Genomic DNA, 57,671 nt, shown 5'->3' with positions numbered 1-57,671 from the left:
GGACCACCACGCGCGGGTGCACGACCATGCGCCCGCCGGGCCGGTAGTCGCGGCCCCGGATCAGCGTGGTGATCGCGTCCGAGGCGCCGGAGCCCATCGTCCGGGTGTGCATCGAGACGCTGGTCAGCCGGGGCCAGACCAGATCGCAGAACGGCAGGTCGTCGGCGCCGACCACGGCCATGTCCTCGGGCACCGACCAGCCGCACTCGCGCAACGCCGAGATGATCATCAGGGCGAAGTCGTCGTTGCCGGCGAAGACCGCGGTGGGCGGCTCGCTCTCGCGCTGCCACTGGCGCACGATCGCCAGCACGTCCTCGCGCACGTAGCCCACGTCCACCCGGCGCAGCGACACGCCCGCGTCCTCGGCGGCGGCCTGGGCACCCGCCCAGCGCTCCTCGCCGAGGAAGGCCAACGGCCCGGACGGGACCAGGCAGGCCAGTCGGCGGTGGCCGCGGTCGATGAGGTGGCGGACCGCGACGCGGCCGGTGTCGCGGTTGTCGAAGATCGCCGTGGGTACGTCCGGGTGTTCCTCGCGCCCCCACGCGAAGATCGCCCGCACCCCCGCCCGCTTGAGCACGTCGACCGCGCCGCCGGTGAGCCGATTCGATTCCGCCATCACCGCGAGCGGGCGCAACGCGGCCCACTGGCGGGCCGCGTCCGCGCCGCGCGAGGTGCGGTCGGCGTGGATGAGCAGGCTCAACTCGTGCCGGTTCAGCGCCTCGGTGAGTTCGTCGATGAACGCCTCGAGGAGTTGCCCCATGGGTTGCAGCGGCAGCGGGAAGAGCACCACGTCGCTGTTGCCCGAGCGCAGCGACCGGGCGGGCGCGCTGGGCGCGTAGCCCAGTTCGCGCACGGCAAGCATCACCCGCTCGCGGGTCTGCGCGCTGACCCGGACCCCGGGCGGCGAGTTGAGCACGTAGCTCACGGTGGACCTGGACACGCCGGCGAGTCGGGCGACGTCCGAACTGGTGGGGGGTTTGGCCCCCGCCTCCGGCACGCTCATCCGCGACCCCCCGGGCGGCAAGTGACCGACTTCGTGCTCGTCATCTCGACGACACCCCCTACCGCACCCGCGCGCGGGGCCGGCCCGCGCGCAACCGATGACCATCGGATCACGGGGACGCGCGATCCGTTACCGCTTGGTTAGCCGGCACAACCTTGGCCGTAATCGCTCGAATGCGCTACTGACGCGTGTCGGTCGTTACAAGATCACTCGCAGTGACGATTCGCTGCGCAGCGCACTTCGTTCACCTCTTGAACGATCAAATCGTTATCTAGTCGGGCTGATTTCACGTTGTGGACCCATTCCCCTGCTTATTCGTGTCACCTAGGCTCCGATCCCAACACCACGTCAAACGATTCGGGACCTCCGTGCAGGGAGGATTTCGAATCCCCTCCATCGGACGGTCCACATGAGTTCGACCACCACAGAGGAGCCCGGCTCCTCGTCGCCGGCACCGGTGTCCGTCGCGGATCCGGAGAACACCGGATACAAGGTCGCACCGCTCTACGCCACGTTGCCCCTGGCCAACGTCGCGCTCTACATGTTGTGGCTGGGTGTGGGGATCTACCTGCTCCCGGCGCAGGTGATCCACATCAAGGGCGTACCCGACCAGGAAGCGCTCAAGTGGCCGATCTTCTGGGGCGCGCTGTTCGCCACGGTCGGCAACCCGCTGTTCGGCAAGCTCTCCGACATCACCCGGTCGCGCTTCGGCCGCCGGTCGCCGTTCATCCTGTTCTGCGCGATCGTCGGCGCGATCGCCCTGTGCTTCCAGGCCAACGCCAACTCGATCGCGGTCGTGGGTCTGACCTGGGGCATCATCCAGTTCATCATGAACGGGTACCAGGCGGCGCTGACCGCGGTCATGCCCGACCGGGTGCCCGCGAGCAAGTACGGCATGTTCTCCGCGATGATCGGCCTGGGCATCCCGGTAGGCACGATCGTGGTCTCGCTGCTCCTCGCCGGCGTCGACCTGAACATGATCGGGATCGATGCCCAAATCGGCGGGTTCGACGGGAAGTTCGCCGACCCGGCCGACGGCGGGGCCAAGGGCTTCTACCTGATTGCCGCAATCCTGGTGGCCGCCGCGGTGATCTTCGTGATCGTCAGCCCGGACCGGTCCACCAAGGACCTGCCGCGCGAGAAGTTCGAGTTCATCGGCTTCGTCAAGGGCTTCTGGGTCTCGCCGCGCGACCACGCGGACTTCTTCATCGCCCTGGTCTCGCGCCTGGGCGTAATGCTCGGCTACATGGTGGTGCTGCAGTTCAACTACTTCATCCTGCTGATGTACGTCAAGATCCCGCCGGGCGAGGTGTTGGCCAAGCTGGGCACCCTGACGGTGATCAACTCCGTGGTGACCATCGCCGCCGCGATCGTGATCGGCCCGCTCGTGGACCGGGTCGGCCGGGTCAAGCCGTTCGTGGTCGCCTCCGGCGCCGGCGCGGCCCTGTCCCTGGCCATCCCGATGATCTGGGCCACCGAGGACGGCATGATCGCCTTCCAGGTCGCCAACGGCCTCTTCTTCGGCATGTACATGGCCGTCGACATGGCCCTGATCACCCAGGTCCTCCCCCGCCCCCAGGACGTCGGCAAGGACATGGGCCTGATCAACATAGCCAACGCCGGCCCCCAGATCGCCGCCCCGTTCCTGGCCCCCTTCCTGGTCGACGACCTGGACTTCGGCTACAAGGGCCTCTTCGCCTTCGCCGCCGCGATCTCACTGCTCGGCGCTTTGCTGGCCCTGCTGGTCAAGCGCGTGCGGTGAGGTGGCGCAGCCGGGGGCCGGCAGCGAGCCGCAGGGGCGGCTGCGGGCGGAGGGGTCAGTCCGGCCGGGGGCGGCGCGGCCGAGGGAGCACCGGCTGCCGGGGCGGGTCGGCCGAGGGGGCGGGCCGGCCGAGAGCGGGTCGGCCGAGGGGCAGCCCGGCCAAGGTGCGGCCCAACCGACGGGCAGCCCGGCCGAGAGGCGGGTCAGCCAACGGGCAGCCCAGCCAAGGGGCGGGTCGGCCGATTTGTAGCGCCCCTGAGAGGCGGGGCGGCCGAGGAGCTGCGCGGCACAGCCGAACCCCCGGGCCGCCCCGACCCGGCCGAGCCAAATCCCCGTCGGCCCGACCCGGCCCTCGACCCGGCTGCGGCCGACCATCGGTTGGGAGTCGGGCCGAGACAGCGGAATGCCGTGGCGATCCCGCTCCGGACGGCGTGGGACACGGGCCCACGGGCGGGCCCGGCCCTGCGAAGTGCGGCGGGGCCGCTGGGGGACGCGGACCCATCGACGAGCCTGGCCCCTGCGAAGTGCGGGAGGGCCACTGGGGGACGCGGACCCATCGGCGGACCGTGCGCCGCGAGGGTCGGCAGGACCGTTCAAGGTGATACGGGCCCATCGACGAGCCTCGCCCTGCCGAAGTGCGGCAGAGCCCCCGGGGTGATGGGGGTGAGTCGTGGCGGGCGTGACGGAGTGGTTTCTCCTCCGCTGCGCTCCGTCGGGGGGGGGGGGGGAGGGGGTTGCCGCTGCGCGGCGCCCGGTGTGGTTCCGGCTCCGCTGCGCTCTGCCGGTGGCGGAGGGAGTTGCGGCTCCGCTGCGCTCCACCGTTGCCTGGGTCGGCGCGGCCGTGGGTCGTGAGTCGACCCCGGCCGGAGAGCGGGTCGCGGGAGCAGTGCCCTCCAGAGGCCCACTTCCGCGCCCAGGACCTACATGCAGGCTCTAGACCTACTAACGGGTCTGGAACACTTCCGGGTTCTGGACCCACTGCTGTGTCCTGGACCCGCTTCTGTGCTCCGGGCTCACGGCCCACTGCTGTGCCCCAGACCCGCTTCTGAGCCCTGGACCCACTTCCGGGCCCTGGGCCCACCCTTGTGCCGTAGACGCACCTCCGGGCTCAAGGTCCGCTGCTGTGCCCTGGACCCACCTCCGTGGGCAAAACATCCAAGCCCACCGCTGCGCCCTGGATCCGCTTCCGCACGGGCCACCCTGCTGCGCCCTCCGCCCGGCCCACTCATCGACTCGGCCCGGAGGGTCCGGGCGAGCGGGTGGAGCGCAGCGGAGCCGCAACTCACTCCGCCACCGGCAGAGCGCAGCGGAGCCGGAACCGCACCGGGCGCCGCGCAGCGGCAACCCCCTCCCCCTCCCCCCCCGACGGAGCGCAGCGCAGGAGAAACCACTCCCCCACGCCCACCCCACGACTCGGCCCCCGCCACCCGGCCGCGCCGCGCCACCCCCGACGCCCCGCCCCCGGGTCCGCGTCAGCCTCGGTGCAGTTCGCCCGCCGTCCAGCGGTCGGCGAGCAGGGTGGCCATGTCGTCCCAGGCGGCCTCGACGATTCGGGACAGGCCGGCGGTGTCCATGACCTCGCCCTCGGTCCATTCGTCCATCGCCACCCGCATGACCGAGTGGTACAGGGTCACCAACAGCGCCGGGCGACGGTCGAGTTCCGGGTCCAAGCCCTCGCGGCGGGCGATCTCCGCCGCCATCCGCCGCTCCAGTTCGATCGCGTTGCGCAGCGAGGCGGCCAGCAGTACCGGGGTGCCCTCGATCAGTCGGCGCATCCGCAGGAACTCGTGGCCCGCGCCGTCGTCCGGCTCGTCGCCGAACTCCGACAACACCTCGGTGCCCGCGCGGCGCAGCGCGGTCAGCGGCGCCTCGTCCGCCGGTCGGGTGGCCAGCGCGGACAGGAACAGCTGCTCGAACTCCATCGCCCGGGCCAGCGCCACCTCCTCCTTGCCCGCGAAGTAGCGGAAGAAGGTGCGCCGGGAGACCTCCACGGCGGCGACGATCTCGTCGATGGTCGTGGCGTCGTACCCCTTGCGCAGGAACAGCTCCTGCGCGGCGTCCACCAGGGCCTCGCGCGTGCGTTCCTTCTTGCGCTCGCGCAAACCCGTCGCGGCGCCGGCCGTGTCCCGCACGTTGCGTCTTCCTCTCCTTGGTCCCTGCACAGTATGGCACTTGTCACTGCGTGCAACTTGAGTGATTTGGCTACTTGGCACACAGTGCCATATCGTTCGATGGTTCGATACGACGCTGAACACGGATGGATGTAGGGGACGTATGAGCCAGACTTCGACGGCGGCGACACCGGACGCACCCCCTCCGGGTCCCTCCGCACCCCCCGCCCGCAAGGGCATGCAGGGCCATCCCTGGCTCACCCTCCTCGCGGTCGCCTTCGGCGTGATGATGGTGGCCCTCGACGGCACCGTCGTCGGCATCGCCAACCCGGCCATCTCCAAGGACCTCGACGCCTCGCTCGCCGACCTGCAATGGGTCACCAACGGCTACCTGCTCGCGCTCGCGGTGTGCCTGATCCCGGCGGGCAAGCTCGGCGACCGCTACGGGCACAAGACGATCTTCCTGATCGGCGCGGCCGGGTTCGCCGCCACGTCGCTGCTCATCGCGTTCTCCCAGTCGGTCTCGATGCTGATCGCCTTCCGGGTACTCCAGGGCGTGTTCGGCGCGCTGCTCCAGCCCACCGCGCTCGGTCTGCTGCGCAACAGCTTCCCCGGCAACAAGCTGAACATGGCCATCGGCATCTGGGGCGCGGCGATCTCCACCGCCACCGCCGCCGGTCCGATCGTCGGCGGCCTGCTCGTCGAACACGTCAGCTGGCAGTCGGTGTTCTACATCAACGTGCCCATCGGCGTACTGACGCTGGTGGTCGGCATCTGGGCGCTGGCCAACAGCCGGGTGGCCGGTGCGAGCAACCGGATCGACTACCTCGGCGTGGCGCTGTTGTCGGCGGCGATGTTCTGCCTGGTGTGGGGTGTGATCAAGAGCGGCGAGAAGGGTTGGGGCAGCGCCTACACGCTCGGCTTCATGGCCGCCGCGGTGATCCTGCTCGTGGTCTTCGCGCTGTGGCAGACCCGGGCGGCCGAACCGCTGATGCCGATGGGGATGTTCCGCAACCGGTCGTTCTCGATCGGCATCGTGCTGATGATCTTCATGGCATTCGCGATGTTCGGCGCGATGTTCTTCATCACCTTCTACCTCCAAGGCGTCAACGGGCTCAGCCCGACCGAGACCGGCGTACGGATGTTGCCGATGTCGGTGGTGATGATGATCGGCTCGCCGATCGGCGGCCTCGCGATCACCAAGCTGGGCCCGCGTATTCCGATCATCGCCGGCCTGGCGCTGTCCGCGACCGCGATGGCGCTGCTGGCCCGGCTGGGCGAGGACGCGAGCTTCGGCGCGACCATGCTGCCGTTCGTGCTGCTCGGGTTCGGGCTCAGCCCGATCATGGTGGGCGCCACCGACATCATCGTCGGCAACGCCTCGCTCGAACTCTCCGGTGTGGCCTCGGGGATCCAGCAGGCCGCGATGCAGGTCGGCGGCGCGCTCGGCACGGCCGTGCTCGGCGCGGTGGTGGCGGCCAAGGTCTCCTCGGTACTGCCGGACCGGTGGCCTGCGGCGGCCGGCGACTACGCCACGATGCCGCACGGGCAGCGCGAGGGCATCGAGGGCTCGGTGGCCCAGGGATTCCCGCCGCTGCGCCCGGACCTGCTGGACGGCAGGCAACTGGACGGCCCGGCGACGGCGGCGATCCGACACGCCTCGGACACCACGTTCCTGGACGGCATGCAACTGGCCTTCACCATCGCCGCGATCACGATGGCGGTCGGCATCATCCTGGCCCTGTTCGTCCGCCGGGGCGAAAAGCGCGAAGGCGCGGTCGCCGTACACGTGTAGCGGCCGGCCACCGCCTCCCGTCGGCGGCCACCCACGGGTGCCGCCAAGCGGTGGCCGCGCTCGGCGTATCGGGCGCGGCGTGCCGATCGGCATGGCCTGCCCTGCCCCACCGGCTCGTTGCGGCATGATCCATGGGTAACGGTCATTCGACCTGCGCGCCGTTCCCGACCTCGGTCGGGGGCGGCGTCGTGGGTTTCCGCGGCAAATTAGACAGGTATTCTTACTTCGTGCAGCAAGACACCTCCTCCGGGCCCGAACTGGTGACGTTGCTGGTCACCGCCGTGCGCGGGATCAGCCAACTGTTCTCCGACCGCATGACGGCCGCGGGTTTCGACGAGATCCGGCCCACGCACGGCTTCGCGCTGACCCTGATCGGCGAGGACGGCACCACCGCCACCGAGCTGGGTCGCCGACTGGGCATGACCAAGCAGTCGGCCGGCGAGGTGGTCTCGCACCTGGCCCGGCACGGCTACGTCGACCGCAAACCCGACCCCGCCGACCGCCGCGCCCGCCGGATCACCCTCACCGAACGCGGCCGCGAGTGCCTGCGGGTGATCTGGGCCGAGCTGTCCTGGATCCAGGGCGCCTGGACCAAGGCGGTCGGCGACGACGGGGTCGAGGTACTCAAGGACGGCCTGCGCGCGGGCATGCGCCAGCTCGGCGCCTCCGGCGAACTGCCCGACAACCTCAGCCAGGCGTGGTGGTGGCGCGACGCCCGCAGCCTGTAGCCCGCGCCGCCCTCACCCCGACGCCGGCACCTTTCGGCGCCGGGCCAGGTAGGTGTCGGTGACATGGGCCAGTTCCACCGGCTCCGCGTACTCCCCGACGAACTCCCGTACCCGCGCCAGCATTTCGCCGCGCTGCCGGTCCCCCATCGCGCTCACGTAGCTGAAGGTGGCGATCCGCTCCACGATCGCGTCGTGGGTCAACGACTCGCGGCGCCGGAACAGGGTCCGCTTCGCGGGCTCGAACCACGCACTGCGGGCGATCGCCGGGCGGTGGTCGCACAGGCCGCCGAACGGCCACTCGGCCACCTCGTACAGCCGGTCCACCAGCGCGTTCTCCTGATCCCGCTCGTTCCACAGCAGCGCCAGCACCCCGTCCGGCCGCAACACCCGCGCGATCTCGCGCAGCGCCGGCTCCGGCTCGAACCAGTGGAACGCCTGGGCGACGGTGACCACGTCGACCGCGCCGTCCGGCAGCGGTATCGACTCCGCCGTACCGGCCAGCACCGGCACCCCCTCAACCACCCGGGCGAACGTCTCGCGCATCGCGGCCGACGGCTCCACCGCCGTCACCCGCGCCCCGCGCTCGGCCAGCAGCCGGGTCAACTTGCCGGTACCGGCGGCCAGATCGAGCACCGAGGTGCCCGGCCCGATCCCCGCGCCGGCGCACAGATGATCCATCGCCTCGTTCGAGTAGGACGGTCGCGCCCGCTCGTACCGATCGGTGCCACGGGCGAATCCACGGATGCCGAGATCGTCGGTCGTCATGGCGCGCATTCTCGCCGCGGCTTCGCGCCGCCGACAAGGGCTCCGTCAGGGCCGGCCGACCAGCACCACCGCGGCCAGCACACACGCCGCCGCCACCGTCAGCAGCGTCGCGCGAATCGCCCGATCGCCGACCGCGGCGCTGCCGCCCCGAACCGCGTGGTCCACCTGTCGATGCCGCAGCAGCCCCACCACGTACACCCCGAAGCCCGCCGCCATCACCACGAACCCCGGCAGCATGAACCACCAGCTCCCCGGCACGTGGCCGGCCCGTACCAGCAGCGCGCCGTTGGCGACGAACGCCAGCGCCGTGCGCGACCACGCCATCCGGGTGCGCTCGGGCTGCAGCCCCGGATCCAGGGGCGCGCCCGGCAGCGCGGCGGGGTGGCGGGCCATCAGGACACGAGCATGAGCACGACGCTCAGCACGATCACGATCGCCAGACCCGCCGAGACCACCAGTGGCAACGCGGAGAACGGCAGCGCGCGGCCCAACCGCATCGCCCGCTCGACCTGGTACCAGCGCCGATACGCGGTGGCCGACAGGGTCAGCGCCAACCCGACAAGAGCCAGCCCGAGCACCAGGCGCTGCGCCCTCGGGGCCAGGTCCGGCACCAGTTGCACCACCGCCACCCCGCCCGCGAGCAGGGAGAGCGCGGTGCGGATCCAGGCCAGGAACGTGCGTTCGTTGGCGAGGGTGAACCGATAGTCGGGCTCGTCACCGATGTCCCGCAGCCGGGAGCCCTTCCGATCGGATTTCATGATCTTCATTATCGGCACAGGATCCGGGCCGCCTCATCCGGGCCGGCGCGAACGCAGCGAGCCGCCCACCCGGGCGGGGTGGGCGGCTCGACGGGTCCGGCGGCGGACGCCGGCTAGCGCAGCAGCGTCGGCTTGAGATCCTTTATCCGGGCCAGCAGGCCGTTGACGAAGGCCGGCGACTCGTCCGTGGAGTATTCCTTGGCGAGCTCGACCGCCTCGTCGATGGCCACGACGTCGGGGACGTCGCTTTCCCAGAGCAGTTCGTAGATGCCCAGGCGCAGGACGTTGCGGTCCACGCCGGGCATCCGGTCCAGCGTCCAGCCCACGGCGTAGGTGCCGATCAGGTCGTCGATGCGCTTGCGGTGCTCCTGGACGCCCTCGACCAGCCGCATCGTGTATTCGGCGACCTGCGGCTCCGCCTTGTCGGCCCGGAAGCGGCCGACCCAGTCCGCGAGGATGGTCACCGGATCGACACCGCGCTGGTCGGCCTCGAACAGGATCTGCAGCGCGCGCTTCCGGGTCTTGCTGCGGGCACCGGCCACTAGCTGTTCACGCGGCCCAGGTAGTCACCGGAACGGGTGTCGACCTTGACCTTCTCGCCCGTGGTGATGAAGAGCGGAACCGCGATCTCGAAGCCGGTCTCCAGCTTCGCGGGCTTGGTGCCACCGGTGGAGCGGTCGCCCTGGACACCCGGCTCGGTGTACTCGATGAGCAGTTCGACCGAGGCCGGCAGCTCGACGTAGAGCGCGGCGCCCTCGTAGATCGCCACCGTCGCGTCGAAGCCCTCGAGGAGGTAGTTGGCGGCGTCGCCGACGGTCTCGGGCGAGATCGGCAGCTGCTCGTAGGTGTCCGTGTCCATGAACACGAAGTCGGAGCCGTCCTTGTACGAGAACTGCATGCCGCGCTTGTCCACGGTGGCCGTCTCGACCTTCGTGCCGGCGTTGAAGGTCTTGTCCACGACCTTGCCGGAGAGGACATGCTTGAGCTTCGTACGAACGAACGCGCCGCCCTTGCCGGGCTTGACGTGCTGGAACTCGACGACGGACCAGAGCTGGCCGTTGTCGAGCTTGAGCACCATGCCGTTCTTCAGGTCGTTGGTCGTGGCCACGAGTGTGGTGTCTCCTGCGTGCTTCTGGGACCGGATTCTCGCTCGTCGGACGAGGCGGCGGGCGCCGGCCCGCTACAGGACGAGCAATTCCTTGGTCGTGATGGTGAGTAGCTCGGGCCCGCCGTCTTCGAGCGGACGAACCACAAGGGTGTCCTCGATGCGGACACCGCCGCGGCCCGGGAGATAGATCCCCGGTTCGACGGTGACCGGCATGCAAGCGTCCAGCTTACCGGTCGCCGTCGGACCCAGATGCGGGTCCTCGTGGATCTCCAGGCCGACGCCGTGTCCGAGGCCGTGTCCGAAGAAATCCAGGAAGCCGGCCTGCGCGATCACATCGCGCGCGGCCCTGTCCACCGCGACCGCCTCGACCCCCGGCACCAGCGCCTCGCGGCCCGCCTTCTGGGCGGCGAAGACCACACTGTAGATCTCCTGCTGCCAGGCCGCGGGCTCGGTGCCGATCACGAACGTGCGGGTCATGTCGCCGTGGTAGCCGCGGTAGCGCGCACCGAAGTCGATCTTGAGGAAGTCGCCGTCCTCGACCCGGCGGTCCCCGGGGTCGTGGTGCGGAATCGCCGAGTTCGGCCCCGTGGCCACCACCGTGGGGAAGGCCACCGCGTCGGCGCCGTGGTCGGCCATGCGCCGCTCCAGCTCCATCGCGATGTGCCGCTCGGTCCGACCGACCAGGATCGACTCGATCATCTCGCTCAGCGCCCGGTCGCCGATCTCACAGGCGATCCGCAGCGCGGCGATCTCCTCGGGATCCTTGATCCGACGCAGGTCCTCGACCACCCGGCCCAGGTTGACCAGCTCCCCGGCGGTGCTCTCCTCGGCGAGCACCCGACCCAGCTCGCGGTACAGCTCGACCGTGACGTGCTGCTCCTCGATGGCCAGGCGGACCGCGCCGGAGCGGGCGGCGCGGGTGGTCAGCGCCTGCGCGCAGGCCCGCTCGACCAGCAGTTCGACGCCCGGCGACTCCTCCACCGCCTGGGTCGCGTAGCGGCTGTCGGTGCACAACACCGCGCCCGGGCCGGACCCCTCGCCCGGCGCACCCGGTGTGTACACGAGCAGCGCGGCGTTGGAGCCGGTGAACCCCGTCAGGTATCGCACGTTGACGAGGTTGGTGATCAGGGCGACGTCGGCACCGGCACCGGCCAGGCGGGAACGCAGTCGATCACGGCGTCGATCATGGGCCTCGGGCATGGGAACAGCGTAGTCCCGTGAGGTGGGGGTAGCCCGGTGTGACTCGGCGGGACTGCATCCTTCGGGCTCGGGTCGGCGTCTTCCGCGGGCGCGGACCAGCGCAATCACCCGATGTCCGGACAGCGGCCGGGGCCCGGTTCTACCCTTCCTGCGAGGGGGTGGGCTTCAGTGGAAATCAGCGGAAATGACGGAACTGCCACATCTGCGGCGGATGAGCGGTTGGTGGGCCGACTGCGCGCCGCCGCGGCGCGCTTTGCGGCAGCCGAGGCGGACCGGTCCACGATCGAGCGGCGGCGCGCCGACGGTCGGCGATTCCCCGACGACGATCAGAGGCTGCAACTACGCGCGGCCCGGCTGGTGGAACAGCACGAGGTGCCCGGGCAGGTGCTGCTGGCCACGTCGCCGCAGGAGAGCGGGCCCGGGCTCGCCGAGCGCATCATCGGCGCCACCAACGATCTACAGAGTCTGAACTTCCTCGCCCGCGGCATGCGCGCCGCCGCATGCGTCGCGCGGATCTGGTACGCCACGGGCGGGCCGGTGCAACCGCAGGCGACCGGCTTCCTGGTCTCGCCGCGCCTGCTGCTGACCAACCATCACGTCTTTCCCGACGCGGCGACCGCGCGCGGCGCGTTCGCCGAGTTCGGCGCGGAGATGGGCATCGACAACGACCTGCCCGCGCACACCACCCGCTTCACGCCGGACCCGGACACGCTGTTCCTGACCGACGAGGATCTGGACTTCACCCTGGTGGCGCTGCGTCCGGGCGGCGACGGGCGGCCGGCGGGGCAGGTCTTCGGGCATCTGTGGCTGCTCGCGGCCGAGGGCAAGCTGGTGATCGGCGATCCGGTGAACGTGATCGGGCACCCGGACGGGCGGCTCAAGGAGATCGCCATCCGGCAGAACCGCTTCACCCAGCGCTTCGACGACTTCATCCAGTACGAGACCGACACCGAGCCGGGCAACTCGGGCTCGCCGGTGTTCAACGACCAGTGGGAGGCGGTCGCGCTGCATCACAGCGGGGTGCCCGCGCACGACGCGTCGGGGGCCGTGCTGAACCTGCACGATCAGCCCTGGCGGCCCGACCAGGGGCAGGCCGAGATCAAGTGGATCGCCAACGAGGGGGTGCGGATCAGTGTGATCCTGGCCCGCCTCGCGGCGCTGACCACGGGCGACGCGCAGCGGGCGCTGCTCGCCGAGTTGGGTCCCGGCTCGGGCCTGGGCTCGGCGCCGGCGCTGCTGTCCACGGTGCCCGCTCCCCGGCCGCCGATCGAGGTCACCGAGGCGGTTCCGGCGGCCGGGGCGACCGGGCGGCCGGAGGCGTTCGGGGGCCGGCTGCGTCTGGTGTTCGTCCACGGGCGCAGTCAGCAGGGGCGCGATCCGGACGAGTTGCGGCGCGGCTGGGCGGCGGGGCTGAACAGCGGGCTGACCCTGGCGGGGCTGGCGACCATCGATCCGGCCGACGTGTGGTTCCCCTATTACGGCGACCGGCTCGTGCAGGTGATGGAGTCGGCGCTGCCGGGCGAGGCGCCGCTGTCCGCGTCGGCGCAGGAGTTGTACGACCGGCTGCTCGACGAAGCCGCGCGGCGGGCGGGCATGCCCCCTGCGGAGGCGGTCGAGCCGGCGACCGAGAGCATCTGGGACCACGTGGTGCGCACCACGCGTGAACCGCTGGGCTGGATCGCCGCGCACACCGGGGTGGACCGGCTGGTGATCAAGGCCGCCTTCAAGGACGTCGCGGCCTATCTCGATCAGGACGACACGCGCACGGCCGTGCTCGACCAAGTGCTGGCCGGGATGCCCGCCGACGGTCCGGTGGTGCTGGTCGCGCACAGCCTGGGCACGGTGGTGGCGATGGATCTGCTGACCCGGCTGGGGCCGGCGGTGCCGGTGGCGGGGTTGATCACCGTGGGCAGCCCGTTGGGGATGGACACCGTCTATTCGCGGCTGCGGATCGGCGGGCCGCATCTGCCGCCGATCGCGGGGCCGTGGTTCAACGCGTGGTGCCGGACCGATCCGGTCGCGATCGGGTGTCCGCTGGCGGACGACTGGAGTGGGCTGGTCGCGGAGTGCGCGGTGGCCAATCCGCTCGATCGTGCGCACGACATCGGCGCGTATCTGGGGCACCCGGAGGTGGCGACGGCGATCGGGCGGTTGCTCGGGTGAGGTCCGCGCGGGCGCGGCGCGGCGGTCCCCGCCTGGGGTGTCACCCACGTGGGTGACGCCCCAGGCGGGGGCGCTGCTCAGCCGTCGAGTTCCTCGGCGAGCGCGCGCAGCGCCAGGCGGTAGGAGCCGAGGCCGAAGCCGGCGATCGTGCCGCTGGCGACTGCGGCGACCACGCTGGTGTGCCGGAAGCTCTCGCGCGCGTACGGGTTGGAGATGTGCACCTCGATGAACGGCGCGGTGCGCTGGGCGACCGCGTCGCGTAGCCCGTAGGAGTAGTGGGTGAACGCGCCGGGGTTCATCACCACCGGGATGCGGCCGTCGGCGGCCTCGTGCATCCAGCGGATGATCTCGCCCTCGTCGTTGGTCTCGCGAACCTCGACGGCGAAGTCGAGTTCGACGCCGAGGCGTTCGCACTCGGCGACCAGGCCCTGGTATGAGGTCGCGCCGTAGACGTCCGGCTCGCGGCTGCCGAGCCGGCCGAGGTTGGGGCCGTTCAGGACCAGCACCCGGCGCGCGCTCACGCCGAGACCTCGGCGTAGGCGGCGACCAGGAGGGTCGGGTCGGGGGCCTCCAGGACGACCGGCTTGGCCAAGCCGTCCAGGACGATGAAGCGCAGCATGTCGCCGCGCGACTTCTTGTCCACGCGCATGGTCTCCAGGAGCCGGGGCCACGCGTCGCCGCGGTAGGTCAGCGGCAGTCCGACCGCGGCCAGCACGGTGCGGTGCCGGTCGGCGGTGGCGTCGTCGAGGCGACCGGCGAGCCGGCCCAGCTCCGCTGCGTAGACCATGCCGACGCTGACCGCCGCGCCGTGCCGCCACTTGTACCGCTCGGCCTTCTCGATCGCGTGCGCGAGAGTGTGGCCGTAGTTCAGGATCTCCCGGCGGCCGGCCTCCTTGAGGTCGCCGGAGACCACGTCGGCCTTGACCTGGATGGCCCGGGTGATCAGCTCGGCGGTGTCCTTGCCCAGCGGGTCGCGGGCCGCCTCGGGGTCGGCCTCGATCAGGTCCAGGATCACCGGGTCGGCGATGAATCCGGCCTTGATCACCTCGGCCAGGCCGCTGACGTAGTCGTTGCGCGGCAGCGACTCCAGCGTGGCCAGGTCGGCGAGCACGCCGGCGGGCGGGTGGAACGCGCCGACCAGGTTCTTGCCCTCGGCGGTATTGATCCCGGTCTTGCCGCCGACGGCCGCGTCGACCATGCCGAGCAGCGTGGTGGGCATCGCGATCCAGCGCACGCCGCGCAGCCAGCTCGCCGCGACGAAGCCGGCCAAGTCGGTGGTGGCGCCGCCGCCGATGCCGACGATCACATCGGAGCGGGTGAAGCCGGTCTGGCCGAGCACGGACCAGCAGTAGGCCGCGACCGCGACGTCCTTGGCGTCCTCGGCGTTGGGCACCTGGATGGCGATCGCCTCGTAGCCCTGCGCGGCCAGGTCCTCGCGGACCGCCTCACCGGTGGCGGCCAGCGCCTCCGGGTGCAGGATCGCCACCCGGCGGGCGGAGGTGCCGATCAGCGCGGCGAGTTCGCCGAGCAGGCCGGTGCCCACGAGCACGTCGTAGGGGTCCGAGGTGCCGCCGACACGGATCCGGACGGGTTCGGCGGGGGTGCCGCTCATCGCTTCACGTCTTTCTCGGGCGTGGTGGGCTCGGGTCGGGCCCGGTGGGATGCGGTCTCGAGGGTGCGCCCGATCTCGGCGGCCACGTCCTCGGGGGTGCGGCCGGCGGTGTTCACCGTGACCGCGGCGACCTCGGTGTACAGGGGGCGGCGCGCGGCCATCAGCTCGCGCCAGCGGGCCCTGGGGTTGCCCATCAGCAGCGGGCGCGGCGCGTCGAGGCCGACCCGCTTGACCGCGTCGGCCAGGTCGACGTCGAGGAAGACCACGTGGTGGTCCGCCAGGAGGTCGCGGGTGGCCGGGTCCAGGATCGCGCCGCCGCCGAGGGCGAGTACGCCGGGGTGGCCGGCCAGCGCGTCGGCGACCGCCCGGTGTTCGAGCGCGCGGAAGTGCGGCTCGCCCTCGTCGACGAAGATGTCCGGGATCGGCTTGCCCGCCCGCGCCTCGACGTCGGCGTCGGTGTCGCGAAAGCCCACCCCGTGCGCCGCGGCAAGCAGCAGACCCACCGTCGTCTTGCCCGCGCCGGGCGGACCGACCAGGACCACCAGTGGGCGCTCGCCCCCGTCCCGGCCGTGCGTGGTGTTCACGCCGTCGGCGATGTCCCCGGCGTCCCCGATGTCTGCCATGGCGCTACCGAATCTCCAACGCGTCCAGGTAGCCGCGCACGTTGCGGGCGGTCTCGTCGACCGAGTCGCCGCCGAACTTCTCGGTGACCAGGTCGGCCAGCACGAGGGCCACCATCGCCTCCGCCACGATGCCCGACGCGGGCACCGCCGCGACGTCGGAGCGCTGGTGGTGGGCCTGGGCCGGCTCGCCGGTGCGCACGTCGAAGGTGGCCAGGGCGCGGGGCACGGTGGCGATCGGCTTCATCGCCGCACGCACCCGCAGCACCTCGCCGGTGGACATGCCGCCCTCCACGCCGCCGGAGCGGTGCGAGGTGCGGCGCGCGCCGTCGGCGGTGTTGACGATCTCGTCGTGCGCCTTCGAGCCGCGCACCCGGGCCAGTTCGAAGCCGTCGCCGAGTTCGACGCCCTTGATCGCCTGGATGCCCATCAGCGCGCCCGCGAGGCGCGAGTCGAGCCGGCGGTCCCAGTGCACGTGGCTGCCCAGGCCCGGAGGCAGTCCGTAGGCGAGCACCTCGACCACGCCGCCGAGCGTGTCGCCGGCCTTTTGCGCGTCGTCCACCTCGGTGACCATCGCGGCCGACGCCTCGGGGTCGAAGCAGCGCACCGGGTCGGCGTCCAGGCGGGCGGTGTCGTCGGGGCCGGGGAAGACGCCGGCGGGTGCCTTGGCCGCGCCGAACTCGACCACGTGGCTGACGATCCGGATGCCGGCGACGCGCTCCAGGAACGCCTTGGCGACCGCACCGAGCGCGACCCGGGCGGCGGTCTCGCGGGCGCTGGCCCGCTCCAGGATCGGCCGGGCCTCGTCGAAGCCGTACTTCTGCATGCCCGCCAGGTCGGCGTGGCCGGGGCGGGGGCGGGTCAGCGCGGCGTTGCGGGCCTGCGCGGCCAGCACCTCCGGGTCCACCGGGTCGGCCGACATGACCGTCTCCCACTTGGGCCACTCGGTGTTGCCGACCATGATCGCGACGGGGCCGCCCTGGGTGAGGCCGTGCCGGACGCCGCCGAGGAAGGTGACCTCGTCGCGCTCGAACTTCATCCGCGCGCCGCGCCCGTAGCCCAGTCGGCGGCGCGCGAGCGCGTCGGCGACCAGGTCGGTCGTGACGGGCACGCCGGCGGGCAGCCCCTCCAGGGTGGCCACGAGTGCGGGGCCGTGCGACTCCCCGGCGGTCAGCCAGCGTAGGTTGCCCACGAATGCTCCTTCTTGCGCGTCACGCGTGCCTGCTCCGGACGGCGGCACGAAGGCCCGGCACGATGCACCGAGCACCACCGGACAGGATCCGCCCGGCGAATCTCCACCCGAATCCTTTCATGCCCGAGGCGGGCTCCCATCCCCGCGTCCATCTTCCGGACAGTGCCGCATGGACCGGTGCCGTCTCACCAGGCGAGATGCAATCGGGACAACTCGGCGCCGCACAACACGCCGCCGAGCGCGCCGAGCAGCAGCCAGGGGCCGAACGGCAGCCGGCTGTCCCGGCGGGCACGGCCCACGAGTATCAGCGCCCCGGCAGTCAGCCCCGCGAGCAGCACGGCCAGGAACGCGCCGGTGACCAGCACGCCCCAGCCGAGCCAGGTCAGATGTATGCCGAGCACGCCGGCGAGCTTGACGTCGCCCATGCCCAGGGCGCCGCGGAACAGCGCGGCCAGGCACAGGTGGTAGCCGGCCAGCGTGAGGCCGCCGAGCAGGGCTCTTCGGTAGGCGGTGAAGTCGCCCAGGGCCAGCGACTCCATGCCGAGCAGGGTCAGGCCGGTGGCCAGGGTGACCAGCAGCACCGGGTCGGGCAGCCGCAGGGCGCGCACGTCGACCACGGCGAGGGCGACCCCCGCGACGGCGAGCACGAGGAACGCGAGCAGATCGAGTCCGGGCCCCAGGCGCCACGCGAGCAGGGCGCACACGAGCCCGGTCAGCGCCGCGAGCGGCAACGCCCCGAACCGCCCGCTCGCGGCCGACACGGGCTCGACGGGCAGGATCGGCGGACGACCGGGCGGGGCAATGCCACCGACCGAACCGGAGCCGGGGCTTCGGGCGAGCAGGAGATGGATGGGACGGGGCAGCCCGAGCCCGGCGACAAAACCGAACAACGCGCACAGGAGAGTGAGTCCGAGGAACACGCCTGCGACGATACGCAGGATCGTACGCCGGTCACGTTCCGTCGTCCCCAACCCCGGTCCGACGATCACACCAAACCAGAACCCTGTGGACACCAACCCCAAAGCCCACCCCAACCGGCCAACACCCACAACCACCCGCGGCGGTCGGGCGGACGCCGCGCGGGCGCGGGAGGCCGGCGGGCGAGCGGCGGGCGGACAGCTGGTGGGCGGGTGCGGGTGGGGGGCCGGCGGGTGCGGGTGGGTGGCGGGTGTGGGGGTGGCGGTCCTGTGCCCGGTTCGTTCGTCAGTTTCGGCCCGCCAGAGCCGCCTCGCCGGCTGTGCGCATCGCGGTGAGGGGGCCCGGGTGGCCCGTCATCAGTTCCACCTGGAGGACCGCCTGGTGGACGAGCAGGTCCAGGCCGCCCACCACCGTGCCGCCCGCGTGTCCCCACGCGCCCGCGAGCGCGGTGGGCCACGGGTCGTAGAGCACGTCGAAGAGCACGCCGGGATCGGCCGGTACCTCGATCGCGAGATGGTCGACCGCCCCCTTGGGCGTCGTCGCCACCAGCAGCGGCGCGGCCAGCGCCTCGGCGGCCTCCGTCCACGGACGCACGATCACCGCGACGCCGAGCCGTTCGCCGGCCGCGTACATCTCGCGCTCCCGCTCCGCACCCCGCACGTACACCCGCACCGGCCCGTCCGTGACCTCCCGCAACGCGGCAAGCGTCGAGGTCGCGGTGGCCCCCGCGCCCAGCACGGACGCCGACTCGACCCGGTGCACGCCGCGCTCGCGCAACGCCGCGACCAGGCCCGGCACATCGGTGTTCTCGCCCACCCGGCGGCCGTCGGCGGTGCACACCACGGTGTTCACCGCGTCCACGTCCCGCGCGATCGCGCCGATCTCGTCGAGCAGCGGCCGAATCGCCCGCTTGAGCGGCATGGTCAGCGAGAGCCCGGCCCACGACGCGTCCATCTCGGCGACGAAGCCCGGCAGGGCCGCCTCGTCGATCTCGAACGCGTCGTAGGACCAGTGGGTCAGGCCCAGTTCGGCATACGCCGCCCGGTGCAGGACCGGGGACAACGAGTGCCGGATGGGCGAGCCGAGCACGGCGGCCCGGCGCGGGGGCAGGGGTGGGGTCGAGGGCGTCACGAGGTCGGATGTTCCTTGATCCACTTCGCCAGCTCGGCCTTGAAGTCCTGGAACTCGGAGTCCTTGTCGGTGAACTTGGTGGTGCCCGCGATCGGGTCGACGGTGACGAAGTAGAGGTACTTGCCCGCCGGCGGCGCCAGCGCCGCGTCGATCGCGGCTTTGCTCGGGCTGCCGATCGGCCCGGGCGGCAGACCCTTCTTCACCCGCGTGTTGTAGGGGTTGCTCGCGTCGTTGAGTTCCTTGTTGGTGAGCTGGATGTTGCTCTTGCCCAGGTAGTAGTTGACCGTCGAGTCCAGACCCAGCGACATGTTCTTGCCCAGCCGGTTGTAGATCACCTGGGCGACCTTGCCCTTGTCGTCTGTGGTCTTGCCCTCGGCCTCGACCAGGCTGGCGATGATGATCACGTCGTACGGCTTCTTGCCCATCGCCTGCGCCTTCGCGGCCAGACCGTCCTTGTCGTACTCCTTCACCGCCCGAGCCACCATGTCCTTGAGCACCACCAGCGGGTCCATCCCGGGCGCGGCGATGTAGGAGGCGGGGAACAGGAAGCCCTCGATGTTGCCGCCGGCGTAGTCCGGCAGTCCGAGCGAGGGATCCTTCGCGGCGGCCTCGACCTTCTCCTTCGGCACCTTGAGCGTCTTCGCCAGGGACTCGAAGACCTGTGCGGAGCGCATGCCGGGCCGCAGGATGAAGTCCTGCTTGTTCTTGGGGTTCACCAGGATCTCGAAGGCCGACTTCGCGGACATGTGCTTGGCCATCGTGTACGCGCCGGGCTGGATCTTGGACGCGCGCTGGTCCTTGTCCTCCCGGGCGACCTTGGTGAACGCCTCGACGCTCTTGGTGACCCCGACCCGCTTGAGTTCGTTGGCCATCTGCGGGGTGGCCCACCCCGGCTTGATCTCGACCACGAGCGAACCGGAACCGTTGCCGCTGTAGTCCGGCGGCGGGCCGAAACGGTCCTTCAGGAAACCGTAGGCCCAATAACCGCCGCCGCCGAGGATGGCGAGCACGACCACGAGGGCCAAGGAGACCGCACAACCGCTGCGGTTCTTCTTCTTGCGGCCCCGACCGCCGCGCCGCCCGCCGCGCGAACCGTCGTCCTTGCCCCGTCGCCGACTGCGCGGCTCCGACTCCATGCGCAGTCCGAGATCGCTCATGCCGTGGGCCTTTCAGAGTCGGAGACGGACCCGGCCGGAGCGGGAGGCACGGCCTGGCCCGGAGGACGTCCGGAACCTCGCTCGGTGTCGAGCGCGTTTTGCAGGATCACGATCGCGGCCGCCTGGTCGACGACCCCGCGGGCCTTCTTCGCCTTGACGCCGGAGGCCTGGAGCCCTCGGGTCGCGGTGACGGTGGTCAGTCGTTCGTCGACCATGCGCACCTCGATCGCCGGGTCGAGCCCGGCCACGAGTCGGCCGGCGAACAGCCGTGCCTTGGCCGCGGCCGCGCCCTCCTTGCCGGAGAGCGAACGCGGCAGCCCGACCACGACCTCGATCGCCTCGTACTCGGCGACGATCTCCAGGACTCGGGCCACGTCGCGCCGCCCGGCGGGCACGGTCTCCACCGGGGTTGCGATCAGTCCGTGCGGGTCGCTGGCCGCGACGCCGATGCGAACGTCTCCCACGTCGACCGCAATTCGTACTCCGCGTCTCAAGGTCGGCTCTCCGTCACAGACTCTGCGTCACTGACTATTCGGGCATGACGCCCCGGCATACAAGTCCCCCGGGGGTGCGGGAGTCCGGTTCCAGACTTCCACACCCACCGGGGGAACGAGGGTAGGGGACGACTCAGGATGTACGTTCGGCGACTGTCCGGGTGACCGCGGCCAGCGCGTCGGCCACCTTCGTCGGGTCCGAACCGCCGCCCTGGGCCACGTCGTCCTTGCCGCCGCCGCCTCCGCCGAGGGTCTGCGCCGCGACACGAACCAGCTCGCCGGCCTTGACGCCACGCTCGCGCGCGCCGTCGTTGGCGGCGACCACGACCATCGGCTTGCCGTTCACCACCGACACGACCGCGACCGCGGCCGGGCGGGTCGCGAGCCGGCCGCGTACATCCAGCGCCAGCTTGCGCAGGTCGTCGGGCGTGGTGCCGTCGGGCAGCCGGCCGACGGCCAGCGCCACGCCGTGCACGTCCTGCGCGCCGTCGGCCAGACCGGCGGCGGCCTGGAGCACCTGGGCACCGCGCAGCGCGGCGATCTCCTTCTCCGCGTCGCGCAGCTTGGCCATGATCGAGGCGACCCGCTCGGGCAGCTCCTCCGGCCGACCCTTCACCACGTCGGTGAGCTGGTTGACGATGGTGTGCTCGCGCGCCAGGAACTTGTACGCGTCGGCGCCCACCAGCGCCTCGACCCGACGCACACCGGCGCCGATCGAGGACTCGCCGAGCAGCTTGACCAGGCCCAGCTGTGCGGTGTTGTGCACGTGCGTGCCGCCGCACAGCTCCTTGGAGTAGTCCCCCATGGTGACCACACGGACCCGGTCGCCGTACTTCTCGCCGAACATCATCACGGCGCCCTGCTTCTTCGCCTCGTCCATCGACATCACCTCGGCGGTGACGTCGAGGTTGCGCGCGAGCACCTCGTTGATCTTTTGCTCGACGTCGGTGAGCACGCTGCCCGGCACCGCGCCCGGCGCGCCGAAGTCGAAGCGGAAGCGGCCCGGCGCGTTCTCCGAGCCGGCCTGCGCCGCGGTGGGGCCGAGCGCGTCGCGCAGCGCCTGGTGGGTCAGGTGCGTGGCGCTGTGCGCGCGGGCGATGGCGTTGCGCCGGTCGGTGTCGATCTGCGCCAGCGCCTTGGCGCCGACCACGACCTCGCCGACCTGGACCCGGCCGCGGTGCACGGTGACACCGGCGACGGGGGTCTGTACGTCGCGGACCTCGACCACGGCGCCGGTCTCGAGGCGGATGCGGCCGGTGTCGGCGAGCTGGCCGCCGCCCTCGGCGTAGAAGGGGGTGTGGTCGAGCACGACCTCGACCTCGTCGCCCTCCTGCGCGGCGGGCGCGGGCACGCCGTCGACGAGCAGGCCGACCACGGTCACCTCGTTGGCGGTGTCCAGGTAGCCGGTGAACACGGTGCCGCCGGCCGAGTCCGCGACCTCGCGGTACACGGACAGGTCGGCGAGGCCCTGCTTGCGCGCCTGCGCGTCCTTCTTGGCCCGCTGCCGCTGCTCGTTCATCAGCCGGCGGAAGCCGTCCTCGTCGACCGCCAGGCCCTGTTCGGCGGCGATCTCCAGGGTCAGGTCGATCGGGAAGCCCTCGGTGTCGTGCAGCAGGAACGCCACCTCGCCGGGGAGCACGCGCGAGCCCGCGCTCTTCGCCTTGACGATCGACTCGTCGAGCAGCGCGGTGCCTTCCTGGAGCCGGGCCAGGAAGCGCTTCTCCTCGGCCACCGAGACCGCGTCGATGCGCTCGGCGTCCTCGACCAGGTTCGGGTACTGCGGACCCATCGCCTTGATCGTGGTCTCGACCAGGTCGTGCAACGTCGCGCCCTCGGCGCCCATCAGCCGCATGTTGCGGATCGCCCGGCGCATCATCCGGCGCAGCACGTAGCCGCGGCCCTCGTTGCCCGGCACCACGCCGTCGCCGATCAGCATCACGGCGGTGCGCACGTGGTCGGCCACCACGCGCAGCGACACGTCGGTGGTGTGGTCCTGCCCGTAGACCTTGCCGGTGAGTTCGGCGGCGCGGTCCAGGATCATCCGCGAGGTGTCGATCTCGTACAGGTTGTCGACGCCCTGGAGAATGCACGCCAGGCGCTCCAGGCCGAGCCCGGTGTCGATGTTCTTCGCGGGCAGGTCACCCAGGATCGGGTAGTCGTCCTTGCCGGTGCCGGCGCCGCGCTCGAACTGCATGAAGACCAGGTTCCAGATCTCCAGGTAGCGCTCGCCGTTGACCGCCGGGCCGCCCTCCTCGCCGTACGCGGGGCCGCGGTCGTAGTTGATCTCCGAGCACGGGCCGCACGGTCCCGGCACGCCCATCGACCAGAAGTTCTCCGACTTGCCCAGGCGTTGGATGCGCTCGGGGGGCACGCCGATGACGTCGCGCCAGATGCGTTCGGCCTCGTCGTCGTCGAGGTAGACGGTGATCCACAACTTCTCCGGGTCGAGCCCGTAGCCGCCGTCGGCGACCGAGTTGGTCAGCAACTCCCAGGCGAGCGCGATCGCGCCCTCCTTGAAGTAGTCGCCGAACGAGAAGTTGCCGCACATCTGGAAGAACGAGCCGTGCCGGGTGGTCTTGCCGACCTCCTCGATGTCCAGCGTGCGCACACACTTCTGCACGCTGGTGGCCCGCTTGAAGCTCGGCTTGACCTCGCCCAGGAAGTAGGGCTTGAACGGCACCATGCCGGCGTTCACCAGGAGCAGCGTGGGGTCGTCCGCGACCAGCGACGCCGACGGGACGACGGTGTGTCCGCGTTCTTCGAAAAAGCGCAGCCAGCGCTTGCGGATCTCTGCCGACTCCATCAGGTGCCGTCCCTTCGGTCGTACCGTGCCTTGCCTTCGTACAGCTCGCGCGGGTCGTAGTGCTCCCGCCCGTCGTGCCGGTGCTCGTGCGGCTCGCGCGCGCCGGGCAGTATCCGCCGGCTCGGGGCGGGCGGCAGGGCCGCGGCGGCGACGTCGGCGCCGATCGCCCGGTACAACTCCTGCTCGCGCTCCGCCATGCCCGCGCGGACCTCGTCCGCGAAGTACTTGATCGCCTCGCCGATGCCCGTGACATTGTCGGCGACGCCCTCGGGCGTGTACTTGTATGCCTTGTCCTTGACCTTGCGCGCGGCCCAGACGCCGGCGCCGGCGCCGACCGCGATCCAGAACAGTCTCGCCATCGGTCAGCCCCTCCCGCGCATGCTGCGTTGCCGTGCGACCTTCTGCGCCTTCGCCGCGGTACGCACCCGGCGGCTGAGCTCGGCGCGCTGCTGCGCGGACAGCGCGCGGCGCACACCGTAGCTGAACGCGGCGGTCTTCACGAGTGGCCCGCCGAGCGTGGCGGCGACCGTGGAGGACAGCGCGGTGGCGTTCGTGGTCATGGTCTGCACGTTGCCCGCGATCTGGTCGACGCGGCCCATCTGGGCGTTGGTCGCCCGGACCGTCTCGGTGACCTCGTCGAGCAGCGGGACCGCCCGGTCCGCCACCCCTGCGACCAGGGTCGTGGCCTCCTTGAGCACCTTCGCCAGCTTCACCAGAGCCACCGCGAGAAAGGCGACCAGGATCGCCCAGAAAACGGCGATGATCATCAGCGCGACTTCGCCACCCGACACCGTCATGCGCTCCTTGATGAGTGGGATCAGTCGAGGCGGCGGATACGCGTCGCCCACCTCGGAAAACCCGACCCTACCGCGACCGCGCGGGTCCCCTCGTCCGAGGAAACCCGCGCGGTGGGCGTGGCGTGTGTCGCGACCCGGTGTCGTGTGTGGATCGACCTTCGGTGTCGGTTTGTCGATGTCGTCGATCAGCGGGAGTAGTACTCCACGACCAGCTGCTCGTCGCAGATCACCGGGACCTCGCGGCGCTGCGGGAGACGGTCGAGGCGGGCCATCAGCTTGTCGAGGCGGGCCTCGATGTAGCGCGGGGTCTCGGCGGCGGCGAAACCGCCGGCCTGGACCACCTGGAACAGCGGCTTGGCGCGGCTGCGCTCGCGCACGGCGACCACGTCGTCGGGCTTGAGGCGGTAGGAGGGCTTGTCCACCTTGCCGCCGTTGACCTCGATGTGGCCGTGGGTGACCATCTGCCGCGCCTGGTAGACGGTGCGCGCGAAGCCGGCCCGGAGCACGAAGGCATCCAGGCGGCGCTCGAGGTCGACCACCAACTCGTCGCCGGTCTTGCCGGCGTGCTTGTTGGCGCGGTCGAACGCGGCCCGCATCTGGACCTCGGAGATGTCGTACTGGAAGCGCAGGCGCTGCTTCTCCATCAGCCGGGTCTTGTAGTCGGAGGTCTGCTTGCGACCGCGGCCGTGCTCGCCCGGCGGGTAGGGCCGGTTCTCCAGGTACTTGGCGGCCTTGGGGGTGAGCGCCACTCCGAGCGCGCGGCTGCGGCGGATCTTGGGGCGCGTCTGGTTGGTCAAGGTCGGGTCCTCCGTGCAGGGCCGTTCGGGCGGTTCGGGTGGTCGGGGCGATGCGGGTGTGGCCGGTCCGGTCGTGGGTCGAGGCGCCGGGCCGGAGCGGTGGGCCGCCGGTCGGGCCGTCTTGCCAAGATCGGGGGACTTAGGTAAGCCTAACCTTAACGAAGACGCGGCCGGTAGCCCACTCGGGGGTCGCAAACGAGCGCCGTACCTGAGCGCCACACCTGGAGGACGCCATGTCTGTTCCCACCGAGGCCAACGCCGGGCGCACCGATGTCTCTTCCCGGCGACCGCGCACCGCCGAGCGGGCCCGCACCCTGGCCGCCCACGCCGGGTCGGCCACCCTGGACCTGCCCGGCGACCGGGAGGAGCATGTGATCCCCGCCGCACGGGCCGTAGAGGCCGACGGCTCGCTGCTGCTGCTCGTCCCGAGCGAGACCGCCGCGGTGGTGCTGACGTCCCACGACGACGTGGCCGCCGTGCTGCACCTGGTCGACGTCGCGCCGGTGGCCGTGCCGCACCGGGTCCGGGCGCACTGCTGGATCGCGGGCTGGCTGAGCATCCCCACCGGCCCCGACGCCGAGCGCGCCGCCGCGCTGTTGGCCGAGGCGGCTCCCGACCCCACCGCGTCCGAGCGCGCCGGGACGGTCGTGCGGCTGGAGGTCGGCGAGGTGCTGGTCGACGACCTGTGGGGCACCGGGCACGTCGAGCCCGACGACTACGCCGACGCCGCGCCCGACCCGCTGGCCGGGCACGAGGCCGAACTGCTCCAGCACCTGGCCGCGGCGCACGGCGACGACCTGTACCGGCTGGCGATCGTGGCGGGCGCGCCGGCCTGCGCGGACCGGGTGGCGCCGGTGTCGCTGGACCGACATGGCATCCGGTTGCGCACCGGCGGCCCGGACCGCACCTGTGACGTGCGCTTCGAATTCGAGCACCCGGTGGCCGACCCGACGGAGTTGGGCGGCGCACTGCGCCGGCTGCTGCACGGGGTGCACGGGGAGAGCTGAGGCTTTGGCCGGCCGCTTCGGGGGCGGTCGTCCGGCTCGCGCATCTCGCGCGAGGTGTTTCGGCGCGGGCTTCGTCCGCCGATCCCGCCGGCCCGTGGCCTCGCATGATGCGGCGCCCGCCGGGCAGTCTCCTCCTTCGTGATCGGCCGTGCCGGGCCGGGCCCCGGTCGGGAACCGGCTAACGTTTCCGGTCGCGGCACCGGGTGGCGATCCACCCGGACGGATCGCCACGGCCGACCGGTCGACGGTGCCGCCAGCGCGAGCCGGATCGCGGCGGGAACGGCGGAAGGGACGACACGGGGTGTCGGAGCAGCACTCGCGACACGAACCGGAGGGATCGGCGGACGAGGTCGGCCGCGCCCATCCGGGCCCTCGCGCGCCCTGGGAGCCGGAGCGGCCGGCGACACCGCGATCCGGCGCCAGCCCGTGGCAGGACCGGCTGCGCACCCAGCTGCGGTTCAGCGGACACACCGCGAGCATCCCGATCGTGCCCGCCCCGGAGAAGCCCGAGGCCGGCCCCTCGGTCCCGCGCGTACTCGATCTCGCGCTGCGCACCGGCGAGTTGCTGCTGGCCAGCGGCGAGGGCGGGGAGGACGTCGAGGCGGCGATGCTCGGCATCACCGACGCGTACGGCCTGGAACGCTGCCAGCCCAATGTGACCTTCGTCGCGATCACCCTGTCCTACCAGCCCTCGCTGGTCGAACCGCCGGTCACGGGCGAGCGCGTGGTGCGCCGCCGCGCCGTCGACTACACCCGGCTCGACGAGGCACACCAACTGGTCGAGGCGATCACCCGATCCGAGTTGACCCTGGAGGAGGCGTACCACCGCCTCGCCGACATCCGCCGCAACCGACACCCGTACCCGCGCCCGCTGTTGCTGCTGTCCGCGGGGCTGATCGCGGCCTTCGCGAGCGTGATGGTCGGCGGTGGACCGATCGTGGCCGTCGCGGCCTGCGTCGCGGCGCTGATCGGCGAGCGGTTGGCGCAGCTGCTCGCCGAGCGCGGCGTCCCGGAGTTCTACCAGTTCGTGCTCGCCTCGATGCCGGCCGCCGCGATCACGGTGGTGATGATCAAACTCGGCGCGGGGATCAACCCGTACGCCGTGGTCACCGGCGGGCTGTTCGCGCTGCTGCCGGGGCGGGCCCTGGTCGCCGCCGTACAGGACGGGCTGACCGGCTTCTACATCACCGCCGCAGCCCGGTTGCTGGAGGTCTTCTACCTGATCGTCGGCATCATCGTGGGCATCTCGATCGTGCTGTACATCGGCGACCAGGTGGGCGTGAAATTCACCGTCGAGGGGACGTTCAACCTCAACGACAACCCCCGCATCGTGCAACTCCTCGCGGCGGGCGGGGTGTCGCTGACCTTCGCGGTGCTGGTCCAGGTACGTCGGGTGCTGCTGCCGATGGCGGCGGCCGGCGGGGCGGTCGGCTGGGCGGTGTTCCAGGTGCTGCGCGAGGCCGGCGCCGCACCGGTCCTGGCCACGGCGGTGGCCACCGGGCTGCTCGGGCTGCTCGGACAGTTGCTCGCCCGGTGGCACGGGACGTCGGCGCTGCCGTACGTGATCCCGGCGATCGGCCCGATGTTGCCGGGCAGCGCGATGTATCAGGGCATGCTCGGCCTGGCCCTCGGCCACACGGACAGCGGCTGGCGCAGCCTGGTGAACGCGGCGTCCCTGGCCCTGGCGCTCGCGGCGGGCGTCAACGTCGGCTCCGAGGCGGCCCGCTTCGTCCTGCCTTCCCCGCCGCCGCGCACGGGCCGCGAAATGCGCCCGGCATCGAAGCGCACCCGGGGCTTCTGACTGACGGAGGCGGCGGGGGTGCGGGCGCGCGGGCGACCGGGTTGCGGGGGGCGGCCGGCTCGGCGACACCCACCGGCGCTCGCGGGGCCGGGCGACCGGGGCCACAGCCGCGGGTGCCACAACGTGAACTCCGGCAACACACCGCCCTACGGACCCGCCGGGTGTCTCGACGACGCCGAGGAGCGTGCACACCGGTTCGGCGACGGTGGGTGTCGGCCAAGTCCGCGTAGCTGCCGCGAGGTGCTCGGGGCAGGGTCGCGGGCGAACGACCCACGGGGCCAGTGCACTCGGTCGCGGTCGCAGGGGGCAGGGCCGCCGGCGCTGTCGCGGTCGCAGGCGCGGGGGCACGGTCGCAGGCGCTGTCCCGATCGCGGTCGCAGGCGCAGACGCGGGGGCACGGTCGCGGGCGCAGGGTCGCGGGCGCGGTCGCGGGCGCGGGCGCGGGCAGACATCAAGGCGCTCGGGGACGCCCACGGTCGCGGGTGCAGGCGCAGGCGTCGACCCGGTCGCGAGCGTAGGCGGCCGAGGGCATGGTGCGCGTGATTGCCATCGCGGGCGGGCGCTCATGCGGGCCGGGTTCGAGTGAACAGGGGCGTGCTCCTGACAAGCGGGCGCGACGGCGGGGGCAAGTCTGTACGCGTGCATGGACGTTGGCGGGGCGTGGACGTCGGCGCGGGCACGCACGTAATCGTCGGCGTGAACATGCCCATCGTCGCGGAGCTGGACGTCAGCGCGTGCCGGGCGTCCGCGTCGGCGCCCGTGACCGTGCCCGCGTTGGCGTGCGCGTCGGCGTTGGCGTTGCCGTCGGCGCCCGTGTCCACGTCGGCGTCGGCACGCCCATCGGCGCGGAACGGGACGTGAGCGCGTGCCGGGCGTCCGCGTCGGCGCCCGTGTCCGCAGCGGCGGGAACGACCCGGGTGGTGGGGGCGTTCGGGTTTTGGGGCTGTGGTCGTGGAGGCCCCGCTTCGACGCGAGTGGGCCTGGCTGCCGGGGCCACGCCGACAGCATGGAGGGCTCCGCATGCCGGACGCGCACGCATCCAACGGGCCGTTCGCCGCGCTGCGCAGGTGGTCGCCGCCGCGTGACACGCCTGTGCGCGCGGTTGTCCTGGTCCTGCCCGGTGGCCGGGCGTACGGTCGGCAACCCGCCTCCACCCGCAACCTGGCCTATCGACGCATGGTGCCGATAGCCCGCTCCGTACACCGCGCGACCCACGCGGCGGGCGCCGAGACATGGCTGCTGCGCTACCGGGTGCGCGGCTGGAACGAACCCGATCGCGACCCGGTCCAGGACGCGTGGTGGGCCCTCGACGGCATCCGTGCCCGATACCCCGACGCCGAGGTCACCCTCGTCGGCCACTCGATGGGCGGCCGCACCGCGTTGCGGGTGGCCGGCCACGACAGCGTGCGTACGATCTGCGCGCTGGCGCCCTGGATCGAGGACGACGAACCGTACGCACAACTCGCCGGCCGGGACCTGGTCGTGGTACACGGCACGGCCGACCACACCACGAGCCCGAAGGCCTCGCACCGCTACGCGCTGGCCGCGCGCGAAGTCTCCGATCGTGTCTGCCGATTCGAACTCCCCGACGGCCACGCAATGATGCGCCGCGCACCGGCCTGGACCGAACTGGTCCGGCGCACCGTGGTGGGCGCGGTCACCGGCCGCCTGGACCCCGAGATCGCCCGCGCCATGCGAACACCGGCCCCGGACGGCCTCCGCGCCCCCGCGATCGGCGCGAGCGGCTAGTGCTCTGACCGCGTAGGTTCGCCGGGTTGTGCAGCCGCCGGCCGCGCTTTGTCCTCATCGCCGGACGGACCGGCAACCATCCGGGCACACCACCAACGGCTCACGGTCACATAGAGCCAGGGTCGGCATGCAGGGACAGGGCCGCGACGTCGCCGCCGAAGCCCACCACGAGCGAGCCTTCCGGGGTCACGGTCAGCGCATGGACCGGCGCGGGGAACACCAGCTCCCGGCCGATCCGCCGCCCGGCAGCCGGCTCCCACAGGCACACCGTTCCATCCGAACCACCGGTGACGACCCTGAGTTCTCCACCGATCACCGCGGTCTCCACCGCGGACACAGTGCCATCGTGGCCGACCAGCCTGCCGACTTCCCGTCCCATGACCAGGTCCCATACGCGCACGGTGGCGTCGTAACCTGCCGTGATCGCGTGGGCTCGGCCGCCGACGATCGCTGTCGCGACCGCCCACGCCTCGCCGTCGTGGCCCGGCAGAGGCTCCCCGACCGATTGTCCCGTGGTCAGGTCCCACTGCCAGACCGAGCCGCCGCTCATACAGCCCACCGCATGGGGTCTGTCATCGATCACCAGCGTGTCGATGGCCATCAGGAAGTCGTCGTGTCCGGTGAGTTCGCCGACCTGTTCCCCACCGACCAGATCCCAGACCCGCACGGACACGTCGTCGTCGCCGGCGAGCACACACGGTCGCCCGTGGATGACAGCGGTGCCCAGACACCACACCTCACCGTTGATCCCCGGCAGCTCGCCCGTCTGCTGTCGGGTGGCCAAGTCCCACGCGCGTACCGCCCAGTCGCCGGCCGTGACGACGTACGTTCGACCGTTCACGACCTCCGTCGCCACCGCCCACACTCTGCCGTCGAGGTCGCTCATGGGTCCGCCGACCGGCCGGCCGGTCTCAAGGTCCCGCACCCGGACAGTCTGGTCCTTGCTGCCGGTGACCACGACCTGGCGGCCATCCGAGACGGTTGCCACCACCGCGTCAACACCGCCGGTGTGACCCGACGGGTTCATCCGGAAGTGCCGGTCACTCTGCGCGCCGGTGGACCAAAGCACCCGCCATGGCTCGGCGAAGACATCTTCCACCGGCACGGCGGCTATCCGCGTGGACAACTCCCGGTCCCCGTACCGAGCCGCGTCCAGGGCCAGCAGTTGCCGCCGCACCCACGGTGGCACGTCCCGGTGGACGTCCACCGACGCCCGGTAAACCGCAGCCATGAGTCGCGCATCAGAAGTCGCATCGGAAGCCGGCAACCCCATAACCCGCTCCGGATCAGCGTTCACCAACCATCGCAGGTCCGTCCACCACCCTTCCGCCCCCGACGGATCCGATGCCGAAGCAGTCATACGAACCTCGTCACTCACGGCCGAAACTCTAGTGCTGTGACCGGATTGGTTCGTGGTGTCGGTGTGTCGCCGGTGCTGTCGGGTGAAGTCTCGCCCGACCGCCACCCGGCCACCTACACACGCACCCACGGCGTCACGTACTTCCATGGCTGTTACTCCATGGGCGACGACACGTTGTGGGGCGTGAACCGCAGGCGGAAGGGCATCACGCCGACCTGGGCGGCCCTGCGCTCGATCCGCGCGGCTCGACCCGACGGCGCACCCCGACGCCCTCGCCGCACAGCGCAGGGAACGCGCACGCATCCGCAGCGAGAAGGGCATCCGTTGAGGCGGACGCCACCTCGACAACGCCGCATGATCCACCAACCCGGCGAACGTTTCCGGTCACAGCACTGGCTAGGACGTGGCTGCAGGCCCCGTCATTCGGCGCCGATCGCGGTCAGGACGTCGGTGCAAGCGGCGGTGCGCGCTGGCCAGACCGCCGCGACGACGCCCACGACGACCCCCAGGGCGAGGAATCCGGCGACGCCGGCCCAGGGCACGACCAGGACCAGATTCGGCAACTTGTCGCGCAGCGTGCCCAGGATCCCCCAGGCCAGGAACGCCCCGACCAGCAGCCCGAGCACCGCACCGAACACCGAGATGACCGTCGACTCGACCCGGACCATCGTGCGCACCCGCGAGCGGTCCAGCCCGATCGCGCGCAACATGCCGATCTCCCGGCGGCGTTCGAACACCGACATGGCCAAGGTGTTGATCACCCCGAGCACCGCGATCAGCACCGCCATGGCCAGCAACCCGTACATGATGTTGAGCAGCAGGTCGACCGTGCGACTGAAGGACTTCCGGATGGCTGCACGATCCTCCACCTGCACGAGCGGGTTGTCGCCGATCGCACGCTCGATCGCCCGCGTGGTCGCGGCGCTGCCGCCGCCCTCGACGCGCACCATGATCGAACGGATGTCGCGGTCGACCGTGTGCCGCTCCAGCAGCGCGGCCGGCACCGTCACCTTGGTCAACTGTTCGAGGTCGCCCTGGATGCCGCCGATCTTGACGGTGCCCCGGGCGCCGTCGGGGTAGCCGATCGGGATCACCGAGCCGACGCCCCATCCCCGCCGCTTGGCGATGTCCGCGCTGATCAGGATCTCGCCGCGGCGCAGCGCGTCGGCGGCGGCGGTACGGCTGCCGGTCTCGGGCGCGGCGAGGCCGTCGAAGTCGATCAGGTGCTCGATGCCCTTGGGGTCCACTCCGATCACCGCCGCCTCGTGGCCGTCCAGCAGCACCGAGTCCCGGATCAGCGGCGAGATCGCGGTGATCCCGGGCACGCGGGCGACGGCGGCGGGCACGCCGGCGTCGAGCGAGGCGCCGTTGACCGTGCCGATCCGGTAGTCCGCGGCGATCTCGGCGATCGCCCGTTCCTCGACGGCCTGCCGGATCGACGCGCCGAGCATGGTCAGGCCGGCGATCAGGGACAGGCCGATGGTCAGCGCGGACGCGGTGGCGGCGGTACGTCGGGGATTGCGTACCGCGTTGCGCCGGGCCAGCCGACCGGCCACGCCGAACACACGATCCAGCAGCGGAGTACCCACGGCGATGGCGGGTCGGGCCAGCGACGGGGTGAGCACGAGGACGCCGATCAACAGCAGGAACGCACCGAGCGCGACCGGGACCCGGCCGCTGTCGCCGGCCGCCGAACGCCCGTACACGGTGAGCGCCGCACCGACCGCCGTCACCAGCGCCCCCAGCGCACCGCGGCCGCGCAGTCCGCCGCGGCCCGCCGGTCGCTCCACCGCGTTCAGCGCGGCGACCGGGGGGATCCGGGACGCCCGCCGAGCGGGCAACCACGCGGCGAGGAGGGTGACCGCGCCGCCCACGAGCAACGCGACCGCGATCGTACGGCCCTCCACGATCAGCGGGCCGGCAGGCAGGTGTGCGCCGAATCGTTCCAGCAGCGCCCGGAGCGCACCGGCCAGCGCGATGCCGGTGGTGAAGCCGAGCAGAGAGGCGATCACGGCGACGGCCGCGGCCTCGAAAAGCACGATCCGGGTGACTTGTCCGCTGCGGGCGCCGACCGCGCGCAACAGGGCCAGTTCGCGGGTGCGTTGGGCGACCAGCATGGTGAAGGTGTTGGCGATGATGAACGTCGCGACGAACAGCGCGATGCCGGCGAACGCGAGCAGCGCGATCGTCATCTGCCGGGTGCCGGCCTCGATCATGTCCACCTGCTCGCGGGCGAGCGTACGTCCGGAGGCGACCCGCAGATTGTCCGCGTCCGGCACCACCCGCCGGGCCGCGGCGCGCAACGCCGCCTCGCTCGTACCGGGAACCGGGACCAGGTCGATCTCGGCGTAGCGCCCCGGCTCGAGCAGCAGCCGCTGTGCGGTCGCGGTCTCGAACAGCACGAGCGAACCACCCGACGACACGCGCGGATCGTCGGTCGCGAACACCCCGGTCAACCGGGCCGCGATCATCGGCCCGCCGAGCGCGACGCGCACGGTGTCGCCGACCCGGAAGCCGCCCTTGTCCGCGGTCCGCACGTCGAGCGCGATCTCGGCGGCGGCGGCCGGTCCGCGCCCGGACCGCATCGGAAAGCGGGGATCGGTGCCGTCGCCGACCGGCGCGAAGTTCGTCCCGATCGTCGTCCACCCCGATCCGAGCAGGTCACCGTGCCGGTCCACCACGCCGGTGAACCCCTCCAGCACACCACGCGCCCGCGCGACACCGGGCAGCGCGCGCAACCGGGCGAGGGTTTCGTCGGTGAGCGTGGGTTCGGGCCGACCGTGCGCGCGCGAGCCGGTGCGGTCGACGTTGTCGTCCAGGACGGCGACGGACACGTCCGCGAAGCTCTTGGAAGCGGTGTTCTTGAACGCCCGCCCCAGGGTGTCCGACAGGACGAGCGTGCCCACGACGAACGCCACACCGAGCAACACCGCGACGGCGGTCATCGCCAATCTGGTCCGGTGTGCAACGACATTGCGCAGCGCGAAACGAAACACGGGCAACTCCAGGAGGACCGGGCACGAACAGCGGAATCCCGCTCATCCTCACCCGCCCCCACCAGCGCGGACGTCCCCCACCGGTAGCCCTCCGCACCCCCCGATCCATCCCCCTGAAGCCCGACCCGACCCCCAAAAGACGGACCCCACACGCCACCCGGACGCACGTCCCGAACGCGTCCCGACGCCGGACGGAGCCACCGAAGCGGCACTCGGGGGGAACAGCACGGCGCGCGGTCGCGTAGGCGCCATGGGGCCGCCGCGCGCAACGGCTCGCCGCACACCGCCGTCCCATGACAGCCCGCACGCAGTCCGGGCCGACCGCGTGCGCCGACACGGGCCTTCTCCGCGAGGTCCGCGCCATCCGGGACGCCCCACCCGGAACGACTCACCTCGCGTAGGCACCTCCACCACACCGATCACCCGACGCGCATCGCCCCACGCGTATGGGGTGGTCGCGGGTCGGTCCAAGGGCGCCCGCGAACGCGCACGCCCACCGTCGCAGGAGGCGGGTGCGAGTGTGTCCTCCCGCCGCGCCGGGCGGGGGCGCCTTCACCTCTGTCGGGGCGGGCGGGGGCCCTTCCCGCCGCGACAAGGGTGCGCGGGGTGGGGTGGAGTCCTCGCGTCGGTCAGGACTTCGGCGGGGTCGGCGTGTTCAGGCGCGTGCGGAGCCACGTGGTGATGTCGGCGTAGCGGGCCTCGGCGCCGTGGCGGGTGGGCTCGTAGTAGGTGCGGCCATGGATGGCGTCGGGCGCGTATTGCTGCGCCGCCACGCCGTCGGGGTCGTCGTGCGGGTAGAGGTAGCCCTGCGCGTGGCCGAGTTTGGCGGCGCCCTTGTAGTGCCCGTCCCGCAGGTGCGGCGGGACGGGACCGGCCAGCCCCTTCCGGACGTCGGCGAGCGCGGCGTCGATCGCCAGGTAGGCCGCGTTCGACTTGGGTGCGAGGGCGAGGTGGATGACCGCCTGGGACAGCGTGATCCGCGCCTCGGGGAAGCCGATCAGCGCGACCGCCTGCGCGGCGGCCACGGCGACCTGGATCGCGGTGGGATCGGCCATCCCGATGTCCTCGCTCGCCGAGATCATCAACCGCCGGGCGATGAAGCGCGGATCCTCCCCCGCCTCCACCATCCGCGCGAGGTAGTGCAGCGCGGCGTCCACGTCCGAGCCCCGGATCGACTTGATCAACGCGCTCGCCACGTCGTAGTGCTGATCCCCGTCCCGGTCGTACCGCACCGCCGCCCGGTCCACGGCGCTCTCCAACGTGGCCAGGGTGATCGATTCCTCGCCCTTGTCGGCGGCCGACCCCGCACCCGCCTCCAACGCGGTCAGGACACGCCGCGCGTCACCACCCGCGATTCGCAGCAGGTGCTCCTCGGCGTCGGAGTCGAGGGTGAGCGTCCCGGCCAGGCCCCGTTCGTCGGTGAGCGCGCGCTGCACCACCTCGCGCAGGTCGTCGTCGGTCAACGACTCCAGGGTCAGCAGGAGCGACCGGGACAGCAGCGGGCTGATGATCGAGAAGTACGGGTTCTCGGTGGTCGCCGCGATCAGCGTCACCCATCGGTTCTCCACGGCCGGCAGCAACGAATCCTGCTGGGCCTTGGAAAAGCGGTGGATCTCGTCGAGGAAGAGCACCGTGTCCCGCCCCTGGGAGCCGGCGTGCCGACGCGCGTCCTCGATCACCGCGCGCACTTCCTTGACGCCCGCCGTGATCGCGGACAGTTCCACGAACCGCTGACGGGTGACATGGCTGACCACATAGGCGAGCGTGGTCTTGCCGGTACCGGGCGGTCCCCACAAAATCACCGAACTCGGCGCGGTGACCCGACTCTCCGACGCCACGAGCCGACGCAACGGCGACCCTTCACCCAGCAGGTGCCGCTGCCCGACCACCTCGTCCAGATCACGCGGCCGCATCCGCACGGCAAGCGGCGCAAGCGAGGGGTCCTTGGCCTGCCGCGCCTCGGCGGCAGCAGTAAAAAGATCGGCATCCACCCAACGACCCTAACCCGCACCCCCGACCCCAACCCCGACGGCAGCCACTCACGAAAACCCCCGGCACGCCCCGAGGCCATCCGGCCCGAACGGGCAAGGACCGGCAACAATCCGAACCAGGCTTCGCGATGCCCACAGACCGAGGCGGGTCGCGGGCAATCCAACGGCTTGCGATCCCCGGCACCGGCGGCGGCAGAGCTGGAGGACGACCGGATCGACGCCACCGGCGAGACTTCTCGAATGGGCCGGGTACCCGCACGCCCGTTTTACTTCGGTTGCGGGCCGCCGCTCCGGGACCGGGTCCGTCCCGAGGCATCGGCCGCCGCCGGCGCGCGGGGCTCCGAGACCGGGGCTCCCGACGAGACAACTGCATTACTCAACGAAACCCGGCCGGCAACGGCGGAAAAGGCGGGCGCCCAGGTCGAGTCCACCGTGGAACCTGCAGGGGTGGCCCGGGCGCTCCCAACGCGCACGCCGCACCTTTGGCCCCGGGTGGCCGGTCCGAGGCCGGTCCGAGTCGATGATGGGCCGCCGCCGGCGTGCGGGGCTCCAAGACCCGGGGCTCCCGACGAGACAAACGCATTGCTCACCGAAAACCGGCCGGCACCGGGGGCAGGGAGGGGCTCGGGTCGAGTTCGCCGGGAGCGTTCCCAAGTGGGTCGGGGCATTTCGGGGGCGTTTGGGAAGAGGGTTGGGGTCCGGAACCGGATCTCGGCGGGTGGTTGGTGGGCTTCGAGCTTCGGTGACCTGCGGTTTTGCGTGGCCGGGGTGAAAAGTCGGGCGCCGAGTGCCGGTTTCGTATGCTGCGCCTCTCTCAACACCGGAACGGAGACCGAAGCCACCCGATCGGAGCCGACTTCGAGCGCTGCGACTACCCAAAGGCCGTCGAGAAGACCAAAAGTGCCCAGCAGAGGCCAAACCCGGATCCCGAGACGCCCCAAACAATCCTCACCTACACTGACCTGCAGTTTTCTCTCGCACCGAGGCAACAGCACCCCACGCAATCCAGGTTCGTGAACCTTCGTCACCCACACGCCCACCGCCCGCCGGAAACACCCGGCCCCCTCACGAAGAAGGCACCCCGGAGGACTCAACCCGACCACCCACCCTGCCCGCCGCCGGCCGGTTTTCACCGACCAACACACCCGCCCCACCGAAACCCCAAGTCTCGAAGCCCCGCACGCCGGCGGCGGCCCACCACCGACTCAGACAGACCCCGCACCAGCCACCCGCCACCGCAAGCGCAACGCCCGCCGAAAGCACTCGACCCCCTCGGGAAGGCTCCTCGGCAGACTCGACCCGAGCACCCACCCGCTCCCCCCGCTGCCGGCCGGTTTTCACCGACCAACACACCCGCCTCACCGGAAACCCCAAGTCCCGAAGCCCCGAGCGCTGGCGGCGGCCCATCACCGACTCTGGCCAGCCCCGCACCAGCCACCCGCCACCGCAAGCGCAACGCCCGTCGCCCGTCGCCCTCGCGTCGCCCCGCCCCCGCATTGCCCCCGCACTGCCCCGGCGCGTGTCGCGATTCGGGCCGGATGGCGCGACGGCCCGACGCCGGCCCGGGGGTTCGCCGGTGGCGTGGGTCAGCGTAGGACGCCGGCTGATTTGGCTGTTTGGAGCCATTCGGGGAATTCGTTCATCAGGTTGTCGTAGAGCGTGGCGTCGGGCATGCGGCGGGGGTCGGCGCCTGCTTCGAAGAAGCCTGCGTTGTCGACCACGCGGTACTTCGGGGCGGGCAGGTCGTCGAGGCGGTGCAGGAAGCGGAATTCGTCTCGGCCGAAGCCGATGAACTGCCAGAAGATGGGCAGTTCGGCCGCCTTGCACAGAGCCTTCTCGGCGGCCTTGGCGTTGTTCGGCGCGCCGTCGGTCTGGAAGATCACGAAGGCCGGGTCGGTCGCGCCGCACGAGCGGTAGTGCGCGATCACCGCCTCCATCGCGGACACGTAGTCGGTGGTGCCCATGTGGCCGAGCTTCTTGTGCAGCGCGGCGATGCGGCCGCCGTAGTTGTCCAGCGAGATCTCCTCGGCCGCGTAGGCCTTCGTGTCGAAGAAGATCACCGGCACCGTGCCGTCGTCGTCGAAGTGCGCGGCTGCGGCCAACACCCGGTCGGCGAGCGCCTGGACGCTGCCGTTCTTGTAGAACGGCGCCATGCTGCCCGAGCGGTCGAGCACCAGATAGACCGCCGCCCGCACACCGGCCAGCCTGTTCTTCTCCAGGCTGACCCCGGCCGCCTTGTAGAGGCTGACCAGGCCGGGCGCGGAACGCTCGATCTTGTCGAGGCTGACCGCCGAGCCGCTGCCGCTGCGCACGGTGGCCGAGGGTGTCGCGCCGACCGGAGGCGGAGCCGCCGGGGCCGGTGCAGGCTTCGACTTCTTGCGACCGAACAGCGAGAAGGGCATGGCGAGGCTCCCAGCAGTCGAACGAGTCGGGTGGCCGCCCCCTCCCGGGGGCTTCCCGCGCCTACGCTCCCAGATGCCCCACCCCCACGAACAGGGGCAGATCCCTCACGAATCGGCCATGTCGCACCCCGCCCGCCCGCGCCGAACCCGGTCGGCCGTCCACCCCGGCGGCACCACCACCACCTCGCCCACGTCCCCGGCCCACATCACCTGCGGCCCGAACGCCTCGGCCAGCGCCACCACCGCCCGCTCCACCGCACCCTCCCCCGGAGCCCGGCAGGTCAGCCCGGACGCCGGCTCGTCGGCGCCGATCCGCTTGCGCTCACCCGCGACCGCCAGCGCGAGGCCGCCCAGATGATCGCCGTCACCACCCCCGGGCCGCTCCGGGAGCGGATCGGTCACCTCCGCGCCGTCGACCCACAGACTGAACCAGCAGCGCGCCGACAACCCTTCGCCCCGCAACACCCCCAACAGATCGCCGACTTGCGGATACGACGCGGCGCGCGCCTCCTCCAGGAGGTCGGCCGGCACGGGCGTGCCGAACGACTCGACGAACTCCAGGCCTCCCTCGCCGTCGGTGAACCACCGCAGCGGATTGATATGCACGGTGTGGCTCATGCGACCTCCCGATTCGAGCCCCGACCTCGACCCGCTCCAGCATCCCGCCCGCCTCCGACATGCGAGGCGACCCGAACCCCCGCCCCGGCCTCGGCACCGGCCCCCGCCTCCACGGCAACGGGCGCACCACCTCCGCCCGTTGCACCGTCGCCGGCCTCGCCGCTCGCCGCCCGCTCCAGTGCCGCCGCGCGCCGCCGCCGCGACGCGTAGAACCACTCCTGCCATTCCCGCGTGCCCTCGATCGCCTGTACGCGCGCCATCGCGTACAACCGCACCGGCGGCGAGCCGCGATATCGCATGTTGGCCATCGTCCCGTCGGGCTCGGTCAGGAAGCGCCCGATGGCGCCCTGCGTCCAGCCGCGCCCCAGCACGGTCGACCGCGTCACGTACTCCGCCGGCGCCCGCCGCTTGGTCAAGTCCACCGCCATGTCGGCCTCCCCTAGGTAGTGCGAGCCGATCTCGGCGACCGGCTCGGCTTCCAAGGTAGGCATCGATGCCCGTGCTTGCTTCCCTCCTGTGCAGAAGCGTTTTTCCTACGTCCGCTCCCGTCTCCACACGCCCCCACCTCCGCACGCCCCGCCCCACACACCCCCGCCCCACACACCCTCGCCCCACCCCCGCACGCCCCCCAACGCCGAAGGGCGGCCGAGCCATTGGCCCGACCGCCCCACAACATCCACCGACGGGTGGTTACGCCTTCTCTGCCGCTTCCGCAGCCGCGCCCTCACCCGAACCCGAGCCGGACCCCGAACCCGACTTCGGCTTCGCGTCGATCCCCGCCTCCCGCCGCTGCTGCACCGTGATCGGCGACGGCGCCCCGGTCAACGGATCCCCACCGGAAGCCGTCTTCGGGAACGCGATCACATCCCGAATCGACTCCGCCCCGCCCAACAACGCCACCAGCCGGTCCAACCCCAACGCGATCCCACCATGCGGCGGCGGCCCATACGCGAACGCATCCAGCAGGAACCCGAACTGCGACTGCGCCTCCTCCTCCGACATCCCGATCGCCGCGAACGCGCGCTCCTGCACGTCCCGACGGTGGATACGGATCGAACCGCCGCCGATCTCGGTGCCGTTGAGCACGATGTCGTACGCGTTCGACAGCGCCTCGCCCGGGTTCTTGTCGAACCCGTCCAGCCACTCCGCCGTCGGCGCCGTGAAGGGGTGGTGGATCGCGTGCCAGCCCTGGTGGTTGCCGGCCGCGTCCTCGATCGGCTCGAACATCGGGAAGTCGACGACCCAGAGGAAGTTCCACTTCGACTCGTCGATCAACGACCCGCGCCGGGCGATCTCCAACCGCGCCGCGCCCAGCAGTTCGAGCTGCGCCGTGCGCCGCCCGGCCGCGAAGAAGATGCAGTCGCCCCTGCTCGCCCCGGTCGCCTCGACCAAGCCGGCCAGGTGCTCCTCGGACAGGTTCTTGGCCACCGGGCCGCGCAGTTCGCCGGTCTCCGCGTCGACCAGCACATAGGCGAGCCCGCGCGCCCCGCGCGCCTTGGCCCAGTCCTGCCAGCCGTCCAGCTCCTTGCGGGTCTGCGCGGCGCCGCCGGGCATCACCACCGCGCCGATGAACTCGGCCTGGAACACCCGGAACGACGTGCCCTCGAAGTAGGCCGTCAGGTCCACCAGTTCGCACCCGAAGCGGGTGTCCGGCTTGTCCGAGCCGTAGCGCGCCATCGCCTCGGCGTAGGGCAGCCGGGGCAGCGGCAGCGCGATCTCCACGCCGTGCACCTCGCGCCACACCCGCGCGATCAGCTTCTCGGTCAGCGCCAGGATGTCCTCGGCGTCGCAGAACGACATCTCGACGTCCAGCTGGGTGAACTCCGGCTGCCGGTCGGCCCGAAAGTCCTCGTCCCGGAAACAGCGCGCGATCTGGTAGTAGCGCTCCATGCCGGCCACCATCAACAGCTGCTTGAACAGCTGCGGCGACTGAGGCAGCGCGTACCACGAGCCCGGCTGCAGCCGCACCGGCACCAGGAAGTCGCGGGCGCCCTCGGGCGTGGAGCGGGTCAGGTACGGCGTCTCGATGTCGAGGAAGTCGTGGTCCTCCATCACCTCGCGGATCACCCGGGTGACCTTCGAGCGCAGCCGCAGGTTGCGCGCCATCGACGCGCGCCGCAGGTCGAGGTAGCGGTGCTTGAGCCGCACCTCCTCGTTGACCGTGCCCGGGGTGTACTCCTCGATCGGGAACGGCAGCGGCGCCGCCTCCGACAGGATCTCGAAGTCGTCCACGACGACCTCGACCGCCCCGGTGGGGATCTCGGTGTTCTCGTTGCCGTCGGGACGCACCCGCACGTCGCCGGTGACCCGTACGCAGAACTCGGAGCGCAGGTTGTGCACCGTCTCCAGGTCGCGGAAGACCACCTGCACGGTGCCCGAGGCGTCGCGCAGGTCCACGAACGCCACGCCGCCGTGATCGCGCCGCCGGGCCACCCAGCCGGCGAGCGTCACGGTGTGGCCGGCGTGCTCGGCGCGGAGCGTCCCGGCGTCATGGGTGCGGATCACTGAAGCTTCTCCTTCAAGACGGTGACGACCTGGTCGAGCGGGACCGGGGTCTGGTCCCCGTTCGACAGGTCCTTGATCTGGGCGACGCCCTCGGTGAGGTCACGATCGCCGACGACGATGGCGTAGCGGGCGCCGGATTGCGACGCGGCCTTCATGGCGCCCTTGAGCTTCTTCCCGCCGAACGCCATGTCGGCGGGAATGTCCTCGATCCGCAGCTGGGTGACCATGGCGAACACCGCGCGGCGGGCCGCGTCGCCGATCGCCACGCCGTAGACGTCGCAGTCGGCGGGCGTCTCCACGGTCTGGCCCTCGGCCTCCATCGCGAGCATCGTGCGACCGATGCCCAGCGCCCAGCCCACCGAGGGCAGGTCGGGGCCGCCGAGGTCCTCGGACAGGCCGTCGTAGCGCCCGCCGCCGCCGATCGCCGACTGCGCGCCGAGGCCGTCGTGCACGAACTCGAACGTGGTGCGGTTGTAGTAGTCGAGGCCCCGGACCAGCCGGGGGGTGTCCTCGTAGGCGATCTCCAACTCGTCGAGCATTCCGCGCACGAACGTGTGGTGTGCGGCGCACGCCTCGCACAGGTGGTCGGTGATCAGCGGGGCGTCGGCGATCAGCGCCTGCACCTCGGGCCGCTTGTCGTCGAGCACGCGCAGCGGGTTGATCTCGATCCGCGCGTGCGTCTCCGCGTCCAGGTCGAGCGCGCGCAGGAACTCCTGCAGCTTGGCCCGGTAGACGGGGCGGCACTCGCGGCAGCCGAGCGAGTTGAGCAGCAGCCGGAAGTCGCGCAGGCCGAGCTTTTGGAAACCCTCGGTGGCCAGCGCGATCATCTCGACGTCGACCAGCGGGTCGTCGCTGCCGATCGCCTCGGCGCCGACCTGGGTGAACTGCCGGGTACGGCCGGCCTGCGGACGCTCGTAGCGGTAGTACGAGCCGAAGTACCACAACTTCACGGGCAGTCGGCCCGCGTACAGGTTGTGCTGGAGCACCGAGCGCATCACCGCCGCGGTGCCCTCGGGGCGCAGCGTCAGCGAACGGCCGCCGCGGTCCTCGAAGGTGTACATCTCCTTGGTCACGATGTCGGTGGACTCGCCGACGCCGCGCAGGAAGAGGCCGGTCTCCTCGAAGGTGGGGGTCTCGATGTACTGGAATCCCGCGTCGCGCAGTTCCAGGCCGAACTGGATCCGGATCCGGTTGAACGTCTCCGAGTACGGCGGGAGCATGTCGAAGGTGCCCTTGGGGGCGTTGAAGGTACTCACGGTATGAAAATCCGTCACATTCCTCGGTGCGGTCCCGCGGGCGGCGTCAGCTCTTGCAGATACGGATTGCTCGCGCGCTCGCGGCCGATCGTCGTCTGGGGGCCGTGGCCGGACAGGACTACGGTCTCGTCCGGCAGGGGCAGACACACCCGGGACAACGAGCGCAACATCTGCGCGTGATCGCCGCCGGGCAGGTCGGTGCGTCCGATGGAGCCGGCGAACAGCAGGTCACCCGAGTACAGGATGGGCGGGATGTCCGCGCTTCCCTGGGTGCCGAAGGCCACCGACCCCTGTGTATGGCCGGGCGCATGATGGACCGTCAGCTCGAGGCCCGCGAGTTCGAGCACGGCGCCGTCGGTGAGCAGGCGCACGTCCTCGGGTTCGGTGAAGGTCATCCCGCCGAACAGCTGCTGTCCCACGCCGAGCGACAGGCCCTTGGCCGGGTCGGAGAGCAGGTCGCGGTCGTCGGGGTGGATCCACGCGGGCACCTTGTGCTCGGCGCACACCGGTACCACCGAGAACATGTGATCGATGTGCCCGTGGGTCAACACCACCGCCACCGGGCGCAGCCCGTGCTCGCGGACGATGTCCTGTACGCCGTCGAACGCGTCCTGCCCGGGGTCGACGATCACGCACTCCTCGCCGGCGCCCGGAGCGACCACGTAACAGTTGGTCTGGAAGGACCCTGCGGGGAACCCGGCGACGATCACGTTCGTCCTCTCGGTCTCGGGGTCTTCCGGCGACGGGGGCAAGCACGGAAGTATGCGGCGGACGTGGGAATCGGATACGAGACTACCGGCGCGCGGGGGCGGATCGCGAACCGGTTCCGGGGGTGCGTGCCTAGACTGTGCGCGAGCTGCGGCCGGTTCCGCGCGTGTGGGATCACCGCAGGTCGGGACCGGTACACCGATCCCGTCACGGTGCCGGAAGCCGTCGTCCGGCGCAGGCTCGGTCGCACGGCCGTCCGGGTCGAGTCCCATCCACATCGAGTCCGTTCGAACCATTCGAATCCAGGAGAGCACGCGGTGGTCACCAAACAGCAGCGCCAGCGACAGCTCGCGCGCGAGAAGTTCGAGCGCCAGCAGCAGCGACGCGGGACCGCGCACGCACGCCGGCGCCGGCGCAATCAGGTCGTCGCCGCGGTCGCGGCGGTGGTCGTGGTGGCGGGTGGCGGGGCGTGGCTCGCGGTGGCGACGAGTGACGACGACAAGGACGACAAGAAGACGAACGCGGCGAACACCCCGCCGAGCACGCAGCCCTCCGCGCCGCAGTCGCCGCCGCCCGCCGCCAAGCCGAAGACGTGTGCGGCGCCGGCGCCGGGCGAGCCGACGAAGGAGCAGTTCGGCGCGGAGCCCGCGATGTCGATCGACACCGCCGGCGCGTACACGATGACGCTCAAGACCACCTGCGGCGAGGTCAAGGTCGCCCTGGACGCGGCCAAGGCGCCGCACACGGTGAACTCGTTCGCGTTCCTGGCAGGCAAGAAGTTCTTCGACCACACCAAGTGCCACCGGCTGACCACGGGCGGCCTGGCGGTCCTCCAGTGCGGCGACCCGACCGGCACCGGCACGGGTGGTCCGGGGTACAAGTTCGTCGACGAGAACCTGGGCACCGCCGGCGCGGACGGCACCGCGCCCTACCCCGCGGGCACGGTGGCGATGGCGAACTCCGGTCCCGGCACCAACGGCAGCCAGTTCTTCCTGGTCACCGGGGACAGCAAACTGCCGCCGAACTACACCCCGTTCGGCAAGGTCACCGGCGGGATGGACGTCCTGCAGAAGATCGCCGCCGCGGGCACCGAGGACGGCGGCAGCGACGGCGCGCCGCACGAGAACGTGGTCCTCGACAGCGTGACCGTGGCCAAGTAGCAACCGACCGCACGCGTGTTCCACCGCGACTCCCCGGGCACGGCCCGGCCCGCGCCCGGGGGGTCCTGTGTAGAGTGCGCCGCATTCAGCATCGAAGGAGGCCGCTGTGAGCAGCGACCCGTGGGGCCGCGTGGACGAGCAGGGAAACGTCTTTGTCAAGACGGCGGACGGTGAACGCTCCGTCGGTTCGTGGCAGGCGGGTTCCCCGGACGAGGCCCTGGCCTACTTCCGGCGCAAGTACGAGGGACTCGCCGTCGAGGTGGAGTTGCTCGCGCGGCGGGTACGGACCACCGACCTTGCGCCCAAGGACGCCCACCACGCGATCGAGCGCCTGCGCGCGAGCATCGTCGACGCGAACGCGGTCGGCGATCTGGAATCGCTGGTCAAGCGCCTGGACGCGCTGGTGACCGTGGTGGATTCCAAGCGCGAGGAGCGCAAGGCCACCCGCGCGAAGGCGCAGGAGGAGGCGCAGGGCGCCAAGGAGCGGATCGTCGCCGAGGCCGAGCAGCTGGGCCAGAGCACGGACTGGCGACCGGCCGGCGAGCGACTGCGCGCGCTGGTGGACGCCTGGAAGGCCGTGCCGCGCCTGGACCGCAAGGCCGACGACGAACTGTGGCACCGGTTCTCCCAGGCCCGGTCCAACTTCGCCAAGCGCCGCAAGGCGCACTTCGCGGAGCTGGACGGTCAGCGCGACAGCGCCAAGCGGGTCAAGGAGAAGTTGGTCGAGGCGGCCGAGGCGCTGTCCTCGTCCACCGACTGGACCGACACCGCGGCGCGCTACCGCGACCTGATGAACGACTGGAAGGCCGCCGGTCGGGCCCAGCGCGATGTCGAGGAAGAGCTGTGGCAGCGCTTCCGGGCCGCGCAGGACGTGTTCTTCGCGGCGCGCAGCGAGGTGTTCGCCGAGCGCGACTCCGAGCAGCGGGAGAACCAGGCCGCGAAGGAGGTGCTGCTCGTCGAGGCCGAGGCGATCCTTCCGGTGACGGACGTCAAGGCGGCCCGGGCGGCGCTGCGCTCGATCAACGATCGCTGGGAGGCCATCGGCCACGTCCCGCGCGATGCCCGGCCGAGGATGGAGGCCCGGCTCCAGACGGTCGAGCGGGCCATCCGCGAGGCCGAGGAGGAGCTGTGGAAGCGCACGAACCCGGAGGCCCGGGCTCGCGCGCAGGCGGCGGTGGACCAGATCCAGGCATCCATCGACAAGCTCACCCAGCAGGCGGAGAAGGCCCGCGCGGCGGGCAACGAGCGCAAGCTGCGCGAGGCCGAGGAGTCGATCGCGGCCCGCGCGCAGTGGCTGGCCGAGGCGAACAAGGCACTGGAGGAGTTCTCCGGCTGAGCGGGTCGAGCGGCCGGCCGGACGGGCCGAGCGGTTCGAGTCGCGCGGGCGCGCGCGTACGCGGACTCCTCGCGTAGGCGCGGCCGGCGCCGCGACGCGGCGACGCACACCAGGCACGGGCGGACCCGGATCGGCGATCAGCCGGTCCGGGTCCGCCCGTGCCGCTGTCGGCCCGTTATCGGTCCGCCCCCGTCCGACGCGCGAGTGCCGGAACCGGGCCGCTGCTCGCTCTCCTGGCGGGGCCGCCGCGCGGCGCGCGCACCCGCGGCGCATCGCCTCGGCCGCCGAGTCGACGCGATCGCCCGTGTCCCTCGCAGGTCCGCCTCACCGGTCGGCGTGCGCCGAGCCGGTCCGACCCGGCGGATCACCCCGGGACACCTCGCGGCCGTCGATCCTGATCCGGCAGTCCCGGCGCGGCCGAGCCCACCGCGTTCGCGGCCCGCCTTCGGTCACACTCGCGACCGACCGCTCCCGAACCGCCCCACCCCGCCCGCAGGCATCGCGGCGGCTCCGAGCGCCGCCCACAGCGCCCCGCCTCGCTCCCCCGGATGCGATGACCGAGCGGCGCCGGAAAACCCTCCCGACGCCGCCTCCCGCCCCGCGACGGGCTACTGCTGCCGCCCGCTGGTCACCCGGTAGGCGTCGAACACGCCCTCGACCCCGCGTACCGCCTTGAGCACGTGCCCCAGGTGCTTCGGATCGCCCATCTCGAAGGTGAACCGGCTCACCGCGACCCGGTCGCGCGTGGTGGCCACCGACGCCGACAGGATGTTCACGTGCTGGTCCGACAACACGCGCGTGATGTCCGACAACAACCGGGACCGATCGAGCGCCTGCACCTCTATCGCCACCAGGAACACCGAGGACGCGGTCGGCGCCCACTCGACGTCGACGATGCGCTCCGACTGCCGGGACAACGACTCCACGTTGCCGCAGTCCTGGCGGTGCACCGAGACGCCGTTGCCCCGGGTGACGAATCCGATGATCGGATCGCCGGGCACCGGCGTGCAGCAGCGGGACAACTTGACCCAGATGTCGTCGACACCCTTGACCACCACGCCCGGATTGCCGGTCGAACGCGGCCGGCGCCGGGTGGTGGTCGGCCGGGTCGCCTCGGCCAGGTCCTCGGTCGCGCCCTCCTCGCCGCCCAGCGACTCGACCAGGCGCTGCACGATGGTCTGCGCCGAGACGTGCCCCTCGCCGATCGCCGCGTACAGCGAGGAGATGTCGGGGTAGCGCAACTCGTGCGCCAGCGTCACCAGCGTGTCCCCACCGCCCGACATCAGCCGCTGCAACGGCAGGCCCTGCTTGCGCATGGCCCGGGTCAGGCCCTCCTTGCCCTGCTCGATCGCCTCCTCGCGGCGCTCCTTGGAGAACCACTGGCGGATCTTGTTGCGCGCCCGGGGCGACTTCACGAAGCCGAGCCAGTCGTGGCTGGGCGCCGCGGTCTCGCTCTTGGAGGTGAACACCTCCACCAGGTCGCCGTTGTCCAACCGGCTCTCCAGCGGCACCAGCCGCCCGTTCACCCGGGCGCCGATGGTGCGGTGTCCCACCTCGGTGTGCACCGCGTAGGCGAAGTCGACCGGGGTCGAGCCGGCCGGCAGCGCTATCACGTCGCCCTTGGGCGTGAAGACGAAGACCTCCTGGCTGGAGAGGTCGAAGCGCAGCGACTCCAGGAACTCGCCCGGATCCTCGGTCTCCCGCTGCCAGTCCAGGAGTTGGCGCAGCCACGCCATGTCGTTGGCCGGGTCCTCGCCCTTGCGCGCGGACTTGGTGTCGGTCTTCGCGGCGCCCTTGGCGCCGACCGCCTCGGCCTTGTACTTCCAGTGCGCGGCGATGCCGTACTCGGCGCGGCGGTGCATGTCGAAGGTGCGGATCTGCAGTTCGACGGGCTTGCCCTCGGGCCCGATCACCGTCGTGTGCAAGGACTGGTACATGTTGAACTTGGGCATCGCGATGTAGTCCTTGAACCGCCCGGGCACGGGGTTCCAGCGCGCGTGGATCGTGCCGAGCGCCGCGTAGCAGTCGCGGACCGAGTCGACCAGGACCCGGATGCCCACCAGGTCGTAGATCTCGGTGAACTCGCGGCCGCGCACGATCATCTTCTGGTAGACCGAGTAGTAGTGCTTCGGCCGCCCGGTCACCGTCGCCTTGATCCGCGCCGAGCGCAGGTCGCCCTGCACCTGGTCGGTGACCAGGGCCAGGTATTCGTCCCGCTTGGGCGCGCGCTCGGCGACCAGGCGCACGATCTCGTCGTACATCTTGGGGTAGAGGATGGCGAAGGCCAGGTCCTCCAGCTCCCACTTGATCGTGTTCATGCCCAGGCGGTGCGCCAGCGGGGCGTAGATCTCGAGCGTCTCGCGGGCCTTGCGCTCCTGCTTCTCCCGCTTGAGGTAGCGCATGGTGCGCATGTTGTGCAGCCGGTCGGCGAGCTTGATCACCAGCACGCGCGGGTCCTTGGCCATCGCGATGACCATCTTGCGCACGGTCTCGGCCTGCGCCGCCTCGCCGAACTTGACCTTGTCCAGCTTGGTCACGCCGTCCACGAGCATCGCGACGGTGTCGCCGAAGTCGCGGCGCAGCGCGTCGAGCCCGTAGTCGGTGTCCTCGACGGTGTCGTGCAGCAGTCCGGCCATCAGCGTCGGCGGGTCCATGCCCAGCTCGGCCAGGATGGTGGCGACCGCGAGCGGGTGGGTGATGTACGGGTCGCCGCTCTTGCGCCGCTGGCCGCGATGCCAGCGCTCGGCGGTGGTGTAGGCGCGCTCGATCTGGCGCAGGTCGGCCTTGGGGTCGTTGACCCGGACCACCCGCAGCAGCGGCTCCAGGACCGGGTTGTAGACGCTGTTGCGCTGCACGCCCAGGCGGGCCAGGCGGGCGCGGACCCGGCTGGGCCCGTCCACCCGCAACGAGCGCGAGCGCTCGCCGGTGCGCGAGGCGCCCGCCGCGCCGGGTGCCGCCTTGGCGACCGGTCGCGGGCCTCGGGCCTCGGGTCCGGCCGCACCGGCCGCGGGGCCGCTGTGGCCGTCGCTGCCACGGGGGCCGTCGGCGCTGTCCTCGGACGCGGGGCCGCGGGTCTCACCCGGGCCGGGCCGGTTCGCGGGCGGCTCGGCCGACGCCGCGGGCCGCTCCTGCGGCGGTTCGGCGTGCGCGTCGGCGCGGGCCCGGGCAGGAGCCTCCTCGGCTCCTCCGGCGCTCACCGGCGGATGACCCGCGGGTCCCGGTGTGGCACGTGTGGCGTCGTCCGAGGGAGCCGCGTGTTCGACGGCATCCCCCGAGGACGACGCGACGGGCGCGACCTCGTCCGGCAAGGGAACTCCTCCCACAGATGACGGAAATTCCATCGTACTGACCCGCGCCGTCGACACTCGGCCATCCGGTTCGGCGGCCGCCGAAACGGCGGAGGCCGGAGGCTCCCCGGCTGGGGCGCCTCCGGCCTTCGGACACCGGCCGCGGGCGGCGTGTCACACGACGATGAACGACTCCAGCGCGCCGTCCGGCAACACCGGCGCGAGCCGGGCCCGGCCGGCCAGGAAGCCGAGTTCGAGCAGGACCTCGACCCCGACCACCTCGGCTCCGGCCCGCCGGACCAGGTCGATCGTGGCCTCGACGGTCCCGCCGGTGGCGAGCACGTCGTCGATCACGAGCACCCGGTCACCGGCCTCGAACGCGTCCTGGTGCACCTCGAGGGTGGCCGAGCCGTATTCCAGCTCGTAGGACTGCGCATAGGTGGCGCACGGCAGCTTGCCCGCCTTGCGCACCGGCACGAAGCCGGCCCGGGCCCGCAGGGCGACCGGAGCGGCGAGGATGAAGCCGCGGGCCTCGATCCCCACCACCTTGTCCACCCGGCCGGCGCAGCGCTCGGCCAGCGCGTCGACCAGGGCCGTGAAGGCGACCGGGTCGGCGAGCAGCGGCGAGATGTCCTTGAACACCACGCCCGGCTTCGGCCAGTCCGGCACGTCCCGGATCCGGCTGTCGAGCAGTTTGCGCAGTTCGTCGGGGTCGGTGGCCATCAGCGCTTCCTCTTGCCGCCGGGACGGGTGCGCGCCCGGCCGCGCGCGGCGCCGGCGCGAGCCGCGCCGCCCTGCGCGGGTACGGTCTCGTCCTCGTCCGCCTCGCTCTGCTCGTCCACGTCCGGGTGACCCTCGGCCTGGTCCGCGGGGATGCCCGCGGCCTCGGCGGCCTTGGCCGCCTTCGCCTCGGACGCCCGACGCTGGGCCACCTTCTTCGCGAGCAGCCGCATCTCCGGCGACCGCTCCTTGAGGTCGGCCAGTATCGGCGTGGCGATGAAGATCGACGAGAACGCACCGGCGGCCAGGCCCACGAACAGCGACAGCGCGATGTCCTTGAGCATGCCCGCGCCCAGCAGCCCGCCACCGACGAACAACAGCGAGGCGACCGGAAGCAGGGCGACCACGGTGGTGTTGATCGAGCGCACCAGGGTCTGGTTCAGACCCGCGTTGGCCGCTTCGCTGTAGGTGCGCTTGGTCTGCTTGGTGATGTTCTTGGTGTTCTCCTTGACCGTGTCGAATACCACGACCGTGTCGTACAGGGAGTAACCGAGAATCGTCAGCAGACCGATCACCGTGCCCGGCGTCACCTCGAAGCCCACCAGGGCGTACACCCCGATGGTGATCACGATGTCGTGGATGAGCGCGACCAACGCCGCCACGGCCATGCGCCACTCGAAGGCGAAAGCGAGGTAGATCACCACCAGGATCATGAAGATCACCAGGCCCTGGAGGGCCTTCTTGGAGATCTCCTTGCCCCAGCTGGGACCGACCACCTGCGTGTTGATCTTGTCGGGCGCGACCTTCAGATCCTTGGCGATGGCCGCCGCGATCTGCTTGGTCTTGTCCGCGTCGGACTCGGCGAGCTGGATCCGCAGACCGCTGCCGCCGACCTTTTGCACTATGGCCTCGGTGCCGTCGGTGAACGGCTCCACCGCCTTGCGCGCGTCGCCCTGCGAGGCCGGTGTGTCCTGGATGGTGTAGACGGACCCGCCCTTGAACTCGATGCCCTCGTGCAGCCCGCGGCCGAGCAGGCCGCCGACCGCGAGCACCAGGATCAGCGCCGAGATCGAGTACCAGATCTTCTTGCGACCGACGAAGTCGAACGAGACGTCACCGTGGTGCAGCCGGACGCCGATGTTCTTGATGTCACCGAAGCGACTCATCACGCCTCCTTCACGCCGGGCGCGCGCCCACGGGAGCGACGACCGCGATACGACTGGCGCTGATTGGCACCGAGCGCGACGGGGTCGAGGCCGGACCACTTGTGGCCGTCCGCGAAGAACCTGCGCCGGGCGAGGATCGTCATGAGCGGCTTGGTGAACAGGAACACCACCACGACGTCGAGCAGCGTGGTCAGGCCGAGCGTGAACGCGAAGCCCTGGACCTTGCCGACCGAGACGATGTAGAGCACCGCGGCGGCCAGGAACGACACCGCGTCGGACACCAGGATGGTGCGCCGGGCGCGGGGCCACGCCTTCTCCACTGCGGGTCGCAACGTGCGACCCTCACGGATCTCGTCCCGGATGCGTTCGAAGTACACGATGAACGAGTCCACCGTGATACCGATCGCGGCGATCGCGCCGCAGACCGCCGGCAGGTTGAGTGCGAAGCCGATGCTTCGGCCGAGCAGACACATGATGGCGTAGGTCAGGGCCGCCGAGACCACCAGACTCGCGATGCTCACCAGGCCGAGGCCGCGGTAGTAGAACAGCGAGTACAGGATGACCAGGACGATGCCGATCGCACCCGCGATCAGACCGCCCCGGAGCTGGTCGCCACCGAGCGAGGCGGACACCGTGGTCACGTCGCTCTTGGTGAAGGACAGCGGGAGCGCGCCGTACTTGAGCACGTTCGACAGGTCGTTCGCCGAGCTGCGGGTGAAGTCGCCCGAGATCACCGCGCTACCGCCGGGGATCTCCGACTTGACCGACGGGGCGGAGACGACCACACCGTCCAGGTCGATCGCGAAGCGGTTGGTCGGGTACTTGCCCTGCGCCAGGTCACCGGTGATCTTGGTGAACTTGCTGGTGCCGGAGTCGCTGAACTTCAGCTCGACTTCCCAGCCGCCGACGGTACCGTTCTGCGGCAGCTGCGCCTTCGACGAGGACACGTCGGTGCCGGGGATCAGCACCGGGCCCAGGATGTACTTCTCGGCGTTCTCACCCTGGGTGCGGCTGCACGCCACGGTGGGCTTGTCCTCCGGAATGGGCTCCGAACCCAGGCCCCGGTTCTCCGGGAGGTTGCAGTCCAGGTTGGTGAACTTCGCGCGCAGCTCGGGCGTGATGCCGTTCGCGTCGGCGCCGGCCGGCGGGGTGTTCGCCGGAGGCGTCGCGGGCGGAGTCGTCGCGGGCGGAGTCGTCGGCGGCGGCGTCGGGGCACCGGACGCGTCCTTCAGGTTCGGGATCACCCGGCCCTGCGGCTTGTTCGACTCGGCAGCCGGCGGCGTACCCGCGGGCGGGGTGCTCGCCGGCGGCGCGCTCGCGGGCGGCGTCGACGGCGGGGTCAGCGGCAGCTTGGTCCCACTCTGGGGAGCGACCGGGGCCGCCTCGAGCACGGGACGGAAGAACAGCTTCGCGGTCTGACCGACCTGCTCCGCCGTCTCCTTCTCGTTCTTGCCCTTGGGGATGCTGATGACGATGTTCTTGTCGCCCTCGGTCTGCACCTCCGCCTCGGACACACCGAACGCGTTGACGCGCTGGCGGATGATCTCCACCGCGGTCTGCATGTTCCTCTTGTTGACCGCGCCGTTACGGCCCTGGTCGGCCTTTGCGGTGAGCGTGACACTCGTGCCGCCCGCGAGGTCGATGCCCAGACGTGGGGTCTTGTCCCCGGTCGAGAACATGATCGCGTACAACGCCACGATCACGACCCCGATGAAGGCAAGGACCCGTCCCGGGTGCCCTCGGGAACTCGATTTCGGTGCTGCCACCTTCGCCCAATCTCCCTCTCGATGCCGCCGCGTCGGGATTGCCCCACGGTCGCCGGCACGGCACGGCGCCCGACGGATGGTCGGGCGCTCTCGTATCCGGGGTGTCACCCCCGGTCACATGACTGTATTGCTCCGCGGTGGCCCTGGGACCACCGCGGCCACCACGAGCCGAGCTAGTCCTGCTTGTCGTCCTTGCGCAGCCGGTCGCCGGTCTCGGGCGCCTTGCTCGCGCCCTCGGCCTTGGTCTCGTCCACGGTCTTGCCGTCCGCGGCGTCGGCGTCCTCGCCGGCCTCGGGCTTCTTGTCCAGACGTACGGCGTCGTCGCCGGCCTCGGCGGCGTCGTCGTGCTCGTCGTCGACGTCGTCGTCCTCGGGCTCGTCGCCGGAGGACAGGACCGCCGCGATGGCGCTCTTCACGAAGCGGCAGTGCACGTCGGGGGCCACCTCAAGGATGACGGAATCGTCCTCGACCTCGGTGACCGTCGCGTACAGACCCGCGATCGTACGGACCTCGGCCCCCGGAACCAGCGAGTTCTGCGTTTCCATGGCCTGTCGCTGGCGTGCCTTCCCGGGCTTGATGATCAGGAAGTAGAACACCACGACGATGATTACTGGCAGGAGGAGGGTAAGCGGGTCCACGGCTTGAAACGATTCCTTCCCAAGGCCGCGCGGCGGCCCGGACGGTGACACTCGGCCGGCCACGGCGCGGCAGCCTCGGCGGAGTCTAGACGGGTACTTACTACAGGAACAACGACTACCGGCCGCATGCGTTCCCGACACGCAGCGGCCTCACTCGGTTGCATCCTTACCGGTCACGGCGCCGTTGTCGAACAACACGCTCTGTTGTGCGCCGTGCCGATCGGGCAGCGCCCCCTGTGGGGGGTTCAGTCCCAGATGCGCCCACGCCTTGGCGGTGGCCACCCGGCCGCGGGGCGTGCGGGCCAGGAAACCGCTGCGGACCAGGAACGGTTCGGCGACCTCCTCGACCGTCTCGGTCTCTTCCCCCACCGCCACGGCCAGCGTGGACAGGCCCACCGGACCGCCGCCGAACAGCGTGGTCAGGGCTTGGAGCACGGCCCGGTCCAGCCGGTCCAGACCCAGCGCGTCCACCTCGTAGACGTCGAGCGCGCGGGCCGCGATGTCCCGGTCGACCTTGCCGTTCGCCCGCACCTGCGCGTAGTCGCGGACCCGGCGCAGCAGCCGGTTGGCAATCCGCGGCGTGCCCCGCGAGCGGCCGGCGATCTCCGCCCCGCCCTCGGCGGACAACTCGACGTCGAGCAATCTTGCCGAACGATTCAGTACCCGTTCGAGTTCGGCGGGCGCGTAGAAGTCCATGTGTCCGGTGAAACCGAACCGGTCGCGCAGCGGCGGCGGCAGCAGTCCCGCCCGGGTGGTCGCGCCCACCAGGGTGAACGGCGGCAGGTCCAGCGGGATGGCGGTGGCCCCGGGTCCCTTGCCGACGATGATGTCGACCCGGAAGTCCTCCATCGCCATGTACAACATCTCCTCGGCGGGCCGCGACATGCGGTGGATCTCGTCGAGGAACAACACCTCGCCCTCGGACAGCGAGGACAGGATCGCGGCCAGGTCGCCTGCGTGCTGGATGGCCGGGCCCGAGGTGATCCGGATCGGCACGCCCATCTCGGCCGCGATGATCATCGACAGCGTGGTCTTGCCGAGCCCGGGCGGGCCGGACAGCAGCACGTGGTCCGCGGTCGCGCCGCGGCCGAGCGCCGCGGTCAGCACCAGGGACAACTGCTCGCGCACCCGCTCCTGGCCGATGAACTCGTCCAGGTTCTTCGGGCGCAGCGCGGCCTCGACGGCCTGCTCCTCGCCGTCCGCCTCGGCGGTCACCAGGCGTTCGCCGTCCTGCGTCATCGTGTTCCGCCCAGGGTCGTGGTCGTACGGCCTGCGTTCATCCTGCCGGACGCCGGCGACATCCCCGGCACCGCGCGTGCCGCGTCGTGGCCGGCTCGCCGGGAGGGGTTCATCGGCGGTTCAGGCCGCGCAGGGCCGATTTGAGCAGGGCGCCGATGTCGGGGGTCGCGGCGCCGTCCGCCTCGGGGGCGACCGCGTCGACCGCCTCCTCCGCCTCGCGGGCGGCGTAGCCCAGGCCGACCAGGGCGGCGTGCAACTGGTCGCGCCAGCCCGCGCTCACCGGGCCGGCGACGCCGACCGCGCCGGTGGGCGCGCCGAGCTTGTCCTTCAGGTCCAGGAGCAGCTTCTGTGCGCCCTTGGGGCCGATCCCGGGTACGGCGGTCAGCGCCTTGGCGTCCTTGGCGGCGACCGCGGCGCGCAGCGCGTCGGGGCTGTACACGGCGATCATCGCGAGGGCCAGCTTCGGGCCCACCCCGTTGGCGGTCTGCAATACCTCGAACGTGCGCTTCTCGTCGTCGTCGGCGAAGCCGAACAGGGTGAGCGAGTCCTCCCGGACCACCAGCGACGTGGCCAGTCGCGCCGGTGTGCCGACCCGCAGGCCGGCGAGCGTGGTGGGTGTGCACTGCACGGCCAGGCCGACCCCGCCGACCTCGACGACGGCGGTGTCGGGGCCGATGCCGGCCACCGTTCCGGAGACGAACGCGATCACCCGAGTGCTCCTGCGTGGTTGGTGAGGTGGGGCGGTGTGGCCGGGGCGGCCCCGGTCAGCGGCGGGTGCCGCGCGGGAGCCGGCCGGCCGGGGTGCGGGCCGCGGCGACCGCCGCCGCGAGCCGGTCGGAGGCGCCGCCGCGCCAGATGTGGCAGATCGCCAACGCCACCGCGTCGGCGGCGTCGGCCGGTTTCGGCGGACCGTCCAGGCGCAGGATACGCGTCACCATGGCGCCGATCTGGGCCTTGTCGGCGCGCCCGCTGCCGGTCACCGCGGCCTTGACCTCGCTGGGCGTGTGCAGCGTGACCGGCAATCCGCGCCGCGCGGCGCACACGATGGCCACGGCGGAGGCCTGCGCGGTGCCCATCACGGTGCTCACGTTGTGCTGGCTGAACACCCGCTCGACCGCGACGCAGTCCGGGCGGTGCCGCTCCAACCATTCCTCGATGCCCTGTTCGATGCCGAGGAGTCGGGCGTCGATCGTGGCGTCGGCGGGTGTGCGCACGACGCCGGCCTCGATCATCCGCAGCGGTTTGCCCACCGCGCCGTCGACGACGCCCACGCCGCATCGGGTCAGACCGGGGTCGACCCCCAAGACCCGCATGCCGCGCCCCTCTCGTGTCGTATTCGCCTCGCGTTCGCGGCGTTCCCGTGTGGTTCCCGCGTCGTCGCCTGTCGCATCGCGGCAACCGGCCCCCGATACGAACACGTGTTCGCCCGAGGAAACCCTAGTGCAGCCGCGCCGATCCCCTCGGTATCGCCACTCCGTGATCACTCGTTCGAGCGACACGTAGGCTTGTCCCGATCGATAACGCCCCGATGACAGCCCTGTGACGATCGTTGCCCAAGCGGCCCGGTCGCCGACGGGGAGCCCGCACGGGCAGCGCTAGGGTCGCTTGCAGACTGCTCCCCGCTCGCCGCCCGGAAGGTTTTCATGCCGTCGCCGTCCATGCCGGTCGTGGTGACCCCGCCGGCCGCCGAGAAGGGTGCGACCAGGATGCCGGCGGCCCCCGACACCGTGTTCGCGGACGGCCTCGCAGAGCGTGTGCGACTCGGCGGCGCCGAAGCGCTCGGCCGTGCGCGGGCGTCCTTCCGCCCGGCGCGCACGGCGGTGTTCGGGTATCTGATCGCGCGCGCGATCAACCTCGTCGTGCTCGCCCTGATGGCGCTGGCGACGGGCAAGCCGTTCTGGTCGAAGCTGGGCTCCTGGGACGGTGCATGGTTCCGCGACATCGCCGACTTCGGCTACGTGGACAAGATCCCGGTCTCCCCGACCGGCAAGCCGTACTGGACCAACGTCGAGTTCTTCCCCGGCTACCCGTGGGCGGTCCGCCTGGTCTGCGACCTGACCGGGCTGTCCGCGCTCAACGCCGGGATGGTCGTCACCACGGTCGCCGGCGTGGTGGCCGCGTGGGGGTTGTACGCGCTCGGGCGCGAACTGACCGGCAGCCACCGGGTGGCCACCCTGTTCGCGCTGCTCTGGGGGGTGGCGCCGGGTTCGATGGTGCTCACCATGGTCTACTCCGAGGCGTTGTTCGTGGCGTTCGCCTCGTGGGGCCTGCTGGCGGTGGTGCGCCGACAGTGGACCCTGGCCTGCGTGTTGTGCCTGTTCGCGGGGCTGACCCGCAACACCGCGTTCGCGCTGGTCGCGGCGCTGGGGGTGACGGCGCTCGCGGTCGTGCTGCGGCGGCGGGAGGACGGCACGCGGGTGGGTCTGCTGGCGCCCGAGGCGCGGCGCCCGGTGCTGGCCACGCTGATCTCGCCGCTGGCCTGCGTGGGCTTCATCGCGTGGGTGGGTTGGCTGGCCGGGCGCCCCGACGGGTGGATGTGGATCCAGGACAAGGCCTTCAACCTGCGGTTCGACGGGGGCATAAGCACCGTCCAGTGGATGAACAAGTACCTCACCCACCTGGGCCGACCGATCTACGTGGTCTGCACGTTCGTGATCATCCTGTCGGTGGCGCTGATGATCTGGTCGTTCCGCGACCGCCGGATCCCGCTGTCGGTACACGTCTACGGCGCCGTGGTGATGTTCCTGGCGCTGACCACGAGCAACGGCTGGTTCTTCCACTCCAAGCCGCGCTTCATGCTGCCGGCCTTCACCATCCTGCTGCCGCTGGCCCGACTGATGGTCAAGTGGCCGCGCGGGGTGGTGATCTCGATCCTGGTGGCCGGGGCGGCGTTCTCCGGGTGGTACGTGGGCTTCCTGCTGTACGTGATAAACACCAACCCGTAGCCGGGAGGCGAACCCGAATGTATGTGGGGGCGCCGGCCACCCCCCGCCGGCCCCCCAAACATAGGGTAAAAAAAACAACAAGGCGGTAATAGCCCAAACAAACGGCC

Annotated in this window: 47 protein-coding genes and 1 pseudogene (1 of these 48 only partly in view); 11 read left to right on the top strand and 37 right to left on the bottom strand. The window is 71.4% G+C overall.

The genetic code is table 11. From position 1 onward, the window contains the following. Nucleotides 1-1,003, bottom strand: partial view of a LacI family DNA-binding transcriptional regulator gene (locus ACWGR4_RS35405; protein WP_380010158.1) — the 5' portion only. The gene continues 14 nt to the left of window position 1, outside the view; 1,003 of the gene's 1,017 nt are visible here — the first part of the coding sequence; it begins with the start codon at nt 1,001-1,003; its stop codon lies beyond the left edge, outside the window. 409 nt (nt 1,004-1,412) lie between these two features. On the opposite strand from ACWGR4_RS35405, the gene ACWGR4_RS35400 reads away from it, so the two are divergent. Next, nucleotides 1,413-2,765, top strand: coding sequence for an MFS transporter (locus ACWGR4_RS35400; RefSeq protein WP_380010161.1), 1,353 nt, complete (start codon nt 1,413-1,415; stop codon nt 2,763-2,765). 1,472 nt (nt 2,766-4,237) lie between these two features. Here ACWGR4_RS35400 and ACWGR4_RS35395 read toward each other — a convergent pair. Then, nucleotides 4,238-4,897 carry a TetR family transcriptional regulator gene (locus tag ACWGR4_RS35395; protein ID WP_380010164.1) on the bottom strand — a complete coding sequence of 220 codons (660 nt, stop codon included), beginning with the start codon at nt 4,895-4,897 and terminating at the stop codon, nt 4,238-4,240. Between the two features lie 142 nt (nt 4,898-5,039). Here ACWGR4_RS35395 and ACWGR4_RS35390 point away from each other — a divergent pair, with 142 nt between their 5' ends. Then, a complete protein-coding gene (locus tag ACWGR4_RS35390; protein ID WP_452129848.1) occupies nt 5,040-6,671 on the top strand; it encodes an MFS transporter in 1,632 nt (543 codons plus the stop codon). A gap of 227 nt (nt 6,672-6,898) precedes the next feature. Beyond that, the gene (locus tag ACWGR4_RS35385; protein WP_161500608.1) at nt 6,899-7,399 is read left to right on the top strand and encodes a MarR family winged helix-turn-helix transcriptional regulator; all 501 of its coding nucleotides are present in this window, start codon (nt 6,899-6,901) and stop codon (nt 7,397-7,399) included. 12 nt (nt 7,400-7,411) lie between these two features. On the opposite strand, the gene ACWGR4_RS35380 is transcribed toward ACWGR4_RS35385, so the two are convergent. From ACWGR4_RS35380 to ACWGR4_RS35355, 6 genes are all read right to left on the bottom strand, one after another. Then, nucleotides 7,412-8,164, bottom strand: a complete 753-nt coding sequence (locus tag ACWGR4_RS35380) for a class I SAM-dependent methyltransferase (RefSeq protein ID WP_452129849.1) — start codon at nt 8,162-8,164, stop codon at nt 7,412-7,414. Between the two features lie 45 nt (nt 8,165-8,209). Continuing rightward, a complete protein-coding gene (locus ACWGR4_RS35375; RefSeq protein ID WP_452129850.1) occupies nt 8,210-8,557 on the bottom strand; it encodes a DUF202 domain-containing protein in 348 nt (115 codons plus the stop codon). Further along, nucleotides 8,557-8,931, bottom strand: a complete 375-nt coding sequence (locus ACWGR4_RS35370) for a YidH family protein (RefSeq protein WP_380010177.1) — start codon at nt 8,929-8,931, stop codon at nt 8,557-8,559. The genes ACWGR4_RS35375 and ACWGR4_RS35370 overlap by 1 nt, the downstream gene beginning before the upstream one ends. Nucleotides 8,932-9,035: 104 nt before the next feature. Then, nucleotides 9,036-9,464, bottom strand: a complete 429-nt coding sequence (gene nusB / locus ACWGR4_RS35365; RefSeq protein ID WP_078974409.1) for a transcription antitermination factor NusB — start codon at nt 9,462-9,464, stop codon at nt 9,036-9,038. Continuing rightward, complete coding sequence (gene efp / locus ACWGR4_RS35360; RefSeq protein ID WP_078974410.1) at nt 9,464-10,030, bottom strand: elongation factor P; 567 nt, start codon at nt 10,028-10,030, stop codon at nt 9,464-9,466. The genes nusB and efp overlap by 1 nt, the downstream gene beginning before the upstream one ends. Before the next feature lie 72 nt (nt 10,031-10,102). Further along, nucleotides 10,103-11,230, bottom strand: a complete 1,128-nt coding sequence (locus ACWGR4_RS35355; protein WP_452129851.1) for an aminopeptidase P family protein — start codon at nt 11,228-11,230, stop codon at nt 10,103-10,105. 222 nt (nt 11,231-11,452) lie between these two features. Here ACWGR4_RS35355 and ACWGR4_RS35350 point away from each other — a divergent pair, with 222 nt between their 5' ends. Then, the gene (locus ACWGR4_RS35350; RefSeq protein WP_452129852.1) at nt 11,453-13,393 is read left to right on the top strand and encodes a trypsin-like peptidase domain-containing protein; all 1,941 of its coding nucleotides are present in this window, start codon (nt 11,453-11,455) and stop codon (nt 13,391-13,393) included. 77 nt (nt 13,394-13,470) lie between these two features. Here the strand turns inward: ACWGR4_RS35350 and aroQ are convergent, their stop codons facing one another. The 12 genes from aroQ to rpsD all read right to left on the bottom strand — a co-directional run bounded on the left by aroQ (nt 13,471) and on the right by rpsD (nt 24,914). Further along, complete coding sequence (gene aroQ / locus ACWGR4_RS35345) at nt 13,471-13,914, bottom strand: type II 3-dehydroquinate dehydratase (protein WP_380010187.1); 444 nt, start codon at nt 13,912-13,914, stop codon at nt 13,471-13,473. Beyond that, a complete protein-coding gene (aroB, locus tag ACWGR4_RS35340; RefSeq protein ID WP_380010190.1) occupies nt 13,911-15,005 on the bottom strand; it encodes a 3-dehydroquinate synthase in 1,095 nt (364 codons plus the stop codon). Before aroB ends, aroQ begins: the two co-directional genes overlap by 4 nt. Continuing rightward, nucleotides 15,002-15,628, bottom strand: coding sequence for a shikimate kinase (locus ACWGR4_RS35335; RefSeq protein WP_380039392.1), 627 nt, complete (start codon nt 15,626-15,628; stop codon nt 15,002-15,004). The genes aroB and ACWGR4_RS35335 overlap by 4 nt, the downstream gene beginning before the upstream one ends. Before the next feature lie 4 nt (nt 15,629-15,632). After that, nucleotides 15,633-16,817: a chorismate synthase gene (gene aroC, locus ACWGR4_RS35330; RefSeq protein ID WP_380010196.1), complete on the bottom strand. Its 1,185-nt coding sequence runs from the start codon at nt 16,815-16,817 to the stop codon at nt 15,633-15,635. 185 nt (nt 16,818-17,002) lie between these two features. Next, complete coding sequence (locus ACWGR4_RS35325; RefSeq protein ID WP_452129853.1) at nt 17,003-17,737, bottom strand: prepilin peptidase; 735 nt, start codon at nt 17,735-17,737, stop codon at nt 17,003-17,005. A gap of 283 nt (nt 17,738-18,020) precedes the next feature. After that, on the bottom strand, nt 18,021-18,866 hold the full coding sequence (locus tag ACWGR4_RS35320; protein WP_452129854.1) for a shikimate dehydrogenase: 846 nt from the start codon (nt 18,864-18,866) through the stop codon (nt 18,021-18,023). Further along, nucleotides 18,863-20,023: an endolytic transglycosylase MltG gene (gene mltG / locus ACWGR4_RS35315; RefSeq protein ID WP_380010205.1), complete on the bottom strand. Its 1,161-nt coding sequence runs from the start codon at nt 20,021-20,023 to the stop codon at nt 18,863-18,865. The genes ACWGR4_RS35320 and mltG overlap by 4 nt, the downstream gene beginning before the upstream one ends. After that, complete coding sequence (gene ruvX, locus ACWGR4_RS35310) at nt 20,020-20,517, bottom strand: Holliday junction resolvase RuvX (RefSeq protein WP_380010208.1); 498 nt, start codon at nt 20,515-20,517, stop codon at nt 20,020-20,022. The genes mltG and ruvX overlap by 4 nt, the downstream gene beginning before the upstream one ends. Before the next feature lie 133 nt (nt 20,518-20,650). Beyond that, nucleotides 20,651-23,320, bottom strand: a complete 2,670-nt coding sequence (gene alaS / locus ACWGR4_RS35305; RefSeq protein WP_380010211.1) for an alanine--tRNA ligase — start codon at nt 23,318-23,320, stop codon at nt 20,651-20,653. Further along, the gene (locus ACWGR4_RS35300) at nt 23,320-23,679 is read right to left on the bottom strand and encodes a DUF6167 family protein (RefSeq protein ID WP_380010214.1); all 360 of its coding nucleotides are present in this window, start codon (nt 23,677-23,679) and stop codon (nt 23,320-23,322) included. The genes alaS and ACWGR4_RS35300 overlap by 1 nt, the downstream gene beginning before the upstream one ends. 3 nt (nt 23,680-23,682) lie before the next feature. Further along, complete coding sequence (locus ACWGR4_RS35295; protein WP_126643356.1) at nt 23,683-24,117, bottom strand: DUF948 domain-containing protein; 435 nt, start codon at nt 24,115-24,117, stop codon at nt 23,683-23,685. 185 nt (nt 24,118-24,302) lie between these two features. Continuing rightward, entirely contained in the window at nt 24,303-24,914 is a 612-nt protein-coding gene (gene rpsD, locus ACWGR4_RS35290) for a 30S ribosomal protein S4 (RefSeq protein WP_380010218.1), read from the bottom strand. A gap of 233 nt (nt 24,915-25,147) precedes the next feature. On the opposite strand from rpsD, the gene ACWGR4_RS35285 reads away from it, so the two are divergent. The 3 genes from ACWGR4_RS35285 (at nt 25,148) to ACWGR4_RS35275 (ending at nt 29,471) form a co-directional block, all read left to right on the top strand. After that, nucleotides 25,148-25,921 carry a DUF2470 domain-containing protein gene (locus tag ACWGR4_RS35285; protein ID WP_452129855.1) on the top strand — a complete coding sequence of 258 codons (774 nt, stop codon included), beginning with the start codon at nt 25,148-25,150 and terminating at the stop codon, nt 25,919-25,921. A 301-nt stretch (nt 25,922-26,222) separates the two neighbouring features. Continuing rightward, nucleotides 26,223-27,722 (top strand): threonine/serine exporter family protein, encoded by a 1,500-nt coding sequence (locus ACWGR4_RS35280; RefSeq protein ID WP_380010224.1) that lies wholly within the window; start codon nt 26,223-26,225, stop codon nt 27,720-27,722. Nucleotides 27,723-28,742: 1,020 nt separating this feature from the next. Then, nucleotides 28,743-29,471, top strand: a complete 729-nt coding sequence (locus ACWGR4_RS35275; RefSeq protein WP_380010230.1) for an alpha/beta hydrolase — start codon at nt 28,743-28,745, stop codon at nt 29,469-29,471. Between the two features lie 106 nt (nt 29,472-29,577). Here ACWGR4_RS35275 and ACWGR4_RS35270 read toward each other — a convergent pair whose 3' ends face one another. Then, the gene (locus ACWGR4_RS35270; protein ID WP_452134294.1) at nt 29,578-30,498 is read right to left on the bottom strand and encodes a WD40 repeat domain-containing protein; all 921 of its coding nucleotides are present in this window, start codon (nt 30,496-30,498) and stop codon (nt 29,578-29,580) included. A 426-nt stretch (nt 30,499-30,924) separates the two neighbouring features. Between ACWGR4_RS35270 and ACWGR4_RS35265 the strand changes: the two are divergent. Continuing rightward, a pseudogene (locus tag ACWGR4_RS35265) lies at nt 30,925-31,095 on the top strand (IS630 family transposase); the annotation flags it as partial. A gap of 155 nt (nt 31,096-31,250) precedes the next feature. Here the strand turns inward: ACWGR4_RS35265 and ACWGR4_RS35260 are convergent. The 8 genes from ACWGR4_RS35260 to ACWGR4_RS35225 all read right to left on the bottom strand — a co-directional run bounded on the left by ACWGR4_RS35260 (nt 31,251) and on the right by ACWGR4_RS35225 (nt 43,309). Next, on the bottom strand, nt 31,251-33,776 hold the full coding sequence (locus ACWGR4_RS35260) for an ABC transporter permease (protein WP_452129857.1): 2,526 nt from the start codon (nt 33,774-33,776) through the stop codon (nt 31,251-31,253). 680 nt (nt 33,777-34,456) lie between these two features. Next, the gene (locus ACWGR4_RS35255; RefSeq protein ID WP_380010239.1) at nt 34,457-35,818 is read right to left on the bottom strand and encodes a replication-associated recombination protein A; all 1,362 of its coding nucleotides are present in this window, start codon (nt 35,816-35,818) and stop codon (nt 34,457-34,459) included. Between the two features lie 1,586 nt (nt 35,819-37,404). Next, nucleotides 37,405-38,220: a vWA domain-containing protein gene (locus ACWGR4_RS35250; RefSeq protein ID WP_380010242.1), complete on the bottom strand. Its 816-nt coding sequence runs from the start codon at nt 38,218-38,220 to the stop codon at nt 37,405-37,407. Between the two features lie 105 nt (nt 38,221-38,325). After that, nucleotides 38,326-38,838: a hypothetical protein gene (locus ACWGR4_RS35245; RefSeq protein ID WP_452129858.1), complete on the bottom strand. Its 513-nt coding sequence runs from the start codon at nt 38,836-38,838 to the stop codon at nt 38,326-38,328. Beyond that, nucleotides 38,835-39,329 (bottom strand): hypothetical protein, encoded by a 495-nt coding sequence (locus tag ACWGR4_RS35240; protein WP_452129859.1) that lies wholly within the window; start codon nt 39,327-39,329, stop codon nt 38,835-38,837. Before ACWGR4_RS35240 ends, ACWGR4_RS35245 begins: the two co-directional genes overlap by 4 nt. 199 nt (nt 39,330-39,528) lie before the next feature. After that, entirely contained in the window at nt 39,529-41,343 is a 1,815-nt protein-coding gene (aspS, locus tag ACWGR4_RS35235; protein WP_452129860.1) for an aspartate--tRNA ligase, read from the bottom strand. After that, entirely contained in the window at nt 41,340-42,599 is a 1,260-nt protein-coding gene (hisS, locus tag ACWGR4_RS35230; protein ID WP_380010254.1) for a histidine--tRNA ligase, read from the bottom strand. The genes aspS and hisS overlap by 4 nt, the downstream gene beginning before the upstream one ends. Before the next feature lie 14 nt (nt 42,600-42,613). Further along, entirely contained in the window at nt 42,614-43,309 is a 696-nt protein-coding gene (locus ACWGR4_RS35225) for an MBL fold metallo-hydrolase (RefSeq protein WP_126643375.1), read from the bottom strand. Between the two features lie 315 nt (nt 43,310-43,624). On the opposite strand from ACWGR4_RS35225, the gene ACWGR4_RS35220 reads away from it, so the two are divergent. After that, complete coding sequence (locus ACWGR4_RS35220; RefSeq protein ID WP_380010260.1) at nt 43,625-44,467, top strand: peptidylprolyl isomerase; 843 nt, start codon at nt 43,625-43,627, stop codon at nt 44,465-44,467. A gap of 106 nt (nt 44,468-44,573) precedes the next feature. Then, complete coding sequence (locus ACWGR4_RS35215; protein WP_380010263.1) at nt 44,574-45,803, top strand: DUF349 domain-containing protein; 1,230 nt, start codon at nt 44,574-44,576, stop codon at nt 45,801-45,803. 608 nt (nt 45,804-46,411) lie between these two features. Here ACWGR4_RS35215 and ACWGR4_RS35210 read toward each other — a convergent pair. The 8 genes from ACWGR4_RS35210 to ruvC all read right to left on the bottom strand — a co-directional run bounded on the left by ACWGR4_RS35210 (nt 46,412) and on the right by ruvC (nt 55,932). Continuing rightward, nucleotides 46,412-49,111 (bottom strand): RelA/SpoT family protein, encoded by a 2,700-nt coding sequence (locus tag ACWGR4_RS35210; RefSeq protein ID WP_380010266.1) that lies wholly within the window; start codon nt 49,109-49,111, stop codon nt 46,412-46,414. Nucleotides 49,112-49,264: 153 nt separating this feature from the next. Continuing rightward, the gene (locus tag ACWGR4_RS35205; RefSeq protein WP_452133768.1) at nt 49,265-49,813 is read right to left on the bottom strand and encodes an adenine phosphoribosyltransferase; all 549 of its coding nucleotides are present in this window, start codon (nt 49,811-49,813) and stop codon (nt 49,265-49,267) included. Next, nucleotides 49,813-50,976 (bottom strand): protein translocase subunit SecF, encoded by a 1,164-nt coding sequence (secF, locus tag ACWGR4_RS35200; RefSeq protein WP_452133767.1) that lies wholly within the window; start codon nt 50,974-50,976, stop codon nt 49,813-49,815. Before secF ends, ACWGR4_RS35205 begins: the two co-directional genes overlap by 1 nt. Then, a complete protein-coding gene (gene secD, locus ACWGR4_RS35195; RefSeq protein WP_452133766.1) occupies nt 50,976-52,742 on the bottom strand; it encodes a protein translocase subunit SecD in 1,767 nt (588 codons plus the stop codon). Before secD ends, secF begins: the two co-directional genes overlap by 1 nt. A 173-nt stretch (nt 52,743-52,915) precedes the next feature. Beyond that, nucleotides 52,916-53,380 carry a preprotein translocase subunit YajC gene (yajC, locus tag ACWGR4_RS35190; protein ID WP_452133765.1) on the bottom strand — a complete coding sequence of 155 codons (465 nt, stop codon included), beginning with the start codon at nt 53,378-53,380 and terminating at the stop codon, nt 52,916-52,918. A 150-nt stretch (nt 53,381-53,530) separates the two neighbouring features. Next, nucleotides 53,531-54,619: a Holliday junction branch migration DNA helicase RuvB gene (gene ruvB, locus ACWGR4_RS35185; RefSeq protein WP_452133764.1), complete on the bottom strand. Its 1,089-nt coding sequence runs from the start codon at nt 54,617-54,619 to the stop codon at nt 53,531-53,533. 109 nt (nt 54,620-54,728) lie between these two features. Further along, entirely contained in the window at nt 54,729-55,328 is a 600-nt protein-coding gene (gene ruvA / locus ACWGR4_RS35180; RefSeq protein ID WP_380010284.1) for a Holliday junction branch migration protein RuvA, read from the bottom strand. A 55-nt stretch (nt 55,329-55,383) separates the two neighbouring features. Then, on the bottom strand, nt 55,384-55,932 hold the full coding sequence (gene ruvC / locus ACWGR4_RS35175; RefSeq protein ID WP_078974441.1) for a crossover junction endodeoxyribonuclease RuvC: 549 nt from the start codon (nt 55,930-55,932) through the stop codon (nt 55,384-55,386). 330 nt (nt 55,933-56,262) lie between these two features. Between ruvC and ACWGR4_RS35170 the strand changes: the two genes are divergently transcribed. Continuing rightward, nucleotides 56,263-57,564, top strand: a complete 1,302-nt coding sequence (locus tag ACWGR4_RS35170; protein ID WP_452133763.1) for a mannosyltransferase family protein — start codon at nt 56,263-56,265, stop codon at nt 57,562-57,564. The last annotated feature ends 107 nt before the right edge of the window (nt 57,565-57,671 follow it).

The sequence above is a fragment of the Embleya sp. NPDC055664 genome (assembly GCF_053618075.1).
This window is presented reverse-complemented; position numbering and strand designations above follow the sequence as displayed.

Bases quoted from the DNA above. Each gene is read 5' to 3' on its own strand.
- mltG (WP_380010205.1), bottom strand. From the start codon at position 20,023: ATGAGCGATCTCGGACTGCGCATGGAGTCGGAGCCGCGCAGTCGGCGA.
- ACWGR4_RS35370 (WP_380010177.1), bottom strand. From the start codon at position 8,931: ATGAAGATCATGAAATCCGATCGGAAGGGCTCCCGGCTGCGGGACATC.
- ACWGR4_RS35390 (WP_452129848.1), top strand. From the start codon at position 5,040: ATGAGCCAGACTTCGACGGCGGCGACACCGGACGCACCCCCTCCGGGT.
- ruvB (WP_452133764.1), bottom strand. From the start codon at position 54,619: ATGACGCAGGACGGCGAACGCCTGGTGACCGCCGAGGCGGACGGCGAG.
- ACWGR4_RS35250 (WP_380010242.1), bottom strand. From the start codon at position 38,220: ATGCCCTTCTCGCTGTTCGGTCGCAAGAAGTCGAAGCCTGCACCGGCC.
- secF (WP_452133767.1), bottom strand. From the start codon at position 50,976: ATGAGTCGCTTCGGTGACATCAAGAACATCGGCGTCCGGCTGCACCAC.
- aroB (WP_380010190.1), bottom strand. From the start codon at position 15,005: ATGAGCGGCACCCCCGCCGAACCCGTCCGGATCCGTGTCGGCGGCACC.
- ACWGR4_RS35375 (WP_452129850.1), bottom strand. From the start codon at position 8,557: ATGGCCCGCCACCCCGCCGCGCTGCCGGGCGCGCCCCTGGATCCGGGG.
- ACWGR4_RS35245 (WP_452129858.1), bottom strand. From the start codon at position 38,838: ATGAGCCACACCGTGCATATCAATCCGCTGCGGTGGTTCACCGACGGC.
- ACWGR4_RS35355 (WP_452129851.1), bottom strand. From the start codon at position 11,230: ATGCCCGAGGCCCATGATCGACGCCGTGATCGACTGCGTTCCCGCCTG.
- ruvC (WP_078974441.1), bottom strand. From the start codon at position 55,932: ATGCGGGTCTTGGGGGTCGACCCCGGTCTGACCCGATGCGGCGTGGGC.
- ACWGR4_RS35400 (WP_380010161.1), top strand. From the start codon at position 1,413: ATGAGTTCGACCACCACAGAGGAGCCCGGCTCCTCGTCGCCGGCACCG.
- ACWGR4_RS35300 (WP_380010214.1), bottom strand. From the start codon at position 23,679: ATGGCGAGACTGTTCTGGATCGCGGTCGGCGCCGGCGCCGGCGTCTGG.
- ACWGR4_RS35260 (WP_452129857.1), bottom strand. From the start codon at position 33,776: ATGACCGCCGTCGCGGTGTTGCTCGGTGTGGCGTTCGTCGTGGGCACG.
- ACWGR4_RS35275 (WP_380010230.1), top strand. From the start codon at position 28,743: ATGCCGGACGCGCACGCATCCAACGGGCCGTTCGCCGCGCTGCGCAGG.
- alaS (WP_380010211.1), bottom strand. From the start codon at position 23,320: ATGGAGTCGGCAGAGATCCGCAAGCGCTGGCTGCGCTTTTTCGAAGAA.
- ACWGR4_RS35380 (WP_452129849.1), bottom strand. From the start codon at position 8,164: ATGACGACCGACGATCTCGGCATCCGTGGATTCGCCCGTGGCACCGAT.
- ACWGR4_RS35335 (WP_380039392.1), bottom strand. From the start codon at position 15,628: ATGGCAGACATCGGGGACGCCGGGGACATCGCCGACGGCGTGAACACC.
- ACWGR4_RS35205 (WP_452133768.1), bottom strand. From the start codon at position 49,813: ATGGCCACCGACCCCGACGAACTGCGCAAACTGCTCGACAGCCGGATC.
- ACWGR4_RS35270 (WP_452134294.1), bottom strand. From the start codon at position 30,498: ATGAACCCGTCGGGTCACACCGGCGGTGTTGACGCGGTGGTGGCAACC.
- ACWGR4_RS35285 (WP_452129855.1), top strand. From the start codon at position 25,148: ATGTCTGTTCCCACCGAGGCCAACGCCGGGCGCACCGATGTCTCTTCC.
- ACWGR4_RS35170 (WP_452133763.1), top strand. From the start codon at position 56,263: ATGCCGTCGCCGTCCATGCCGGTCGTGGTGACCCCGCCGGCCGCCGAG.
- ACWGR4_RS35295 (WP_126643356.1), bottom strand. From the start codon at position 24,117: ATGACGGTGTCGGGTGGCGAAGTCGCGCTGATGATCATCGCCGTTTTC.
- ACWGR4_RS35240 (WP_452129859.1), bottom strand. From the start codon at position 39,329: ATGCCTACCTTGGAAGCCGAGCCGGTCGCCGAGATCGGCTCGCACTAC.